This window comes from Rathayibacter sp. AY1H2 (assembly GCF_002931985.1).
Lineage (GTDB): Bacteria > Actinomycetota > Actinomycetes > Actinomycetales > Microbacteriaceae > Rathayibacter.
In genome coordinates, this window is record NZ_PSUV01000008.1 from 54,686 (window position 1) to 111,415 (window position 56,730).

The window sequence follows — 56,730 nt, forward strand, 5'->3', positions numbered from 1 at the left end:
GTGATCGACGTCTCCCAGCCCGCCGGCTCGCGGATCCGCGGTCTCGCCCACGCCGACGGGACCCCGGTCGCCGACGACGAGCGCTTCGTGATGGCGGTCAACAACTACCGCCAGAGCGGCGGAGGCGCCTACCCGGCCGTCGCGCAGGCACCGCTCGTCTACGACGAGCGTCTCGAGATCCGCCAGCTCCTCATCGACTGGTCGACCGCCCGCGGCGTGATCGACCAGGCCGACTTCTACGACCCCAACTGGTCGCTGACGACGGAGCCCGCCGCCGAGGTCCCGGTCACCCCGGCGCCGACCGAGCCCGGCGCCCCGACGGAGCAGCCCACCACCGCTCCGTCGCCGCACCCCACCACCACGGCGGCCCCCGTCGCGGGAGGCTCCGGCCCGGGCTCGCTCGCGAACACCGGCGCCGACGCGGCCGGCCTGATCGGCGGAGCCCTCGTGCTGCTGCTGTCGGGTCTCGCGCTGGTCGTCGCGCGACGCCGCCTCGCGGCCTAGCCGAGCAGGGCACGGGCGGCGGTCGGCGGGGTCTCCCGCCGGCCGCCGTTCGTCGTTCCGGAGGATCGCGGGACGATCGGGCCGCGGACCGGCGGCTCAGTCCCCGCGGCGTCGCGACCGGCGGGCCCGCCAGGCCGAGAACGCCCCGGTCGACCAGAGCGCCCAGACCACCAGCAGGGGCTGGAAGACGAGCCGCACCGCGCGCGTCGCGTCCGTCTCGAGGCCGAACGCCGGCGTCCGCGTCAGCAGCTGCGAGATGTTCCCCGGGAAGACCGCGACGAAGAACGCGGCCACCACGACTCCCACGATCACGCGCCACCGCACGAGCACGACGAGCGCGAGCCCGAGCGCGATCTCGACGACGCCCGACGCGACGACCACCAGGTCCGGGTCGGCCGGCAGCCACGGCGGGACCTGCGCCTGGAAGGCCTGACGCGCGACCGTCAGGTGCGCCGTGCCGGCCGTGACGAGCAGCAGGCCCAGGAGGATGCGGGCGAGAGTGCGCGGAACGGAGCGGCGTCCTCCGTCGGGCGCTGTGGCGGCGGTCATGCCCCCCAGTCTGCGCTCGGAGCCCGCTCGCGCCGACCGCGCGCGCGTTCCGGCGGCGCCCCGTATCCTCGTTACCGCCCCGTCCGCAGACCGTGAAACGAGTTCCATGAGCACCCTGCCCCGCCTGATGGCCTTCGACCTCGACGACACCCTCGCCGCCTCGAAGTCCCCCGTCGACCCGGCGATGGCCGACCTCTTCGTGAAGCTGCTCCAGGCCACCGAGGTGTGCATCATCTCGGGCGGCCAGATCGGCCAGTTCCGGATGCAGGTGCTCGACCGCCTCGAGGGCGCCGACCCCGAGGTGCTCGCGAAGCTGCACCTCATGCCCACCTGCGGCACGCAGTACTACCGGTACGAGAACGGCGACTGGGCGCAGATCTACGCCGAGAACCTCACCGAGGACGAGAAGTCGCGCGCGCTCGCCGCCGTCGAGGAGAAGGCGAAGGAGCTCGGCTACTGGGAGTCCGAGACCTGGGGCCCGATCCTCGAGGACCGCGACTCGCAGATCACCTTCTCGGCCCTCGGCCAGTCCGCGCCCGTCGAGGTCAAGCAGGCCTGGGACCCGGACGGCGAGAAGAAGAACACCCTCCGTGAGGCCGTGCAGGCCGTGCTCCCCGACCTCGAGGTCCGCTCCGGCGGCTCGACGTCGGTCGACATCACCCGCAAGGGCATCGACAAGGCGTACGGGATGAACAAGCTCACCGAGCTCACCGGCATCCCTCTCGACGACATGATCTTCGTCGGCGACCGCCTCGACCCGGACGGCAACGACTACCCCGTCAAGGCGATGGGCGTCGAGTGCTTCGCCGTCGAGGGCTGGCACGACACCGCCGCGTACCTCCGCTCCTACGGCCTGTAGGCCGCGCCCCGCGAGCCTCTGCCGCGGCGGGGGCGCTGCGGCAGGGCGGCGCCGGGCGGGCGTCGTTCAGCGGTCCTCGTTCAGCGAGCCGGCGGCGGTGCCGCCGAGGGCGAGCCGGAGCCGCTTGGGCAGTCCGGCGACGACGATCGCGTGGGACTCCTCGATCAGCTCCAGCACCAGCCCGGACTCCACCGCCCCGCCCGCATCGACGGTCACCCAGTGCTTCTTGTTCAGGTGGTACCCGGGCTCGATGCCCTCGACCCCCGCGACGAGGTGCACCACGTTCTCGGGCAGCGCCTTGACGCTCACGACGGGGCGCTCGAAGCGCTCCGACTCGAGCGCGAAGACCTTCCCGGCGACCTTCCACACCCGCGTGCTCGGGCCGAACGGGAAGCTCGCCTCCGCCCCCGCGAGCCCCTCGAGGAGCCGCCGTACCGCCGTGTCGTCCATCCGATCATCCTCCCGCACCCGACTGCGCCGGAGGCGGAACGCGCCCGCTCACCGGACCCGACCCGAGTCCCATCGGAGCGGCGCCCGTCGCCGCCGCTCCGGCGCCGAGGTCGGACGACGCGACGGCAGCGTCGGAGGAGCCGGAACGGAGCGGACGTCCTGATGGGTCGATGAGCGACTGCGGATGCGCCGGCGATCCTCCTCTCGCCGCCGGGGATCCGCGAACGAGCCCGCGCCCGGCCGAGGTGAGGCCGATCAGTCGGATCACGACGAGGCCGTGCAGCCGACGGAGACGCTGCACCTGAACGAGGAGGACGCTCTCGGGAGGCGGTCCTGCCCGTGCGCGCCTGGTGACGGAATCACGAAGGCCGCAGAGGCCGTCCTCCGATCGGCCTTGTAGGGGTTCCTCGGGCGGGAACGCGAGCGGGGAGACGCATCCGGGCAGCCGACACCGGAGCGCCTCATCCGGCCGGACTCACGGCCCGATCGATCCGCCAGGAGAGAGAAGGAACACAAGCGGGAGACGGCTCTGCGCCTCACCTGTCGATCAATCATCTCTCTTGCGGCAGAACAGGGCGACCTCGGAGTGAGGCGGATAGTCGTTCCGCCGCCGTTTCGGAGCCTCTCTCATCTGTCTCGAGATCGTCGAACCCCGTTGCGTGGAATTACTTGGTGTGCAGTAGTCTCAGGCCTGCCGCGGGAAGGACAGCCCTCTCGCGAAATCAATCGTCGCGGAAAAACTCTCGGGACGCTGCGACATGAGCAGTGGATCTTCCGAGGGAACGTCTGCCGTCTACGGCTCAGGTCGTTCGTTGAAGATCCGCAGGCCATTCGTCCAACCAGAGAGGCATATTATGTCGAACACGTCCCCTTCTGATTCGCCCGTTCCGGCTCGCAATGCGGTTCCCGGCCGCCGGACCGTCCTGCAGGCGGCCGCATGGACCACTCCCGTCGTCGTCGCGGCGATCGGTGCGCCGCTCGCCGCCGCATCGGCCCCGGTGACCGTGCGCACGGTTGCTTTCGTCGACCAGGAGGGTGGCGATGCCACTACTTCCTACACGACGAGCAGCTGCAACCCGTTCAACGCCTACCTCCAGGTGAGCGATTCCGGAGTTCCGGCCGCCGCAGGCATCGCGGTGACGGTGACTCTGCCGACCGCGCTGCGCTGGTACGACGGCACGGCCGCACCTCGCACGCTGTTCACGGGTGCCGGCGGAAGCCTCCTCCTGGAGGGCTTCAACGGTCTGCGTTTCGCCACCGCCGGAGTCAGCCAGACGGGCACCATCACGGCCACGACAGCAGGCGTGGTGAATCCGGCCCAGCCGACCGTTCCCGTGGCCGATGCGACCACCGCAGCGATCGTGAACGGCACCAGCGGCACCCGCACCTCGACCTTCCGCGGACGTCGCAACAATGTCGAGTCCGAGATGCCGGAAGCTGTCACCACTGTGGTCGATTTCGCAGTCGCGTGGACCGGCGTCGGTGACACGGCTGTGTCTGCGACCTACCTGAGCTACGTCGTCTCCCAGAACGGGGACGTCTACTCGCACACCGCCCCCTCCGGCGGCTTCTACGAGTGGGACACGACGACCCCCATCCGCATCGGCATGACCAGCATCGCGGCGGATGACGGTCTGATCATCGCCGGCGGCGACCGCGGAGCCCGCCTGTTCTCGGCCAGCGGCAGCACGGTGTACGACTGGGACGGCGTCGCGCTCGCGGCCGCGCCCGGAGGCCGCACTGTCCTCGACATCGCCGTGTCGTTCAGCGACGACAGCCTGTGGCGGGTGTCGCTCGTCGCGACCGACGGGACGGCATGGGAGGCGACGAAGACCATCGAGGCCGGAGCGTCTTGGTCGCCGTGGACGCAGGTCCTCGCCACAGTCACCGGGCTGCGTCAGGTCGCCGCCGACACCCAGGTCTTCGGCGCGACGCGTCGCATCTTCGCGACGACGGCCGCTGTGTTCGACCAGGACGGCACCCAGCTCACCGCACTTCCGGCCGGACGCACGGCGAAGGACCTCGGAGTCGAGATCGGCGGCAACTGGATCAACGTGATCGGTGACAACAACCAGTACTACCGCACCCCGTTGAGCAACCCCGGGACGTGGGACAGCAACAGCACCGGCAGCCCCGTCGTCACGATCACGAACGTCACCAGCGTGGCGTCGGCCTCGACGCCGAACATCGGCATCCGCGCGTTCTACGTGGCAGGCGCGGCACTCTGCGGCTGAGCTGATCACCAGGGGGCGCCCTGACGACGGCGCGCCCCCCGAGCAGGACGAGCGGGTCCGGTGACGTCCTCCCCTCGATCACCGAGGGAGGACGTCACCGGACCCGCTCGTGCGAGCGGATGCCTCGCTCACAGGACGACCGGCTCGGGCGGACGGGGACAGGGCCTCGATCCCCGTTCGCGCTCACCGGCCCGAACCCGACACGACCCGAGCGATCCGCGACGTCCTGAACGGAGAGCGGAAGCGCCCCGGGAAGCCGTGACACGGCTCGTCATCGGCTCCGAGCAGCTCCCCGTCGAGGCAGGATCGCCCGCCGGCGAGGCGCTCGCCCCCGGAGCGCCCGACCACGGGCGCCTGGCCGCGGCCGTGGCCGGAGCCGATGACCGCAGACGCATGCGCCGATCTCGGCTCCACGCCCAGGAGCACTCCGGCGCAGCACCTGTCCGTCTCGATGAGCACGAGTGTGCCGTCGTCGTTTCCGGCAGCGGAAGCGTCCTGCTCGTCCCTGCCGGCGACGACGTGCCCGCCGTCGGTGCCCGACGATCGTCCGCCGGTCTCCCCTCGCGAGCTCTCGCGGCGCCTCTCCCGAGTCTTCTCCTGCCGTTGCGCGTCACGCCCCATCGACAGCGGCGGGACGCCGCGACACCGCATCAGCACCGGACGCACGAGCGCCGACCGCGCGAGCCGAGAGACCTGAGCCGCCCGACGGATCCGACCCGCCGAACCACCTCGACTCCCCGTGCTCGGGACGTCGCCGCCGCCGACGTCCGAGCGGTCGTCGACGGCGCACAACGGAGGTCCGAGCGCGTCCTCATCGTCGGGGAATAGTCGGAATAGCCGAGAGCATCCCCTAGGAGGGGCCTTTGCGCGGAGCTTCGCTCAGGACGGAGGAGCACGACGCCCGACCACTACGCTGAGGGCAGGTCGCTTATGCGAGAGAACAGCGGTCAGTCGCAGACAGGGCTCACACGGTGAAACTGCAAACACCCACTTCCACGAAGAGCTCTTCCTCCGAGAAGGGCCGGAGCTCCTGGTCCCGAGCAGTGGCCAGAAAACTCGTCATCACCGATGTCCTCGTCATCGTGTTCTCGGTCTTCAGCAGTCAGTTCTTCTGGTTCGGAGTGGAGAGCCGAGAATTGTTCGTGGCCGGCCATCAGCCGGAGATCGCGGGCCTGCTCGCGAACTACTGGATCGTCTCCTCGGTGATCGTGGTGCTGTGGGCCGCCCTGTTGAAGTTCTACGCCACACGCGAAGACCGTGTCCTCGGCGGAGAGGTGACGGAGTACAAGCGCATCCTCGATGCGACGCTCCTGCTGTTCGCCGTGATCACGTGCGTCGCCTACCTCGGCCAGATCGGCTTCGCCCGCGGGTACATCATCACCGCGCTCCCGCTCGGCCTCGTCCTGCTCTGGCTCGGACGCGGAGCCTGGAGGGTGTGGCTGCGGCAGCAGCGGAGCGCGGGCCGGTACTCCTCCTCCGTCGTCCTCGTCGGCTCGTCACGGAGCGTCGAGCACATCTACCGCGAGCTCGTCCGCGCCACCGGGGCCGGGTATCTCGTTGTCGGCGTGTGCATCCCCGAGGATCTGGCCAGCGATCGGGTGAGCGGGTGGGGGGTGCCTGTCTTCGAGAACATCACGGTGGATGCGGTGCCGGGCATCCTGAACCGGACCGGCGCCGATACCGTCATCATCACGAGCAGCGACCACCTGCCGCCCGAGCAGATCCGACAGTTGAGCTGGAGTCTCGAGCCGAGGCGCCAGCACCTGGTCATGGCGCCGAGCCTCACCGACATCAGCGGACCGAGGATCCACATGCGCCCGGTGGCGGGCCTTCCTCTCGTGCACATCGAGACACCTCGATTCGAGGGCAGCAAGCAGGCCCGCAAGCGTGCCCTCGACATCGTCGGATCGCTGAGCCTCATCGCCGTGCTGATGCCTCTCATCGCCTCGGTCGCACTGGCCGTCAAGCTGACGAGCTCGGGGCCCCTGTTCTATCGCCAGACGCGGATCGGCATCAACGGCAAGCCCTTCGGCATGATCAAGTTCCGCTCGATGGTGGTGAACGCTCATGATCAGCTCGCCGAGCTGCTCGCCGCTCAGGGAACGTCCGGAACACCACTGTTCAAGATCACCGACGACCCTCGCATCACACCGATCGGACGCTTCATGCGCAAGTACTCGATCGACGAGGTCCCTCAGCTCTTCAACGTGCTGAGAGGCGACATGTCGCTCGTCGGGCCGCGGCCGCAGGTGGCGGGAGAAGTCGAGCTCTACGACGAGGCCGCGCGCCGGCGCCTCAACGTCAAGCCGGGCATGACCGGGCTCTGGCAGGTCAGCGGGCGGTCGACGCTCTCCTGGGAGGACGCCATCCGACTGGATCTCTACTACGTGGAGAACTGGTCGTTCACCGGGGACCTCGCGCTGCTCGCGAGAACCGTGCAGGCCGTCGTCGCCCCCGGAGGCGGCGCCCACTGACGCATCGGGCCACCGCGCGAGCGGCCGGTCCTCACATCTCGGTGACGACCGCGTCGTCGATGCCGACCGTTCCCGCGGCGGGGTCGTTCAGGCCGACGGTCACGCGGAAATGCGACGCCCAGGACGGCGCCTGGCGATCCACGCCGGTCGCGGGTCTTACCCGGAACGGGAGTGCCGCGGCCATCGCCGCCATCGACTGCGTCGTCGAGGAGACGGGCTCCGAGCGGACGGTGACAGGGATGCCGCGGGCGTCACGACCGGAGACGGTGACGAAGGACTCCGAGACGATCATCGACCCGTTCGCAGCGGCCTGTCCGATGACGAGGTCGGCGGCGTAGACCCGCCCGGGTCTGCTGAGCACATCGAACGAGAGACTCGTCTGTCCGGTGCCTGTCTTCCGGACCAGGAGCCGCCCTGACGCGACGGCGAGCGTGGCCGACGGGCTCGCACTCCGAGAGGTGGCGTCCGGAGTGTCCAGGTACGCGTCCGCGACCGTGCCCACATCGAAGGCTCCATCGACGAGCCGGTTCGCGGCGCGGTGGACGAGAACCGAGGTCGGCACGACGGAGGGCTCGTCCAGGATCGAGACGTCCGCCAACCGGACGAGTCCGGTCCCTCCGACGAGGTAGCCCGATGCCGGAGCGACGTTGCGGAAGGAGGTGCTCGTCACGACGATCCCGCCTCCCCAGCTCCTGTGAGCCGTCTCGAAGACTGTGGCCGCCGCCAGCGGGGCGGCGGCGGAGACCGTGCCGCCGTTGATGCTGATCCTGGCCGTCGTCGTCGCAGCGGTGGAGAACGCGCTGACCGTGCTCGCCGGGGTCAGGCGGACGGTCGCAGCGTGCAGCGTGACGGCACCCCCTGAAGCCTCGACCGCGCGATCGCATCCGCTGATGGCCAGCGACGTCGTGTGCAGCTCGCCACTGGTCGACGCGGAGGACAGTCCCGTCGTGCACGAGCGCACAGAACCGCCGACCATCGCGAGATTCGACCCAGGGGCAGTGCCGGCGACCAGGACGCCCGTGCCGCACTCCTCCACGGCCACGTGGAAGAGGCGCAGATGCTCGGCGCCGGGACCGAACCGGACACCCGTCTCGAATCCGATGATCTCCACTCCGTACAGTCCTGCGCCTCGGACGCCTGTCGCCGAGGACAGCTCGAGGCCGACGGATCCAGGAGCCGCTCGGCCGGGACCCGTGAGGCGCAGTCCGCGCAGGCTCACGCGCGTGTGCGGCGCATCATCGGAGGCCTCGGAGGCGGTGAGGACGAGCGCCGATCCCGACACCGCCGTCGCATCGACATCGCCTCCGGCGAACTCCATCGACACACGCGAGAGGTCGATCGTCAAGGGTGCTGTCAGCACGACGGGCTCGGAGACGACCAGGAAGGACTCGGGCGCGAGGGCGTGAGCCGCGTCGAGAGCGGCCCGGAGCCGCTGCTCAGCAGTCACTCCCGGGAACTCGGTCGAGTCCCGGAAGCCGTCCAGCCGTGCGTCCGGGAAGGCGTTGGCCGCTGTCGCCGGGGGGGCCGTCGCCACCGCCGTCACGGCGCCCGCGCCCGCTGCCGCCGTCAGGCTCAGAAGCGCCCGTCGTCCTCGATCCCGCGATGATGCTCCCATTCCCGAACAGTACGGAGGAAAGGCCGCCGTCACGACCGCCGTTCACACCCCCCGCACGGCGCACACTGCTGCACGATGTCTCACCTTCAGTGCGAGGGCAGCCGGTGGACCACGTCTGCTGTGCTCAGCTCCAGGAGGAAACTGAGCACGTCCTCCTCGAGGACCTCTCGGGGGACGCCGAACTCGTCGGCGAGCCCCGCGAGGATCTCGACGGTCGTGGACGGATGCTCGAGCCTTCTCCAGATCGCGTGCGCCGTGCCCTTCAGCACGAGGGGCACGGGAAACGGCGACAACAGGTTCAGCAGCACCGCCTGCGCGTCGTCCTCGACGAAGGCCAGCTGATCGGATCGCGCCCACACGGCGTGATCCAGAGCTCCCGGATCGACGGTGGTCACGAGTGGGTCGCATTCTCTCGGCGACGGCGTCGACGATCGGCGGCGAGCGAGCGCACGAGCCCGAGGAACGCCCGCAGATCTGACAACGACGGCCGATCGAAGCGGACCATCCCCGTCTCCGCAGCCCTCCGGCGCGCCCGGCGTGTGAGACCGATCACGGTCGTCAGCGCGGACACGATCAGCACGATGCGCCGCTTCCCTGTGGCCTCGACGAAGGCGAGCGCCCAGTGATAGCTGGACCGCCCCGTTCCGGCCACCCGCAGATCCCACAACCGGCGCTCGTGCACGGCCAGGTCGTCCGGCACGTCCAGCCCGAGGGCGTGGAGCACCGGGCGGAGGGGGTAGGCGCTGCGGGTGCTCTCGACGAGCAGGAGCAGCGCCTCCCGGTCCGATTCGCTCGCGCCCCTGAGGAACCCGATGACCGACTCGAGCTCGGACGTGCTCCGGGCAAGGAGGGGATCCTTCAGCGCGTGGAGCGCGACGACGACCGCGCCCGCGACCGGGGAGGGCACAGCGACCCTCCTGTGCGCGATCGTCACGGTCCGGTGCGACGTCCACAGCACGTCGAGGACCTCCTCCGGCTCTGCGAAGAATCCGGGGTAGCGGTCGTGCACGTCGATGTCGCAGGTCCACTGCGGATGGAACAGGGTCACGGAGTGCACCGGGTACGCGCGCGGGGCCGGGCGGTCGGGCCGGGGGATCCATCCGCGCTCGGCCAGCAGGTCGACGAGGCGCTGGACGTCCGCCGGGTGGACGAGCACGTCGACATCGCTGGACACGCGTCTCGTGCGGATGCCCTGTGCATGGGCGGTGGGCCCCTTGATGAACAGGGCGCGGAGCCCGTGCGTGGAGGAGAGGTGCGCGGTGAAGGCGTGTGCGAGGTGTACCGCATCATCGAGGGAGAGCTCGGTCGTCGCGGGTGCGGAGCTCACCGTCGATCCGATAACTGCTCGTGCCGAGCGGTGGACGGCGCCGGACGCGCCGCCATGGCTCGCGATACTGTCGCTGCCCGTCGCTCCGAGTCGAGGCCGGACCGGGCGATCGAGGTCCTCGCCGGCAGCGGCTCGGAGGCGAGCGATGCGGCGTACGCCAGCGCGATCCACACGGTCAAGGCGGTCCACGAGGGGGCGGAGGCCAGAGCGACGGCGAGGAAGACCCCCAGACCCAGTGCCGTCCCGTTGCGCCGATATCCCCGCACGATCAGCATCACGAGGAGCACGGCGAACAGGGCCAGGGCGATCACTCCGGTCTCGGCAGCGAGCTGGGCGTAGACGTTGTTCGCGAGACCGCGAGAGGCGCCGTTCGAGGAGAGCCCCGCCACCGCCTGGGAGTAGTCGGACCTCCACACGCCGAACCGGCCGGGTCCGACTCCGAACAGCGGATTGTCCGCGGCCATGGTGAAGCCCGTGCTCGACGACTGGGATCGGACGTTCAGCGAGCGGGTGCCGACGTCGACGGCGCCCGTGCCCAGTCCGAGCTTCGAGAGCTGCGCGAGGACGAAGCGCTGCAGGTCGGGAACGAGCAGGACGATCACCGCGCCCAGCGCGCCGACGCTGAAGATCTGCACTCCCACTCCCCGCTGGGGGCGGAGCGTCGCCGTGAGGACCGCGGCCGAGACGGTCGCGATCAGTGCCGACGTCGACTGCGAGTAGACGAGGGAGGCGACGGCGGCGGCGATTCCGATGCGGTCGCGACGGCGCAGGCAGGCGAACAGCGCGATTCCGGCGAAGAAACCGAGGTAGTTCCCCTCGAGGAACGGGCCGTTCCTCGGCAGGCTGACGCCGAAGGTCGCCCCCAACTGAATCGTCGAGTTGAGGAGAGCGGGCAGCGGGACCCCGGCGAGGTGGAGGGCCAGCTGGATCGCGCAGAAGACGAAAGCGAGGCGGACGGCGATCGAGAGAGCCCGCTCCATGTCCTGGAATCCCAGTCGGTGGCCGACGTACCACCAGACCGCGAGGGCCAGCAGAGCGTATCCGCAGTAGAGGATCATGTCGTTGGTGAAGCCCAGGTCATAGCCGTAGGCGGCTGGAACCTCGGGTTGCTTGAACAGGAATGCCCAGATCGTCGCCAGAACGACCAGCGCACCGAGCCCCAGCACGATCTCCCGTCCCACCGGCGTGTACCGGTCCTTCTGGACGGTGATCACGGAGAAGCCGATGGCCAGGATGACGGCGATCTCGGTGATCTTCAGCGGAGAGCCGACCCGAATGGTGAGCGCCTGCTGGAACGGCATGAAGACGATGGCGAGGAACAGAAGCCGCTGCACGACATCCAGACGCGCCGCGCCCTCTCGCGTCGTCGCGGTCGCAGCGCCCCCTCGAGCCATCGCGCGCCTCATCTCCGACGTGATCGATCATCGATCGTCTCCTGCAGCAGCTCCGTTCAGCTCTGTAGGACTACAGACTAACCGCGGTCCCGGTCCCCCGGAGGTGGTCCCCTTTCGACCTCATACCGTCGGCCGGGAGCACATAGGATCGCTCACGGAGTCATGCCGACGGACCGCGTGGTCGGTGAGGGATCCTGTCCGATGGACATCGACAGGGACCGGAGCCTTCCACGGCTCGGCCAAGCCGGAAGGGCGCGAACGGTTGACAAGCGGATCCACACTCGCTGAGGACTGGCGCGAGGGCGAGCGCACGATCGTGCACGTGACGGAGAGCTTCGGCGCAGGCACTGCGTCGGCGATCAGCGACTACGTAGCGGCCACGCCCGCCTTCCAGCACAGGCTCGTGTATTCACCGCGGGAGGACTCTCCGGTACCGGAGAGCGCCTTCGCGTCGTTCGCAGGCGTGACGGCGCTGCCGACGGGGCACGTCGCCCGAGTCCGCGCTCTGCGAACGGTTCTGGCCGGAATGCCGGGCGCTGTCGTGCACGCGCACTCCAGCTTCGGCGGGGCGTACGCGCGCCTCGCGGTCCGGGCGGGCCGGCGACGTCCGATCGTCTACACGCCGCACTGCTACGGCTTCGAGCGCCGAGACCTCCCGCTGCCCGCCCGGGCGGCGTTCCGGGTCTTCGAGGGCGTCCTCGCCTTCAACACCACCGTGTTCGCCGCCTGCTCAGCTCGCGAGGCCCGTCTGAGCCGGTGGCCGTTCAGCCGGGCGGAGGTCGTGCACGTCCCCAACTCGGTGCCCGCCTCGCTCCCGCCCGCCACTCGCCCCGGCGGGCCGAGGCCTCTCCGCCTCGTCGGCGCCGGTCGGCTCTCGACGCACAAGGATCCCCGATTCTTCGCCGAGGCCGTGGAGGCCGTGCGCGCCGCCGGCCATTCCGTCGACGCGACGTGGATCGGCGGAGGCGAGGGGCGTCACCGCACCGCCCTCGACCAGGCCGGCGTCCACGTCACCGGCTGGCTCAGCCGCGACGAGGCGCTCCGCCGACTGGGCGATGCCGACGTGTACCTGCACAGCGCGCAGTGGGAGGGGATGCCGATGGCCGTTCTGGAGGCGCACGGCATGGGGCTGGCCCTCGTCGTGCGGGACATCCCCGCCTTCGATCGCCTCGGCCTGCCCCTGGTCGCGCACTCCCCCCACGATGTGGCGTCGTACTGGGGCGATCTGGAGGACCCGGCGGCCCGTTCCCGTCTCGTCGCCGCCGCCGAGCACGCCCTCGCCCTGAACACCGTGCAGCACCAGTCGCAGATGCTCGAGCGGCTCTACCTCGGCCTGCTGCCGACCGCCCCTCGGAGGAGGAAGCCATGACGACAGTGCTCGTCTCCGCCCGTGTCCTCGACAGACAGGTCGGCGGCAACACCCGATACGCCCGCACCGTCTACAGCGGGCTCGCCGGACACGGCGTGCAGCACGTGCTGTCCCGACCTCCGATCGAGGGGGGCCGAGCCCGCAGCGCCGTCTACGGCGCCTATGAGGGACTCGTGCTGCCGAGGCTCCGCCCCTCCGGGATCGACGTCCTCCACTTCCCCGCGGACACGGGGCCGCTGGTTCCGAGCCGCCTCCCGATCGTCGGCACGATCCACGGGCTGGCGACACTCCACGTGGACGATGTGCGCAGCCGGAGCTCCGACCGGTTGTGGCGCCTGCGCGTCGCGCGTCTCGCAGCACTCTCGACCACGATCATCACGGTCTCCGATTCCTCCGCCCGGGACATCGCGACTGTCGCACCCGACGCCGCCGGGAAGATCGTCACCATCCCGCACGGGATCGACCACGACACGTTCAACACCCGCTCCACCGACCAGGACTCCGTCGCGCTCGACGAGCTGGGGATCGACGGCCCGTACTTCCTCTACGCGGGCAACCTCGACCCCCGCAAGAACATCATCGAGCTGTGCCGAGCCGCCTCGAAGGTCTTCGACGAGACGGGGGTGCCGCTCCTGGTGTCCGGCGCTCCGGCGTGGGAGAGCGACGCGATCCTCGAGGCGGTCCGCGGAACCCGCGGCGTGCGCTACCTCGGCCGCGTACCGGATGAGGCGCTCGTCCCGCTGCTCCGGGGAGCGCTCGCCTTCTGCTTCCCCTCCACCTACGAGGGCTTCGGCTTCCCGGTCGTCGAGGCCATGGCGTGCGGCGTTCCCGTCATCTGCAGCGATCGCGGGTCGCTCGCCGAGGTGGCGGGCGGCGCGGCGCTGACGCTCACCGACATCGGCGCGACGGCGATCGCCGATCACATGCGCGAGATCGTCGCCGATCCGTCCCTCCGCAACGACCTGCGGAGCCGGGGTCTGATCAACGCTCGACGATTCCAGTGGTCGGACTCCATCGCAGCGCATGCTCGCGTCTTCGAGGAGGCCGCACGATGAGGGTCACGATCGTCCACGCGTACAGCACCACCAACTCCGGCGACGGCCTGCTGGTCGAGGAGGCGCGGGAGCTGGTCCTGTCGGCCCTGCCGACGGCGGAGATCACGCTCGTCGCCCTCGACCCCGCGAGCTTCGACGACGAGCTCTACGAGCGTGTCCTGCACCCCCTCACCGGCCGTGCCGGCAGCATCGGCAGCCTCGAGACGCTGCGACGCGGCGGGGTCGCGCTGCTCTCCGGCCGCCGGAGCGCCGGCTACGCGCGGGCGATCGCCGGGTCCGACCTCGTCGTCGGCGTGGGGGGCGGCTACCTCCGCACCAAGAATCCCGTCGAAGTCGTCAAGATGATGTGCACCAACTTCGTCCAGATGCCCCGGCGCAGCGACCACGTTCCGTTCGTCTACCTTCCGCAGAGCATCGGGCCGCTCAATCTCGGGACCCGCCGTGTGATCGCGGCGCGACTGGCCCGCGCCGTCGGGGTCTTCGCCCGGGACGACCGCTCCGTCGAGGAGCTGTCCGGCCTCGCGAACGTGCACCGCGCTCCCGACATGGCCCTTCTGGGCCTCCCCGACGAGTTCGATCCGAGGACCGTCGTGCGGGCCGGAGCTCCCGGGCCCGTCGGGATCGTCGCCCGCGCGCTGTCCTCGAGCCGGTCGCGACGTGCCGCCTACGAGTCGCGGATCGACGCCCTCGCGCGCGATCCGGAGTCGGAGCTGCTCGCTCAAGCCACCGCTCGCGGCAACAACGATCCGCAGTTCTACGAGCGGCTCGGCCACGAAGGGCCATTCCGCCTGCTCCGCGACGCGGTCGGCAGCGGAGTCGCGGATCGGCCGGCGGTCGTGGTCTCGGTCCGGCTGCACGGCAGCATCCAGACCATCCGCAGCGGCGTTCCGAGTGTCCATCTGAGCTACGAGCGGAAGGGCTGGGGTGCCTACGACGACCTCGGGATCGACCGGTTCGTGCACAACGCCTTCGACGCCGATCTCTCGCTCATCCGCGACCAGATCGCTGAGCTGCGGGAGGACCCGTCCGACTACTGGAGGCGCGTCGGAGACTCCGTGTCGGCGCTGCGGATGCAGCGAGGACGACTCGTCGACCTCCTCGTCGACGCCTCCGGACCGGTCGGGCGCCCGTGAAGATCGTCTTCGCGAGCCACACCGCCGAGGTCGGGGTCTTCCGAGTGGGGAGCCACCACCTGGCTCGCGAGCTCTCGCGCCTCGGGAACACGGTGACGCACGTCTCGACGCCGTCCTCGCTCCTGCACGCGGGGCGCCTGCGGGACGCCACCGTGCGGGCCCGCTTCGGTCTTGCGCTGCGAGGTCCACGCACGGACGCGGCGGGCGTCGTGCACGCCGAACCGCTCACCGTCGCCCCACTGGGATCGCTCCCGGCGCGGATGCGGACGCCGTCTCTGCGGGTGCCGCTGCGGCCCTGGCGGGCGCCCAGTGGGGCGATGCGTCCTGATGTCCTCATCGTCGACCAGCCCCTGATGGGCGTGCCGCTCCTCGAGCTCCTGCAGCCGAAGCGTGTCGTCTACCGGCCCACGGACGCTCATTTCGAACCGGGGATGCGGGCGGCGGAGATCGAGCTCCTCGAGCGGGCGGACGCTCTCGTCGCCACGTCGGAGCCGGTGCTGCGCGCGGTCTCCGAGGGAGTGGCCGCGCCGGAGCGCACGCTGGTCCTCGAGAACGGAGTCGAGTACGAGCGGTTCCACGGTCTCGGTGCCGAGCGTGCGGGAGTCGTCTACCTCGGGGCGCTCGACCGCCGCTTCGACTGGGGAGGAGTCCGGATGCTCGCCTCGGCGTTCCCTGACGTCCCCTTCCGACTCGCCGGTCCGCTCCCGAAGAACGTGGAGACGCTGCCCGCGAACGTGGAGCTGCTCGGCGCCGTGCCCTACTCCCGGGCGCCCGCGCTGCTGAAGAGCGCCCGCGTCGGGCTGCTCCCGCTCTCGGACGACCCGGGCAACGCGGGTCGCAGCCCGATGAAGTACTTCGAGTACCTCGCCGCCGGCCTCAGGATCGTCTCCTCCGCCTCCCCTGCACTGCGAGCCCGCTCCGCCCCCGGCGTCTGGCTCTACGACGACCCTGCGGGCGCAGAGAACGGGCTGCGGTCCGCGCTGGAGGCTGCGGCGTCGGGACCCAACCGGGAGGGCTCGGACTACGCGGAGCAGTTCGGCTGGCACCGTCGCGCCGCCGACCTCGCACAGCTGCTCGACGCGGTGCTGGCGGCACCGCGCCGAGTGCGGCGCTGACGGCCCGTCCTCAGCGCCGCCAGCGGTCGATCGGGAAGGCGTCCAGCAGGGGCGCCGGATCCCACGCGGCCAGGGGCGCGTAGGAGTCCAGCCGGATCCGCGTCGCGTGAGCCACAGCGGAGTCGAGATCGTCGAAGAGGGTGTACTCCGACCCGGTCCGTCCTGTCCCCTCGAAGTAGTCCTGGTACTTGAACGGCGGCTCGGCGCTGGACGCGATGAGGCCGACCGGGATCCCGAGCGACTCGCCGATCACGACGGCGTGCAGAGAGGAGCCGACGACGACGTCGCTGCTCGCGATCCGGTCGAGCACCTCCCAGAGGGGCCGCTGCGGGTCCACGAAAGCAGGGTGCGAGCGGAAGCGGTCGATCTCGTTGAGGTTCGGGACGACCGCCAGCGCGGATCGCTTGGTCGCCGCGCTCGCGCGGAGGCGCGGGAAGAGGTCGGGAAGCAGGAGAGCAGGGTCCCCGTAGACGGCGGGAGCGTCGAGTCCCTTGTTCTCGCGGAGCCAGTCGCGGGATCGCGGTCCGCGGACGGCGCGCAGATCCAGACGAGTGAAACGGTGAGTGGAGAGCGCGACCTTGCCGTTCACTCCGGTACCCCAGACGATGTCCCCGTCCCGGCCCTTGTGCATCACGGATCCGACGGAGAGGACCGACCCGCTGCCGGGCCGGCGGAGGGCGTGCCCGACTCCTCGCTCCTGGAGGATCCGGCGGACGACGACCGGTCCGAGGAGGTCGCCGAAGTTGTTGACGCGCGGTCCGATCGGATAGCGCTCGAGGAACGGGAGCGTGTTCCGGCCCGGGTTCCAGTTGTAGACGGGGACGGAGCGGACGACGCTCATAGGGCCTTCCTGACGACGGCGACGGTCTCGTGGACTCCGCGACGGACCGGCGCGCAGAGCAGGAACCAGATCGCGTAGCACGCGATCCCGGTGACCCCCCCGATGGCGAGTTGGACGGGAGCGAGCAGGTGGACGGTGAGGAACCAGCGCTCCGAGAAGACCGCGGCGAACACGGTGGCGTGAACGAGCATCGGGAGCGCGGCTCCGCGCAGAAGAGACGCCACGTCGAGCCCGGTCCGGCGCATGGGGAACAGGCTCAGGACGAGCCAGTTCAGCAGGAGCCCGAGCGACACGGCGAGGGCGACGCCCGTGGACCCGAAGGGGACCCCCGCGACGATCAGAAGCACCATGAAGGTCCGCGTGATCAAGGAGTAGCGCAGCTGCAGACCCGTGAGTCCCAGCGAGACGAAGGCCCAGTAGTAGACGTATCCCATCGACTGGAAGAGCCCGCCGATCGCGAGGATCGCGAAGAGCGAGGCCGAGATGCTCCACTGCGGTCCGAGGACCAGCTCGACGAGCGGCGGAGCGAGGGCTGCCGCCAGGAAGAACGCGGCGCCGAGAACGTAGACGATGAAGACCTGCGCGCGCTGGAGGTAGCGGTTCATGGTCCTCAGGTCGTCCTGATGCCGCGACAGGATCGGCAGGGCGACCCGTGACATCGGAGCGGCGATCTGCTGCACGGGCAGGCGGAAGAGCTGGTACGCGCGGTCGTAGAAGCCCAGGGCCTGCGGTCCCCAGAAACGGCCGAGGAGCACGTTGTCGACGTTGGCGCTGATGTAGTTGACGGCCTGGACACCGAACGTGTTGAGGCCGAAGGTCAGCAGCGGGCGCATCGGAGCGCGGTGGGGGAGGCTCGGGACCCAGCGCGAGGTCGAGACGACGATGATGAGCATCGCTGCCGAGATCGTGAGCTGCTGAAGGACGAGTGCCCAGACACCCCCGCCGACCGAGGCGATGACGACGGCCGTCGCGAAGGCCACCGCCTGGGCGCTGACGTCCGCCACGGCCAGCAGTCGGAAGCGGAGGTTGCGGGAGGCGTTGGCGACGAATTGCGTGGTCACCGACTGCAGGACGAAGTTGAGCGAGAGCGCCCGGGCGACGTCCGCCAGCTCCGGACGAGCGTAGAAGGCGGCGATGACCGTCGAGCAGGAGAAGAACACCGCGGCGACCACGAGGCCGACCAGGACGTTCAGCCAGAGGAGATTGCTGCGCTGGTGCTGCGAGATCTCCTTCGCCTGGATGGAGGCGGTCGAGAGCCCGAAGTCGCCGAGCAGCGTCGCGAGGCCCGCGATCGCGACCACCATCGCGAAGAGCCCGAAGTCGTCCGGCGCGAGCAGCCGCGCGAGAACGACAGTGCTGGCGGTCTGGAGGACGAACTTGGACCACTGCCCGAGGAGGGTCACCTTCGCGCCCTTCGCTGCGGCGCTCCCCGTGCTCATGCCACTCCCTGCGGCTCGTTCATCGATTCAGCTCGGAATGCCGGAGGAAGCGGGGGTCTGCGCGGAGGCGAGCGAGCGTCGCGGCTCTCCTCCCCTTCCCGGCTCGTCCTCGACCTCGGCCTGCAGCGACGAGCGCCTCGTACACGGCGCCGTGCAGCGCTCCCACGAGGGAACGCTCGCGCTTGGACAGGTCGGGTCGCTCCCTCTCTCCGTGCCGGCGCGCTCGCTCGAGGCCCGCCTCCAACGCTGCCGGCGACACGGGGCCGTCGAACAGCTCCACCCAGCCGCCCCCGACCTCCGCGGCGAGAGCCCGCGTCGATCCGGTCGCCGGGACCAGGATCGTCTTCCGCGCGCCGAGGGCGAGCAGCGCGGCTCCGGAGTTGTAGAGGTACTTGTACGGCAGGGTGACGAGGTCCGCGCCTGCCAGGAGCTCGTCCAGGTCGGCGTCGTCGATGTGGCCGAGCCGCAGGTGGACGCGACCGTCGGCTCCGACCGCTCGGCGCACCTCGTCGGCGTACTCGGGGACAGCGGCCGCGCCGGCGATGACGAGTTCGCCGTCGGTGAGTGCGCTGAAGGCCGCGATCAGCTCCTCGAGTCCCTTGTAGGGCCGGATCTGCCCGAAGAACAGGATGCGCCGACCCGCTTCACGGGGGCCCGGGACCGAGGCCGACTCCGGATAGGCGCCGTGCAGGACGACGACTCCCCGGTCCAGGTCGTTCTCGTCGGACTCGTTCAGATAGATGCGGACGTCCGTGAGCCGGTCCAGCCAGCGCGCGAGGAGACTCTCGACGGCACTGCCCGACTCGTGCGGTCGGAGGTTGTGCATCGTCACGACGATCGGCGTCCCAGACGCGAGCAGCCGGGCGATGAGCCCGAAGGCGAGGGCGGACTTCAGCCAGCGGCGCGGGCCGCGCGGGGCACGGAAGAGGTACTCCGGCCAGTGCACGTGGAAGACGTCGTAGCGCCCGAGAAGGGCACGTCGCCAGGTGAACGCGACCGGTTCCACCGACGCCGGGAACGAACCGACGAGCAGCTCGATGTACGGGTTGCTCGAGCCGGAGAAGTCCTTCACGGAGAAGAGCGCCCGGATCATTCGCCTGCTTCTCCTTCGTTCGTCTCTTCGGCGGACCGCCCCGGGCACCACGAGACGACCTGGGAGAGGGCGCCATGGCCTGTGATCGGACCGCGACACGCCCGCTTCGGCGACGGAGCGGACGACCTCGGCCGGCGAGGGATGGTCTGACGCTACCAGTCGGGTTTCTCGAGGTCCGTCACCCGCCGCCCCCGTCAGAGTTCGGTGATGACGATCTCCGAGAAGCGAGTCACTCCTGCTGTCACCGATCCGAAGGTGAACCGCAGCCGGAAGTGCGTCGCCCACGCAGGAGCGACCCGGTTCCAGGTCGTCTGCGGATAGGTCTTGCGGAAGGGAGCCTGTGCGTTCGCGCCGGCGAGGTCGAGATTCGACACGGGGCGGGCGCTGCTCCGAGCGACGATCGGGATCCCCGACGAGGACTCGCCGGTCACGGCGACGAAGGACTCGGACACGTACATCGTGCCCGTCGACGTGGATCCCGCGATGGTGAAGTCGACGCCGTACAGCAGCCCCGCTGTGACGGGGACGTCGATGGAGACCGACGGACCGGGACCGCCGGCCACTCGGGTCATCAGCAGCTGATTGCCGCTGGTGGTCAGCGTCATGGACGGGCTGGTGGTGCGGCTCGTCGCGTCGGCGCCGTTGAGGAACGCGTCGACGGGCGCTGCGAGAGAGAAGTTCCCGTCGACGAGCTTGTTCGCCGCCTTCGAATGCAGAATCGACCCCTGCCCCGAACCGCTGCCGTTCCCGTCCGAGGTGACGTGCTGGCTGATACGGACCTTCGCAGTGCCACCGGCGAGGTATCCCGATTTCATCTGCGTATTGAACATCGACAGTTGATGGACCTGGATTCCACCGCCCCACCCTCCTGCAGTGGTCTCGAAGAGGTAGTTGGCCACCGGGACCTGATGGAAGAAGAGGTGTCCGCCTGAGATCGAGATCTGCGCAGCTGAATTCGACCCGGTGACGAACTGCGAGAGCGTGGAGTTCGCGCCGCTCTCGTTGATCTCGATATGCGGCTGGTGCAGGATCACCCGACCCGCGTCGACCTTCACGGCCTGCACGCAGAAGTCGATCGACGTCGAGACGAAGTGCAGCTCGCCGTTCGGGTTGGCGTTGTAGACGCCGAGGGTGCTGGTGCCGATCCCACCGCCGATGAACTTGATGTTCTCGCCGTAGTTGACTCTGCCTGCGGGCATGGACACGGCGGTCCTGCAGCGGAAGATGTGGAAGTTGTAGAAGCTGATCAGGAACGCATCGTTCTCGAAGGACACGCCGGTCCCGAAGCCCGAGATCTCCAGACCCCAGAGCCCGAGCCCGCGCGTGGTGGCGGCAGTCGTGCTGTCGGTGTTGAACAGGATTCCGGTGCTGGCCGTCGCGGACGCTCCCGGCCCCAGCAGACGGAGTCCGGTGATCGCCGCCCTGTTGTTGGGATAGCCGGACGTGGCACTGCCGATCACCGTGAGAGCAGGACCGCTGGTGATGGCGGTCGCATTCAGCGGACCGCAGGTGAACTCGAGCGAGATGTACGAGGAGTCGATCACGAGGGTGCGCGTGATCTTGAAGCTCTTCGAGATCGTCAACGTGACCTCTTGGCGAGCGGCGACGAAATAGTCGATCGCGGCGCGGAGCTTGTCCTCGTCAGTGGCCCCGGCGAATTCGAGGTAGTTGTGGATTCCGTTGACGCGGGTCGCAGGTATAGTCTCGTCCGCGGCTTCCGCGGCGGGTGCGGCGACGACGGCGGCCGCGGCCGCGGCCCCTCCGTAGCGGAGGAACGTGCGGCGGGATCCGGGTCCTGTTTCGAGAGTCGTCGTCATCTCCTCATGCTCGGATCATCCCGCCATCGGCTGTCGACGGCCGCACCCCCCGACCGCGGAGGGAAGCAGAGGAGACTCTGTCGTTTTCCTGGAACGACGACGCGGATCCATGGTTCCGCCCCTAGAAGGGGGGCCCAAGGGGCGGATCCTTCTTCACGAGCGGCCGCTCTCACAGGATTGCAGGATCAGCAGCTTGCCGAACGCCAGCACCTGATAGACGACCGCCAGAGTCCACTCGCTCACCCGCCGCGGCTCGTCGACCGAGCCGACCGAGAACGGTGTGCGCAGGCAGCGAGACGCGATCGTGCGGACCCGGGTCACATGCGGAGTGGAGGTCATCAGTGCCACCGAGGTCCAGTCGTACTCCGAGGAGAGCGTGTTCAGCTCGGAGATCTCACCGCCCGTAGTGAACGGGGAGGGAGTGAAGCAGACGACTCTGACCTCCTCGCCGGCATCGCATTCGGCTCGGGCGAACGAACCGTTCTCCAGGCGCGGAGTCGAGAGCACGAGGGTGACATCCCGGTGCTCCTCGAGCAGAGCGAGCGCACGGCCGACCCTGCGATCAGTAGCAGGACCCAGCACCACGAGCGCATCGGCTCCCCCCACGGGATCGAGAACGGGGCGGACGAAGAGGGGCACCGCCACCGCGGCGAGCAGTGCGACGGCGAGGAGGACGGCGAGCCACGTGCGCCAGAGGATCCGCAGTGAGCGTGCAGCGGATCGATTCGGGACGACTCGTCGGAGGATCGTGCCGACCAGCGCCCCGACCGCCGTGCCCGCGAGAACCGAGAGGAGGCCGTACAGCACGCCACCGACCGACGGCGGAGTGACGATCATCTCGACGGTCGACGCCCCCTCGAGCAGCGCGAGCACTCCGAGTGCGGGGACGAAGGGTCGACGGCTGCTCGCCGCCACCAGCGCGGCTGCCGCCGCTGCAGCCGGTGAGGCGAGAGCGCAGACTGCGATCCCTTCTCCACCCAGGGCGTGGACGAGACCAGTCGGATCATGGGAGCGGGCGATCCGGACGAACTGCCGCGAGGAGTCCGATCCGAAGGGATCGGCACAGACGAGCAGGAGCAGAAAGGCGAGGACCGCCGTGGTCCCGGCGACTCGCAGGCGCCACCGGCTCACCGGCGCCTCCCCCGCCGACCGTGTCACGCCCAGCAGCCCGCCTCTGCGGACGCGAGGCGATCGCGCTCGCGTGCGCGCCTGAGAACGGGAAGGACGGGGAGGTCCGAGAAGAGCGCCACAGGAGCGAACACTACCCAGGGGAAGGGACGAGGAGGACCTGAGCGGTCCGGCTTCCGCCGGATCCCCGCCGGTGGGTGGCACGCCGACCGCAGACGATGCGCAGGACTGCGGGTGGACGGGATCGCGACTCCGCCTCAAGCCCTCCGGGCCGGCCTCCGAGCCCGACGCCCCCGGGACCGCGTCCCCGGCGCCGCCTAGTCGTTGCCGAGGATGACGATGGCGGCAGTGGGGGGAAGCGCGTCCTCGTGATAGCGCTCGATCTCGTCGATGGCGATCGGGTCGGCCTGCTGAAGGAAATGGGTGAGTCGCGCGACCTCCTCCGTCTCGCCGATCGAGTCGGCGGCGCGGCGGAGGGCGTAGAGGGCGAGGAGGAAACCGCGGTTGGGTCCGTGGCGCCACGGGATGGGACCCTGGCCGCGCCAGCCGGCTCCGCGGAGGAGGTCGAGGCCGCGGTGGTAGCCGACGCGGGCGTAGGCGTAGGAGGGGAGGGCCGCGTCGATGCCCCAGACGCTGTCGGCGAGCAGTGCCCAGGCCAGCGGGGAGCGCGGGTGGGCGGCGGCGAGGGCGGCGAATTCGACGGCTCCCGGGTTCGCGTGCTTCGCGAGGGCCGCGGTGACCGCGGGCTCGTCGGGGAGGAGGGTCGGTTCGGGGCCCAGCAGGTTCTCGCCACTCATGCCTCCCAGGCTATCCCGCTCGCGGCTGTGCGGGTCCGGGGTCCGGCCGTCCGGCGCACGACGGTCGTCCCTCCACAGGGGCGTCAGCGGAGGGAGCCGGGCGGTTCGCCGGTCGTCGCCGTCGTGCGCGGGGGTGCCGCCGATAGCATCGACCCATGGCGACGAACCGCAGTGAAGTCGAGGCCTGGCTCACGGACATGGACGGCGTGCTGGTGCACGAGAACAAGGCGCTCCCCGGCGCGCCCGAGCTGATCCAGGAGTGGACCGATTCGGGCACGCCGTTCCTGGTGCTGACGAACAACTCGATCTTCACGCCGCGGGATCTGGCGGCGCGGCTGCGCGGGTCGGGGCTGCACGTGCCGGAGGAGCGGATCTGGACGAGCGCTCTGGCGACGGCGGACTTCTGCGCGTCGCAGAAGCCGGGCGGGAGCGCGTTCGTGATCGGCGAGGCGGGGATCACCACCGCGCTGCACGAGGCGGGCTTCATCATGACGGAGACGGCGCCGGACTACGTGGTCGTGGGCGAGACCCGCAATTACAGCTTCGAGGCGATCACGAAGGCGATCCGCCTGATCGTCGCGGGTGCGCGCTTCATCGTCACCAATCCCGATGCGACGGGGCCGAGCGCCGAGGGCGTGCTCCCGGCGACGGGGGCTATCGCGGCGCTCATCACGAAGGCGACGGGCAAGGATCCGTACGTCGTCGGCAAGCCGAACCCGATGATGTTCCGCTCGGCGATGAACAAGATCGGCGCGCACAGCGAGAACACCGGGATGATCGGCGACCGGATGGACACCGACATCGTCGCGGGCATCGAGGCGGGCCTGCACACCGTGCTGGTGCTGACGGGGATCAGCGACGAGGCCGAGATCGAGCGCTATCCGTTCCGCCCGGACGAGGTGCTGAGCGGGGTGCACGAGCTCCTGTCGTCGGAGCCGCTGGAGTCCGAGTTCCCGCCGGATTCGGCGGTCTGAGTCCCGGCGGCCCGGCAGTGGGTCGGGCGCCGGTTCCTGACACGGCACCGCGGCTCGCGGGGGTCAGAAGCGGACGTGCTGCAGCACCCAGGCGTGCATCGCGACGGCTGCCGCCGCCGAGGCGTTGATCGACCGGGTAGAGCCGAACTGCGAGATCTCGAGCACGGCCTCCGAGGCGGCGATCGCCTCCTCCGAGAGGCCGGGTCCCTCCTGCCCGAACAGCAGGAGGCAGCGCTCGGGGAGCCGGTACGTCTCGAGCGGAACGCAGCCGGGGACGTTGTCGACGGCGAGGAGGGGCACGTCCGCCTCCGCGGCCCACTGCACGAGGTCGGCCACCGTCTCGTGGTGCTGGACGTGCTGGTAGCGGTCGGTGACCATCGCGCCGCGCTTGTTCCACCGCCGCCGGCCGACGATGTGGACGCCCTCCGCGCCGAACGCGTTCGCGCTGCGGACGATCGAGCCGATGTTCATGTCGTGCTGCCAGTTCTCGATCGCGACGTGGAACGGGTGCCGCGTGCGGTCGAGCTCCGCGACGATCGCGTCCATCCGCCAGTAGCGGAAGCGGTCGACCACGTTGCGCGCGTCGCCACGCTCCAGCAGCTCCGGGTCGAGGCGGTCGTCCTCGGGCCGCTCCCCCTGCCAGGGGCCGACGCCGTTCGTGGTGAGCTCCACGGAGGCGGTGGGTCCGGTCGCGGGGGTCGCCTCGTTCTCCTGCACGACGAGCGATCCTACTGGGCGCTCCGCGGCTCGGCCGGGTGCACCGGGCCGGTGCCCGGCGGCGTCCCCCGAAGCCTGAGGGACGGCGCGCGTCAGGCCGCGGGAGTGCCGGCGAGGGAGCCGGTCAGTTCGCCGCCGCCCGCCCGGTCGACGAAGCAGTAGTAGCTGCGCTCGCCCGCGTCCCACTGCTCCTGGGTGACGGGGAACGCACCGGCGACCTGCACGTCGCCGTAGGTCTCGGCCGCGGCGACGTCCACGACGCCCTGCGCCTGGCAGAGCGAGGAGACGGTGACGGCCAGGGCGTCCTGGCCGGGGAACGCCGCGTCGGTCAGCTCCACGGTGGAGACGAGCTGGGCGGAGTGGGCCCCCGCGCAGTCCACGACGGTGAACTCCTCCGCCCAGACGGAGTCGAAGGGCTCGACGCACTCGCCGCCGAGGAGCGCGCTCCAGGCCCAGGTGCCGACGGGCAGCGGTCCGACAGTCGGGAGGGTCGCGGTCGGCGTGGGCGAGGGGGTCGGCTCCGCCGTGGGCGTCTCGCTGACGACCGGGACGGCCTGCGGCTCTGCTCGGCCGCCGGCGCTCCCGACGGCGATGCCGATCGCGAAGAGCCCGGCGAGGAGGATCACCGCACCCGCCGCGATCAGGCCGATCAGGAGCCGGCGTCGGCTGAGCGTGCGCCACGCGGGCGCTGCGGCGGGCGCCGAGTCGCGTTCGCGGCTCTCGGGTCGGGACCGGGCGGAGCGGCGCTTCCGCGGCGGAGCGGCGTTGACGTGGGCGGCCGCGGGAGCGGTGCGGAAGGGCGCGGGCTCGGCGCGGTCGGCGGGCTCGGCGGCCGGCTCGAGGTTCCACGAGTAGGCGCCGGCGGTCTCGCGCCACAGCTCCTCGTCGCCGCCGTCCTCGTCGGGCTCGTCATGCGGAGCGACGACCTGCTCCCACACGGGCGGCTGGTCCCAGTCCCCTCGCGGGTCGGGCCACTCGTAGACGGCGGGCGGAGTCGGCTCGCGCGGAGTCGGCGGGGTCGCGCCGACCGGGCGTCCGTCGGCGGGGGAGGGGACGCCGGAGCGGCCCGCCGGGTCGACGTCGGTCGAGGATCCGGCATCGGGCTCGTCGTCCGGCCGGTGGGCGCTGCGCAGCCCGGCGGGGGCGGTCGGCAGGTCGGCGGGAGGGTCGGTGTGCGGCAGGACCGGGCGCACGGAGTCCGCCCCGCGGCGGTGCACCTCGGTGCGGCCGGCATCGGCGGAGGCGTCGGAGCCGGAGCCGTCGGCATCGTCGTCGAGGAGGGGAGCGAAGAACGCGTCGAAGGCGTCCTCGTCCGACACGTCCGCATCAGAGGCACTCGTGTCGCGGGCAGTCGTCCCACCGGCACCCGCCTCGCGGACACCCGTCTCGCGGGCACTCGCCTCGCGGGCACCCGCCTCGTGCACTCCCATGGCGCGGGCTCCCGTGTCGGAGACTCCCGTGTCGTCGCCCGGAGAGCTCCGTCCCTCGGCAGAGACGCCGTCGCGGTCGGAGGAGCGCTCCGGCTCCACGACCGTTCCGCGGTCGGCGTCGGCGTCCTGCTCCTCCACCCGAGCGGAGTCGTCCGCGGGTTTCGGGAGGTCGCCGTCGGCCTCCTCGGCGGCGGGCGTCGCGCTCAGCACGGGCTCCCCCGGCCACAGGCCGACCGGAGCGGCAGGGGCACGGCGCGGCGCAGTGTCGGAGTCGCGGTCGCTCGACGACGGTCCGGCCGCGTCGGCGGAGGAGGCCGACTCGCTCGCAACGCTCCGCTCCTCCGCTGACGCGTGGGCCTCGTCGGCTGCGGACTCAGCAGGACCGGACGTCCGCTCCGCGCGCGACTCCTCCACGGGAGGGACGGGGCGGGGCGAATCGAAGATGCTCTTCAGGCGGCCGCCGCTGAGCTGCTGGAGCAGCCACTCGCTGCTGCCGACGGGACGCTCCGGCTCGGGTCGCTCCGGCTCGGCACGCTCCGGCTCGGAGGTCTCCGATCCGGCAAGCTCGGGCTCGCGGCCCTCCGGCTCGCGGCCCTCGGACCCGCGGCCCTCCGGCTCCGGGTGCTCGCCGCCTCCCGGGCCCCCGCCGCGTCCCCCCTCGTCGACCATCAGCTCAGGCCGAGGTCGGCCAGACCGATCGCGGCGAAGTACGGGTAGCCGGCGTCCTCGATGATCTCGCGGGCACCGGTCGCGCGGTCGACGACGACGGCGACTCCTGCGATCTCGGCGCCGACCTTCAGCAGGGCCTCGATCGCCTTCAGCGGCGAGCCGCCGGTGGTGGACGTGTCCTCGACGACGACGACGCGCTTGCCCTCGAGGTCGGGGCCCTCGACCTGCCGGCCGCGGCCGTGGTCCTTGGGCTCCTTGCGCACGACGAACGCGTCGTAGGCGAGACCGCGGGCGGCGCCCTGATGGAGGATCGCGGCGGCGATCGGGTCGGCTCCCATGGTGAGGCCGCCGACGGCGTCGACGCGCTCGATGGGCGCGATGAGGTCGAGCATGACCTGCCCGATCAGCGGCGCGACGCGGTGGTCGAGGCTCACGCGGCGCAGGTCGACGTAGTACGACGCCTTCTTGCCGCTCGTGAGGGTGAAGTCCCCGTGGAAGACGGCGTCGGAGCCGATGTACTCGATGAGCTGCTGGCGTGCGTCGGTCACGCGCCTACTCTACGGGGAGACCCCTCCCCCGCTCGGGAGCGCGCCCGCTGCGGCGTGCTCGCCCGCCTCGTCCCCTCCTCCGCGGAACTGGGTCATGTACAGCTCGTAGTAGGCGCCGCGCTGCTTCAGCAGCGCCTCGTGCGCGCCCTGCTCGACGATCCGGCCCGACTCCATCACCAGGATGGTGTCGGCGTCGCGGATCGTGGAGAGCCGGTGCGCGATGACGAACGAGGTCCGGTCGGTGCGCAGCGCGTTCATCGCGTGCTGCACGAGCAGCTCCGTGCGGGTGTCGACCGAGGAGGTGGCCTCGTCGAGGATCAGCAGCGACGGGTTCGCGAGGAACGCGCGCGCGATCGTGATCAGCTGCCTCTCGCCCGCCGAGACGCTGCCGCCGTCGGCGTCCAGCACCGTGTCGTAGCCGTCGGGCAGCTGGCGCACGAAGCGGTCGACCATGGTGGCCTTCGCCGCGTCGACGATCTCCTCGTCGGTCGCGTCCAGGCGCCCGTAGCGGATGTTCTCGCGGATGGTGCCCTGGAAGAGCCACGCGTCCTGCAGCACCATGCCCACGCGCGAGCGCAGATCGCCGCGCGCGAGGCTCGTGATGTCGACGCCGTCGAGCAGGATGCGCCCTCCGGTGAGCTCGTAGAAGCGCATGACCAGGTTGACCAGCGTGGTCTTGCCGGCGCCGGTCGGACCGACGATGGCGACCGTCTGCCCGGGCTGCGCCGAGAAGGTCAGGTCCTCGATCAGCGGCTGCTCCGGGTCGTACGAGAACGAGACGCCCTCGAACTCCACGTGGCCGTCGGTGCGCTGCGGGAGCGACGCGGTCGCCGTCTCCGGCTCCTGCTCCTCGGCGTCGAGCAGCTCGAACGTGCGCTCGGCCGAGGCGACGCCGGACTGCAGCATGTTCGCCATGCTCGCCAGCTGGGTCACCGGCTGGGTGAACTCGCGCGAGTACTGGATGAACGCGGTCGCGTCGCCGAGCGTCAGCTGACCGGAGGCGACCCGCAGGCCGCCGACCACGGCGATGAGCACGTAGGAGAGGTAGGAGACGAAGGTCATCGCGGGCATGATCATGCCCGAGACGAACTGGGCGCCGAACGAGGCGGTGTAGAGGCTGTCGTTGCGGCGGTCGAACTCCTCGAGCATCTCGCGGTCGCGGCCGAAGGCGCGGACGATCTCGAGCCCGGAGAAGGTCTCCTCGATGTGGCCGTTGAGCGCGCCCGTGTTCTTCCACTGGGCGGCGAAGAGCTTCTGGGAGCGGGCGCCGATCACGCCCGCGATCACGCCCGAGAGCGGGATCGAGATCAGCGCGATCAGCGCGAGCTGCCACGAGACGATGAACATCATCGCGGCGATGCCGATGATGGTGAGCACCGACTGCACCAGCTGCGAGAAGGCCTGCTGCAGCGCCGTCTGGATGTTGTCGACGTCGTTCGTGACGCGCGACATCACGTCGCCGCGCTGCCGGGTGTCGAAGAAGCGCAGCGGGAGGCGGTTGAGCTTCGCCTCGATGTCCTGACGGAGGCCGAAGACCACCCGCATCACGAGGCCGTTGAGGATGTAGCCCTGCGCCCACATGAGCACCGACGCGACGACGTACATCAGCAGCACGATGATGATCAGGCGGCCGAGGACCACGAAGTCGATGCCCGCGCCGGGCACGATGTCGGTCTTGGCCAGCATGTCGGCGAAGGTGCCGTTGCCCGAGGCGCGCTGCTGCTCGATGATCTGCTCGAGCGGGACGCCGGCGGGGAGCTGGGAGCCGATCACGCCGTTGAAGATCGTGTCCATCGCCTGCCCGAGGATCTTGGGCGCGATGACGGTGAGGACGACCGACAGCGAGACCAGGGCGACCACGAGGACCATCCGGGCGCGCTCGGGGCCGAGCAGCGAGAAGAGGCGCTTGGCCGAGGGCCAGAAGTTCTGCGCCTTGCGGGCGGGCGGCCCGTCCCCGAACATGCCGCCGTCACCCTCGCCGGGCTCGAACTCGGGCTCGGGGGACGTCGTCTCCTCGGGGACGGTGGTGTCGCGTGTGCGCGCCATCTCAGGACACTCCTTCGACGCTCAGCTGGGATTCGACGATCTCGCGGTAGGTCGCGTTCGTCTCGAGGAGCTCGTCGTGCGTGCCGCGGCCGACGACGCGGCCCGCGTCGAGCACGACGATCTGGTCGGCGTGGCGGATGGTCGACACCCGCTGGGCCACGATGATCACGGTCGCGTCGGTGGTGGCGTCGGCCAGCGACTCCCGCAGCCGCGCATCGGTCGCGACGTCGAGCGCCGAGAACGAGTCGTCGAACAGGTAGACCCGCGGCTTCGCGACGAGGGCCCGCGCGATGCAGAGCCGCTGGCGCTGCCCGCCGGAGACGTTGGTGCCGCCCTGCGAGACCGGCTCGTCGAGCCCGTGCTCCTTGCTCCGCACGAAGTCCTCGCCCTGGGCGATGCGCAGCGCCTCCCACAGCTCGGCGTCCGTCGCGTCGGGGCGGCCGAAGCGCAGGTTCGAGGCGATCGTCCCCGAGAAGAGGTAGGGGCGCTGGGGCACGAGCCCGATCACCTCGGCGAGCTGCGCCCGGTCGAGGGAGGAGACGGGCACGCCGTCGATCGTGACGGTGCCCTCCTGCGGGTCGAACAGGCGCGGCACGAGGCCGAGCAGGGTCGTCTTGCCGGCGCCGGTTGAGCCGACGACGGCCGTGGTGCGGCCCGGCTCCGCGACGATGTCGATGCCCGAGAGCACGGGGCGCTCGGCGCCCGGGTAGCCGAAGACGACCCCGGAGAACTCGACGCGGCCGCGCGCGGGCGTCTGGACTCCGCCCTCGGGCGTGGTGAGGCTGGTGCGGGCGTCGAGCACCTGCTGGATCCGCTCGGCGCAGACGACCGCGCGGGGGATCATCATCACCATGAAGACGCCCATCATCACGGCGGTGAGGATCTGGAGGAGGTACTGCAGGAACGCGGTGAGCGAGCCCACCTGCATCTGACCTGCGTCGACCCGCTGCCCGCCGAACCACAGCACGGCCGCGGTGGCCAGGTGCAGGATCATCATGATCGCGGGGAACATCAGCACGAAGATGTTGCCGACCTTGATCGACACCTCGGTGATCGCCGCGTTGGCCTTGCGGTACCGCTCGGACTCGAACGGCTCGCGCACGAAGGCGCGCACCACGCGGATGCCCGTGATCTGCTCGCGGAGCACGCTGTTGATCCCGTCGATCCGGTCCTGCATGAGGCGGAACAGCGGCAGCAGCAGGAACACCAGGAAGCCGACCACGACGAACAGCAGCGGCACCGACACCCAGACCAGCCAGGAGAGGCCGGCGTCCTCGCGCAGGGCGAAGACGATGCCGCCGACGCACATGATCGGCGCGGAGACCATGAAGTTGAGGGTCATCAGCACGAGCATCTGCACCTGCTGCACGTCGTTCGTGCCGCGGGTGATCAGGGTGGCCGTGCCGAAGCCGCCGACCTCGAGCCCGCTGAGCGAGTCGACGCGGCGGTAGACGTCGCGGCGCAGGTCGCGGCCGACGGACATGGCGGTGCGGGCGCCGAAGTAGACGGCTCCGATCGCCGCGGCGACCTGCACGACGCAGACGCCGAGCATGGTCATGCCGGTTCCCCAGATGAAGTCGGTGTCGCCGCGGCCGATGCCCTGGTCGATGATCTCGGCGTTGAGGCTCGGGAGGTAGAGCGCGGCGAGCGTCGCGACGAGCTGCAGCACGACGACGGCGGCCACCCAGCGCGCGTAGGGCTTCGCGTAGGCGGAGGCGAGGCGGAGCAGGATCATGGGTCCTCCGGAGGGGCGGAGCAGGAGCGGGAGGGGAGGGGACCGGGCTGGGGAGCGCGGAGCGCCGGGGAGCCCGTCGGGCCCGCACGGCGCGGGCGGCGGCGGCGTCCGGACGGCACGAACGGCCGGTCGGGACGGCGCTAGACAACCATCGACCACCGACACCGGTTCCGCAATCCGCCGAGGGGATGACTCCCCCGGCCCGCGGCCGCCGGGACGCGCGGAGGACGCGCAGGAGACGTGTCGGCGGCGGCTCCTACACTTCCAGGATGCGCATCGCCACCTGGAACGTGAACTCCATCCGGGCCCGCACCGGCCGCGTCGTCGACTGGCTCGTGCGCGAGGACGTGGACGTCCTCGCCATGCAGGAGCTCAAGTGCAAGCCCGAGCAGTTCCCGCACGAGGCCTTCGCCGACGCCGGGTACCACGTCGAGATGGTCGGGCTCAGCCAGTGGAACGGCGTCGGCATCGCCTCGCGCCTGCCGATGGAGGACGTGCAGGTCGGCTTCCCGGGCATGCCCGGCTTCGCGAAGGAGGCGGCGGCCGACGGCTCCTACCCGCTCGAGGCCCGCGCGATCGGCGCGACGGTCGACGGCGTGCGCGTCTGGAGCCTCTACGTCCCGAACGGCCGCGCGGTCGACGACCCGCACTACCTCTACAAGCTCGAGTGGCTCGCGGCCCTCGAGGCGAGCACCCGCGAGTGGCTGGCCGCCGAGCCCGACCTGCCGCTCGCCCTGGTCGGCGACTGGAACGTCGCGCCGCTCGACAGCGACGTGGGCGATCCGAGCCTCGGCCCCGGATCCACGCACGTCTCGATCCCCGAGCGCGCCGCCTTCGCCGCCTTCGAGGACGCGGGCCTGCGCGACGTCGTCCGCCCGCTCGTGCCCGAGGGCTACACCTACTGGGACTACAAGCAGCTCCGCTTCCCGCGCAACGAGGGGCTGCGGATCGACTTCGTGCTCGGCTCCCCCGCGTTCGGCGAGCTCGTCACCGGCGCCTCGATCCACCGCGACGAGCGCAAGGGCGACGCCCCGAGCGACCACGTCCCGGTGGTGGTCGACCTCGACCTCGAGACGACCCTCGACGACGACCGCCCGATGATCTTCTGAGCATGGCCTCGTCGAAGAAGAAGCGCGCGCGGGCCCAGGCCGCCTCGGCCGGCGCCTCCCGCCCCGCCGCCCGACCCGCGACGGCGCGCCCTGCGACCGCCCGCCCTGCGACCGCCCGCCTCGGAGCCGCGCACGACGAGTTCCGGTCCGACGCCTACCGCTCGGTGGGCGAGATCATCGCCGCCGGGAAGCCGCGCCGGCGCCGCTGGGACCTCGTGCTCTCGATCCTCGGCTGCCTCGCCCTCGGCCTGCTCACGATCGTGCTCGGCTACCTCGCCGCGATCCTCTCGGTCTTCCCCGCGCAGTGCGAGGGCCAGAACTTCGCCTGCGACTTCGACCGGATCGACTGGGGCGTCTCGATCGCGCTGATCGGGCCGCCCGCGCTGACGCTGATCGCCGTGGCCGTGACGGTCGTGCGCTACCTCGTGGGCCGCCGCGCGTTCCTCGTGCCGGTCATCGGGTTCGTGCTCTGCATCGCCACCGCGTTCCTCGCCTCCTCGCTCGTGACGAGCTCGATCCCCGGCTCGGCGCTGGTCTAGCACCGACCCGGGGGCGCGTCAGCGGTCGGCGTGCTCGGCGCTGGTCCAGCACCGACCCGGAGGCGCGTCAGCGGTCGGCGTGCTCGGGGCGCGATCGCGCGGTCAGCCGCAGGCGGGCTCGTCGTTCAGCGTGACCGCGGTGGGGTTGATCATCGGGGTCACCCGCACGGTCTGGTCGCCGAAGCCGGAGGCGTCGCCGGCGCTGAACTGCACGTCGAACGTCTCGGACTGGCCGGGCGAGAGCTGCACGGCGACCTTCGAGACGGGACGGCCGAGGTCGTCGAGGCTCTCGGGTCCGTAGCCGGTGCCGTCGGCCCACGCCGCGCTCGACACCGTGGTCCCGGGAGGGCCGTAGACGTAGATGTTGGTGACGAAGTCGCCCAGCGGGTACGCACCGCGCCCGCCGGCCGCGGCGACGTAGCCGGGCAGCGTCCTCGCGACCGCCTTCGAGATCGTGTTGGTCACGGTGACGGAGGTGGTGAAGACCGCGCCGGAGGCGGCGCACCGGCCCGCGCTCGACTGCGTGACCGCCGTGCTCAGGTAGTAGTCCATCTTCGAGCCGCCCGAGGCGTCCTGGAAGAACACTCCGGTGGTCGTGCCGTCGGTCGTCGTCTGCGGCAGGACCCCCGCGATCGGCGTGGGCGCGAGGAGCGCCTGCTCGTCGGCGTCGGAGCTGTAGGCGAGGATGCGGCTCTCGTCGACCGCCTTCACGATCGCCGGGAGCATCTTCGTGGGCTCCATCTCCCCGCCGAGGATCTTGCCCAGGACCGTCGCGCTCGCCTCCGAGAAGAACTCGTCGGTGCGCTCGGCCACGACCGACTCCGGGTAGCGGAAGTAGACCTCGTTGAGCAGGGTCGAGACGGTGTTCTCGCTCGTGAGGACCGTGCCGTCGGTGAGGGTCACGGGCCCGGTCGAGCCGAGGAGGTAGGAGAGGGCGACGGGGTCGATCGCGAGGACGCCGTCGATCCTCTGCTCGGGGAACTTCTGCGCCCAGAACTGCGAGGCGATCGAGGCGGCCGTCGGGAAGTCGGGGCGGCTGGTCGAGACGTTGAAGGTCGTCGCCATGTTCTCGCCGATGGTGTCGAGCGCGCTCTGGTCGACGGTGACGGGCGCCAGACCGCGGAAGTCGCCGCTGCCCAGCTGACGGCCGATCGAGATCGCGCCGCCGTCGACGTCGAGCTGCATCACCGACGACGCGCCGCCGCCCAGGGCCTGCGACTCCGCCAGGTTCTGGAACATCACCAGGTAGTGGCGCGGACCGGACGCTCCGAGGGAGTCGGGGAGGATCGCGGTGAGCGGCTCGACCTGCTCCATCGCCGCGGTGGCGGTGGCCAGCTGCGGAGTGAAGGAGTCGAGCGCGGAGGCGACCTGCGGCACCAGCGCGCCGCGGTCGATGCCCTCGACGCGGGTCTGCGCCGCGTCGACGACCTCCTTGGCGACGGTGATCTTCTGCGACAGCTCGGTGATCGCCGCGAGGTCGACCCTGCCGTCGACGGGCTTGAGGATGTCGAGCGAGGTCGTGGCGAGCGGCGTGACGATCCGGCCGGAGACGTCGTCGGCGATCTCGGTCGCGGCGCGGACCGCGGACAGGTTCGGCCCGAGGACGGGCACCACCTCCATCACCCGCCACACCGGGTCCTCGGTCTCGTCGCGCGCCTCGCCGGTGAGGGTCGCGATCCGGCCCGCGGTCTCCTCCGCACCGGAGGTGTCGAACGTCGTCAGCCTGTCCGTCACCTGCGACACCAGCGGGATCGCCTCGGTCAGCTTGTCGCGGACGGTCATCGCCTTGTCGTAGGTGCGCACGCCGAGGAGCACCGCGACGACGGCGCCGATCAGCAGGACCAGGAGGACGATCAGCGTGATCCAGAGGCCGCGACGGCGGCGCGGCCTGCCGCGGGCGGAGCGGTCGGCGGACGTGGTGGTGCTCATTCGAGAGAGCCTAAGCGACGGTCGGCGGAGTGCGACCGGGCCCGCGCCACCGGCCCCGTCCCAGGACGAGGGACACGCGACGCGGATGCGCGGGCCGTCCGGCGCCTCCGCCGGGACCGAGCGGGAGGCGGGGATGCTGCTCCGCTCAGCCCAGCAGGAGGGACACCCCGATGAGCACGGGCACCGCGGCGACCGTGGTCACGAGGGCCGTGTCGCGGGCGACGGCGACGCCCCGGTCGTAGCGCGAGGCGAAGGTGAAGATGTTCTGCGCGGTCGGCAGCGCGGCGGTCACCGTCACCACGAAGAGGTGCTCGGAGTCGAGGTGGAACGCGAAGCGCCCCAGCAGCAGCGCGACCGCCGGCATCACCAGCGACTTGAGGACGGAGGCGACCACCACCTCGACCCGCGCCGGCCCCGCCTCCAGCGGCCGCTGCCCGCGCAGCGACATCCCGAAGGCGATCAGCACCAGCGGGATCGACGCGTTGCCGATGATCGAGAACGGCTGCAGCACGGGCGCAGGCAGCTCCACGCCGGTGAGGGCGACGACGAGGCCGAGGGCGGAGGCGATGATCATCGGGTTCCGCAGCGGCTGCGTGAGGATCGCGCCGACCGAGGTCCGCCCGCTCGTCGAGACGTCGAGCAGCGTCAGGATCGTCGGCGCGAGGACGATCAGCTGCAGGAGGAGCGTCGGGGCCACCCACTGCGGATCGCCCAGCACGTAGATGGCGACCGGCAGTCCGATGTTGTTGGCGTTGACGTAGGAGGAGGCCGCGGTCCCGATCACCGTCTCCGGCAGCGGGCGGGGGAAGAGCAGCCGCGAGGCCAGCACGTAGAGCAGGGCGACGGTCAGCACCGTCAGGAGCGAGACGAGCAGGAACGAGGAGAAGAGGACGGAGACGTCGGCCCGCGACAGCACGGTGAACAGCAGCGCCGGCGTCGTGACGAAGAAGGCGATCCGCGACAGGATCAGCCGGCTCTCGGGCGGGACGATCCGGAACCGCGCGATCAGGTAGCCGACCGCGATGACGACCCCGATGATCGAGAAGCCGGTGAGCACGCCCTCCACGCCGCTGCCTCCCCGCCGCGGCCCGTCCGCTGTCGCGCCTCCACCCTAGGCAGTGGCCGGGCGTTGCAGCGCCGGCGCGACGCGCCTACGGTGTGCGGCATGCCGCATCTCGAGGTCCCCGGCGCGAGCCTCCACTGGGAGGCGGACGGCCGCGCCTCCGCGCCCGCCCTGCTGCTCGTGCACGCGGGCATCGCCGACCTGCGGATGTGGGACCCGCTCGTCCCCGACCTCTCCCGCGACCGGCTGGTGGTCCGCTACGACGTCCGCGGCGCGGGCGGAACGAGCACGGAGGACGTGGAGTACGACCCGCGCCGGGACGCCCTGGACGTGCTCGACCACCTCGGCGTCGAGCGCGCGGTGGTCGTCGGCTGCTCGCGGGGCGGAACGCTCGCGCTCGACCTGGCGCTCGAGCATCCGGAGCGGGTGACCGGCCTGGTCGTGATCGCGCCGGGCCTGGCGGGCTTCGACTACCCCGCGCTGACGGCGGAGGAGGAGCGCCGCTTCGGGGAGGTCGAGGCGCTGGAGCTCGCGGGCGAGCGGGAGACCGCGGCGATCGTCGAGGCGGAGCTCTGGGCCGTGGGTCCCGACCGCTCCGCGGACGACGTGGCTCCGCAGTTCCTCGCGCGGGTCCGGGAGCTCGCGCTCACGGGCGTCGGCCACGAGGCGGAGGCCCCCCGCCCGATCGATCCCTCCGGGCCGGCGGGCGAGCGGCTCGGGGAGATCGCCGTGCCGACACTCGTCGTGGCGGGCGCGCACGACCTCTCGGAGTCGCTGCCGGTCTGCGAGCACCTCGCCGCCGAGGTGGGCGGTGCCGAGCTGCACGTGCTCGAGCACGCGGCGCACCTGCCCGGCCTCGAGCACCCCGAGGAGTTCCTCGCGGTGCTGCGGCCGTGGCTGGAGCGCCACGGGATCTGATCAGGCCACGGCGGCCAGGTCGAACGCCCAGTCCACGTAGAGCTCCGGCGGCTCGCCCTGCTCGACGAGGTCGATCCGGTCGAAGCCGGCCTCGACGCAGGTCGCGCCGGCGTCCAGGTCGCTCTCCGCCACGAAGGCGTGCACGAAGCGGGGCACGGGGAACGCCGCCGCCTCCTCGAGCAGCATCCGCACGGAGTTCGCGGTGATGCCGCGGGCGTGCGGAGCGATGCTCCACGCCGCCTCGTAGGCGACGACGCCGCGCGAGCAGCCGTACCAATAGCCGATGGAGCCGACGGAGAGTCCGTCCAGCTCGACCACGTAGAAGAACGCGTCGCCGTCCGCCCAACCGCGCAGGTAGCGGTCGTGGCGCACGAGGATCTCGCTCTCGCTCTCGAGTCCGCCGCCCGCGTGCGCGAGGGTGTCGCGCAGGACGGAGGAGTCCGCCTGCGGCCAGGGGAGCAGGCGGAGGTTCTCGGGGTGGTGGTCGATGCTGGCTGTTCTCTGGTCGCTTCCGGGTTCGGGTCCCGTCACGCGCTCCGATCCTCTCTCTCAGGATGGCTCGCCGATCGAGCGCGCCGCCAGGGTGTTCGGCGCGCCTGTCCGATCGGATGTCTCCGCACTCGGGATGCGGACACGGTGTCGCCCCATCTTCGACCCGATGAGGGGAGGGAAACGGAAGCGGTGAGGAATCTAGCCCCGGACGGGGGGTGGCACCTGCACAACACCTGGGCAACCGCTGACCGCGGGGCCGGAGAGGGGCGGCGGAGACGTGCGCCCGCCCCCGCGAGATCGCCGCTTCGCTCCGCCGAGACGCAAGAAAAGCGCGCGCACGAGCCCATACGCTCGGAGTCGGAGCGCGTTACGCTCCTGCAGCCCCGTATCACCAGCGTGAGGAGGATCACCATGTCGCAAGCCGTGCAGAGCACCGTCGTCGGAGAACCCGAGGTCGTCGAGGACCGCGTGGAGGACTCCGCCGCCTGGCTCGACCTGAAGGCCGCCGCCGCCGCGCTGCAGCCGCTCCAGTCCCAGGACGGCTCGCTCGCCGAGCCCGAGCGGCTCAAGGATGCGCGCACCCTCGTCGAGCGGATCGTCGCCGGCGTCCGCACCCTCGCCCCCGCGTTCCCGCACGACGCCGCGTACCTCGACGCGCTGGTCGTCGACCTCGAGCGCTGGAGCGCCGGCGGACTCGGCCTGCCCGACTTCCTCGACTCGCTCACCGCGTTCCAGCCGCAGCTCGAGCGCGTCGACGGCCGCCGCCACCTCGTCGTCTTCCCCATGTACACCCAGAACGGCAGCCGCGACCGCCACGTCGAGGCCGTCCTCGTCGAGGTCGTCTGGCCGCGGTTCGTCGCCGAGCTGGAGGCGGGCGACTACTCCAACGCCCTCTTCGTGCCCGTGCGCTTCGTCGACTTCACCGCCGGCTACGACACCGACAGCGCCGTGCTGTTCCCCGAGACGGTCGCGATGCGCTCCGTCCCGTCCTTCACCTGGGGCGCGATCTTCGCCGACCGCGAGGCGGCCCGGTTCCGCCGCGTCGTCACGGAGGCGGCCCGGATCACCCGTCTCGAGCTCCCGGAGGACGCGCAGCGCCTGCTGGCCGACCAGCGCCTGGCGGAGGAGTCCTTCGTGATGTGGGACCTCATCCACGACCGCACTCACATGCGCGGCGACCTGCCGTTCGACCCGTTCATGATCAAGCAGCGGATGCCCTTCTTCCTCTACTCGCTGGAGGAGCTGCGGTGCGATCTCACCGCCTTCCGCGAGGCCGTCGCCATCGAGCGCCGCCTCGGCGCGCTCGACCGCCGCGACGACGAGGAGGAGGCGCTGGCCGAGCGCTCGCGCTTCGTGCAGTACGCGATCCTGTTCGACCGGCTCTTCCGCTTCCCGCTCACCGGGTCGCGGGTGCGCAACTACGACGGCCTCGGCGGCCAGCTGCTCTTCGCCTGGCTGCACCAGCACGGCGTCCTGCACTGGACCGACACCCGGCTGGCGTTCGAGTGGGACGGCGTCGCCGACGTGGTCGTCGCCCTCTCGGACGCGATCGACGAGCTCTACTGGCGATCGATCGACCGGCCGAAGACGGCGCACTGGCTGGCCGCGCACGAGCTGATCGCGGCCACTCTCACTCCGCACCCCGCCTCCGCCTGGGCCCGCGGGCTCCCGGACGAGGTGCTGCTCGGCGCCCCGCGCGGGCTCACCGACGCGGTGCTGGACGACGAGTTCCCGCTGTCGATGTTCTACGAGGCCCTCGGGAAGAAGATGGGCGACGTCATCGCCTCGACCCGGGGCATCACCGGCCGGGACTGACGTCGCGCCCGGGAGGCGGCGGGGTGCGCTCCTCCGCCTCCCGGGGCCCCGTCCGACCGGCGTCGGTTAGCGTGGGGCGCATGCCCTCAGGTGACGGAGCCGCGGACCCGCTCGACGCGGGCTGGATCCGGCGAGCGCCGAGCCGGGCCGGATACGTGCGCGACGCGGTCACCGCGGGGATCCTGCTGGTGGCGACGGTCGTCTCCGTCGCGCTGTACTCCTCGGCGGGATTCCCGGACGCGGCGCACCCCGTCGTCAGCGCCCACTGGGCCGTCCTGATGACCCTTCCCCTCGCGCTGCGCCGCCGGTTCCCCGCGAGCGTGGCGGCCGGACTCTCCGTCGTCTACGCGCTCGGGATCGTGCTCCAGGTGCCGGAGTCGCTCTTCGGCCAGATCTGCCTGTTCCTCGCGCTCTACACGGTCGGCGCGTGGGGCCGGAACCGGCGCACGGCGCTCGTCGTCCGAGTGGCGATCGCGGTCGGGATGCTGGGCTGGCTGCTCACCACCCTCGCCACGGGCGAGTACTTCGGCAGCTCCGTGCCGGTCGACGACTCCCCCGGCCTGCTCTCGCCCTACGCGGCGGAGTCGGCCCTCGCGGTCGTCTCGAACCTGCTCTACTTCGGCAGCGCCTACGTCTTCGGCGAGGCGTCGTGGCAGTCGGCCCGCCGGCTGGAGGCGCTCGAGACGCGCACGGCCGAGCTCGACGACGAGCGGGAGCGCTCCTCGCGGCAGGCCGTGTCCTCCGAGCGGCTGCGGATCGCGCGCGAGCTGCACGACGTGGTCGCGCACCACGTCAGCGTGATGGGCGTGCAGGCGGGAGCGGCGCGGCGGGTGCTGGCGCGGGATCCGGAGCGGGCGGCGGCATCGCTCAGCGCCATCGAGGGCGACGCGCGCTCGGCGATCGAGGAGCTGCACCGCATCCTGGTCGCGCTGCGCGCCGAGGACGCGGTCCCGAATCCGCTCACCGACGCCGCGTCCACCCGCGGGGTGGCCCAGCTCGAGGAGCTGGTCGCGGCGTCCAGCGGATCGGGCCTGCCCACCGTCTTCCTCACCCTCGGCACGCCCCGCGAGATCCCCGCGACGGTGGGGCTCAGCCTCTACCGCATCGCGCAGGAGTCGCTCACGAACGTCCGCAAGCACGCGGGGCGCGGCGCGCACGCCGAGGTGCGCCTCCGCTACGCCCCCGACGCGGTCGAGCTCGAGATCGCCGACGACGGCGGGTCCGGCCCGCACCCGAGCGCTCCCGCCTCCTGCGGACTGGGGCACACCGGCATGAGCGAGCGCGCGGCCGCGGTCGGCGGCTGGATCGAGATGGGGCCGAGGGGCGGAGGCTACCTCGTGCACGCCCGGGTGCCGCTGTCCCCCGTCCGGGCGAGCGTGCCGGACGCCGACGACCCGGTACCGTCGTCGGAGACGTCGCGGGGGCGTCAGGAGCGAGCGAGCGGGGGCCGCCCATGACCGAGCACGTGCGCGTGCTGCTCGTCGACGACCAGGAGCTCGTCCGCGTGGGCTTCCGCATCATCCTCGAGTCGGAGCCGGGGATCGAGGTGGTCGGCGAGGCCCGCACCGGGCTCGAGGCCCTGCAGCGCGCCTCCGAGCTGCGCCCCGACGTGATCTGCATGGACGTGCAGATGCCCGGGCTCGACGGCCTGGCCGCGACCCGCGAGATCGTGGCCGACCCGCGCCTGTGCTCGCGGGTGCTCATCCTCACCACCTTCGACCGCGACGACTACCTCTTCGAGGCGCTCTCGGCCGGCGCCAGCGGGTTCCTGCTCAAGAACGCGTCGCCGGAGGAGCTGGTCGAGGCCGTGCAGGTGGTCGCCCGCGGCGACGCGATGCTCGCCCCCGACGTCACCCGGCGCGTGATCGAGCGGTTCGCGTCCGTGCCCGAGCGCACGCCGACCGCCGCCGACCACCCCGGAGTGGCCGATCTGACGGACCGCGAGCGGGAGGTGCTCGTGCACCTGGCGCGGGGCTGGTCGAACGCCGAGATCGCGGCCGAGCTGTTCGTGGGCGAGGCGACCGTGAAGACGCACGTCTCGAAGATCCTGATGAAGCTCGGCGTGCGCGACCGGATCCAGGCGGTCGTGTTCGCCTACGAGCACGGGATCGCGGTGCCGGGGCGCCCCTGAGCGGTGGGCCGGGGCGGTCAGCGCCGGGACTGGCTCGAGGCCGGGCGCGGCGGGGTGCGGCGGACGAACTCCATCCGGATCTCCGGCACGATCTTCCGGTCGAGCACGACCGTCATGTAGCGGCCGTCGACGCGGGCGCCGATCGCGACCACGTCCGGATCGGTGTCCACGCGGTAGCCGCGCAGCGCCTCCCCGTCCACGATCACCGGGACGCCCCGCACGACGTCCTCGTCGCGGAGGGCGGCGGCGACCACCGGCATCCCGCCGCGGCGGCTGCGCACGCGGCCCGGGAAGGTGTTGCGGAGCACGTCGCCCATGTGGGCCGCGAGGCGGGACTCCAGGGGCCGGCTGCGCTCGGCGGGGATCGGCACGGAGGTGCGGACCGCCTCCCAGAGCACCGGGTACCGCATCCGCGTCACCTGGTCGACCATCCACGGCGGCAGGTGGTCGTTCTCGGCGCGCTCGATCGCGCGCTTCTGCTCGGGGGACAGCGGGACGTGGTTGACGGGGTCGGCGCGGTTGCGCGGGTTCTTGTAGACCGAGTACGAGAGCGAGATCTCGACGAAGCGGCCGAGCGCCATCGTCTGCGCCGCGGCGAACTCCTCCAGCCTCGGCTGGGGCGCGAACGCGAGGACGGGATCGCCGAAGCGAGCCGCGATCTCGTCCACCCCGGGAGGGGCGGGCATGTCGCGGACAGCTCCCGTCGTGTCCATGCGCATACGTCAAGAGTGGCCTGCCTCCCAGCCGATACCAACTTCTTGACGGAGATCGGCTTTCGGGTCGTCGTCCTTTCACCTGCCCGAAACATGCGGGAGGCAGGAGGGGCGCCTCCGGGGCTCCTCCGGGCGGCGGGCTGCGAAGATGGAGGGATGAGCGCTCTGCACGATCCCGACGTCCGCGGCTTCGCCTCCGACAACTACTCCGGAGTGCACGACGAGGTCCTCGCCGCGATCGCCGCGGCCAACGGAGCGCACCAGATCGCCTACGGCGAGGACGTCTACACCGAGCGCCTGCAGGAGGCGTTCCGCCGCGAGTTCGGCGAGCAGGCCCAGGCCTTCCCCGTCTTCAACGGCACGGGCGCCAACGTCACCGGCCTGCAGTCGATGCTGCCGCGGTGGGGCGCCGTCGTCTCGGCGGGCACCGCGCACATCACCTCCGACGAGGGCGGAGCGCCGGAGAAGGTCGGCGGGATCAAGATCCTCACGGTCCCCACGCCCGACGGCAAGCTGACCCCGGCGCTGGTCGACCAGGAGGCGTGGGGCTTCGGCGACGAGCACCGCGCCCAGCCGCTCGTGGTCTCGATCACCCAGTCCTCCGAGCTCGGCACCGTCTACACCCCGGAGGAGGTGCGCGCGCTCGCCGACCACGCGCACGGCCTCGGCATGCGGCTGCACATGGACGGGGCGCGCATCGCGAACGCCGCGGCCGCCCTCGGCCTGCCCCTGCGCTCCTTCACGACCGACGCAGGCGTCGACGTGCTCTCGTTCGGCGGCACCAAGAACGGCATCCTGCTCGGCGAGGCGATCGTCGTGCTCGACCCGGCGGCCTCGACCGGGCTGACCTTCCTCCGCAAGACCAACATGCAGCTGTCCTCCAAGATGCGCTTCATCTCGGCGCAGCTGCTCGCCCTGCTCGGCGACGGCGGCGAGGAGGAGCCCCTGTGGCTCCGCTCGGCCCGGCACGCGAACGCCATGGCGGCGCGCCTGCGCTCGGGGCTCGAGGAGGCGATCGCCGCCGGACGGATCACCGGGCTCGAGTTCACGCAGCAGACCCAGGCCAACGCGGTGTTCGCGACGCTGCCGCCCGGAGTCGCGGACCGGCTCCGCGCCGCCTACCGCTTCTACGACTGGAACCCGGCGACCGGCGAGGTCCGCTGGGTCTGCTCCTTCGACACGACGGAGGACGACATCGACGCGTTCACGGCCGCGATCGAGCGCGAGCTGGCCGCGTGAGGGCCCGCCTCCCGCGCCTGGCGACGGTCGCCGCCGCGCTCGCCGTTCTCGTCGCGCTGACGGGCTGCACGTCGGCCGAGCGCTCGGACGTCGCGGCCACCCCGTCGGCGTCCGAGACCGCCGCTCCGACTCCCTCCGCGACTCCGACGCCCTCGCCCACGGCCACGGCCTCGACCCGCCTGGGCTGCGACTCCCTCCTCCCCGCCACGCGGGCGGCCTCGGCGCTGGGGGTCTCCCGCAGCGCTCTCGAGGGCAGCCGCGAGGTGACGACGCGCTCCTCGGGCGAGCTGATCCGCGAGGCCGCGGAGGAGAACGGCGGAGTGCTCCGCTGCGCCTGGTACGACGAGGACGCCTCGATCACCGCGGCCGCGGTCGACGACGCCGCCGAGGCCTTCGCCGGCCGTCCGAGCCCGCGCCTCGAGACCGCCGTCGAGGCCTACGGCTCCTGCACCGACGGCAGCTGCGACCTGGATCTGCTCGCCGGCGCCACCTGGGTGACGCTGCAGCTGCGCGGCGCCCCCGCGGCCGTCGACCTCGCCGCGCTGGCGACCGGCACCGCCTCCGCCGCGCTCGGCACCCTCGACGAGCCGGTCACCGCGACGGCGCCCGTCTGCACCGAGGTCCTGACGGCCGAGCAGCTGTCCGGTGCCGCCGGTCTCGCGCAGGCGACCGCGGGGACGGGGACCGGGACGCCGACCACCGCGTCGGCCGCTGCCGCCGCCCGGGCCGGGTACGCCTCCTGCAGCTGGAGCGACGCCTCCAGCGCCGCCTACTCGGGCGTGACGGTCGACGCGCTCCCGAACGGCGACGACGGCTGGCGGAACCTCTCGCTGACCTCGGGCCTGGCGATCCCGCTCGAGCCGCTCGACGGCTTCGGCGAGAAGGCCCTCACCGGCTGCGCGGCGGGCGTCTGCGAGATCGACGCGCTGGCCGACGACGTGTGGTGGCGCGTGACCGTCACCGGCGACGCGGCGAAGGCCGAGGCCGTCGCCCGCGCCGTGCTCGCGAACGCCTGACCCGCGGCGCCTCTCTCCACCTCCGCGAGCGGGTCAGCGCCAGTACTCGTACCAGGACGACTCGCGGCAGCCGAGGGACGCGTAGAGGCGGCGGGCGCCGGCGTTCTCGGCGAGCACCTGGAGCCAGAAGCGCGCGACGCCCCGGCCGGACGCGTCCTCGAGGAGGGCGCGGATCACGGCGGAGGCGAGCCCGCGGCGCCGGGCGTCCGGGCGGGTCGCCAGGGCGAAGAGGCCGCCCCAGAGCTCGCCGTCCGGCGCCGTGACGAGCGCGAGGCGGCCGGTCGCGGCCGGGCCGTCCCCGTCGACTGCGAGAGCGTAGGAGGAGGGGCAGCCCGCGAGGATGCGCTCGGCGACCGCACGCTCCTCCGCGCCACCGCGACCGTCCACCGACCACCAGAGGGCGAGCCAGTCCTCGTCGGGAGCCGGGGCGAGGCGGACGCGAGGCTGCGGCGCGGACCTCGGCGGCACTGGCCTCGACGGCGCGGACCCCGACGTCGTGGACAGGGCGGCGAGCGCCTCCTGCACCGAACCCGTCAGCACGAGCGTCCGGTCGATCGGCGCGGCGCCGCGCTCGGCGAGCAGCCCGGTCAGACCGGCGGGGCTCGGCGGTCCGATCTGCACGAGGGGCGCGATCCCGTGCTCGCGGGCGAACGCCTCCGCCGCGTCGAGCGCCGCCTCCTGGTCGACGACGTCGCCGGACGCGAGCACCGAGTTCGCGCGCTTGGTGACTCCTGCGGAGGCGCGCAGCTCCCACGCGCCGAGGGGGCGCCGCACGAGCGCGGGCCAGGCGTCGGCGGCGAGGCGGTCGAGCAGGCGCGGATCCATCGGGCCACGGTAGCGGGAGCGGCGCCGGAGCCCTGTGGACGCCCCCGGAAACGGCTCCGGCCCGCAGGATCCGCCGCGGACGAGCCGAGCGGGATCCTGCGGGCCGGAGGCCGTGGAGGGACGAGCCCTACATGTTGATCATGTGCCCCTTGAGGCCGTGGAAGCCCTCCTGCAGCGCCTCCGACAGCGTCGGGTGGGTGTGCACGTTGCGGGCCAGCTCGGTCGCGGTGAGGTCCCACTTCTGGGCGAGCGTGAGCTCGGGGAGCAGCTCCGAGACGTCCGGACCGATCATGTGGGCGCCGAGGAGCTCGCCGTACTTCTTGCTCGCGATGAGCTTCACGAAGCCGGTGGGCTCGCCGAGGCCGTGGGCCTTGCCGTTCGCCATGAAGGGGAAGGTCGAGACGGTGATCTCGTGTCCCTCGTCCGTCGCCTGCTTCTCGGTGAGGCCGAAGGAGGCGATCTGCGGCTGGCAGAACGTCGCGCGCGGCATCATCCGGTAGTCGCCCAGGGTCTGGGTCTCGGCACCGGCGAGGGTCTCGGCGGCGACGACGCCCTGCGCCTCCGCGACGTGCGCGAGCTGGAGCTTCGCGGTGACGTCGCCGATGGCGTAGATGTGCGGCACGTTGGTGCGCATGTGGTCGTCGATCGCGATCGCGCCGCGCTCGGTGAGCTCGACACCCGTCTTCTCGAGGCCGAAGCCCTCGGTGCGGGGGACCCAGCCGATCGACATGAGCACCTTGTCGACCTCGAGGGTCGACTGCGTGCCGTCCTTCGCGGTGTAGGTGACCGTGACGTAGCCGTCCTTGTCGACGACCGACTCGACCTTGGTCGAGGTCAGGATCTCGACGCCGAGCTTCTTGTACTGCTTCTGGATCTCCTTGGAGACGTCCGGGTCCTCGTTGGGGAGGGCGCGGTCCATGAACTCGATGATCGTCACGTCGACGCCGTAGTTCTTGAGGACGTAGGCGAACTCCATGCCGATCGCGCCCGCGCCCACGATGGCCATCGTGTCGGGGAGCTCGCGGGTCATGATCTGTGTCTCGTAGGTGACGACGTTCTCGGAGAGCTCGACGCCGGGGAGGAGGCGGACGCTCGCGCCGGTCGCGATGATCGCGTCGTCGAAGGTCAGCGACTCCGTGCCGCCCTTGCTCAGCTGCACGTCGAGGCCCTGCGGGCCGGTGAAGGAGCCGACGCCGTCGAACTCGGCGATCTTGTTCTTCTTCATCAGGAAGTGGACGCCCTTGGTGCGGCCGTCCGCGACCGAGCGGCTGCGGTCGAACGCCGCGCCGAAGTCGAACGAGACGTCGCCCGAGATGCCGAACTGCTTCGCCTGGGTGTGGAAGAGGTGGGCGAGCTCCGCGTTGCGCAGCAGCGCCTTGGACGGGATGCAGCCGACGTTGAGGCAGACACCGCCCCAGTACTGCTTCTCGACGACGGCGACGGACTTGCCGAGCTGGGCGGCGCGGATCGCGGCCACGTATCCGCCGGGGCCTGCCCCCAGGACGACGACGTCGAAGTGCTGGGCCATGGATGATCCTCCAGAGTCGTGGATGGTGGTGCGCGAGGTGACCACGCCGTCTCCCACCGTACCGTTCCGGGGCTCGGAGGCGGCCCGCTCCTCCGTGGGCGAACGCGCGTGCGGGCGCCTGCGGTGCACGCGCGGGAATGCCCGCGGGGCGGGGACGGTTGGGCTCCACGGGCGACGGAGCCCCTCCCCCAGTCCCCCGCACGGAAGAAGCCCCGCGATGTCCGCCACCGCCTCCCGCACCGCCAGCACCAGCGCCCCGATCCTCGACGTCCTCGCGGAGCGCTGGAGCCCCCGCTCCTACGACGCGACCGCGACCGTCTCCGACGAGACCCTCGCGTCCCTCCTCGAGGCCGCGCGCTGGTCCCCGTCCGCCAGCAACTCGCAGCCGTGGCGCTTCATCGTCGCCCGCCGCGGAACCGACGGGTTCGACCGCATCGTCGCGACGCTCGCCGGCTTCAACGGCGCCTGGGCCGGCTCCGCCGCCGTCCTGGTCGTCGCGCTCGCCGAGACCGTCGACTCCGAGGGGAAGCCGCGCCCCTGGGCCGTCTACGACCTCGGCCAGTCGATCGCCCACCTCAGCGTCCAGGCGCACCACGAGGGCCTGCACGTGCACCAGATGGCCGGCTTCGACAAGGACGCCGTCCGCGCCGCGTTCGGCGTCGACGAGCGCTTCGACCCGGTGACGATCGCCGCGGTGGGAGTCGCGGCCGACGCCGACGCGCTGGCGAACGAGACCCTCCGCGAGCGCGAGACCGCGCCGCGCACCCGCCTGCCCCTCGAGGAGCTCGTGCTCGTCCAGGCGTAGCCCTCCGGCGGAAGGCCTCCCCCGTCCGCGGACCGGGGAGGCCTTCCGCGTCCCACCCCTGTGTTACTCCCCGTGTCGGTCCCCGCTGTGCCGCCGGGAGCCTCTCCGTACGATCGGACGATCCGCCCGTCCGTCCCGCTGCCCGGAGAGACATGCCCGCCACCCCCGCCGCCCGCACGAGCCTGGCCTTCGACGCCGAGCTCGGCCAGTCGGCGTTCCCCGTGCGCTTCGAGGGGGTCGGCCGCACATTCGCGCCCGGGTCCCCCGTGCTGACGGACGTGACGCTCGAGGCCGCCGCGGGCGAGGTCATCGCGATCCTCGGCCCGAGCGGCTGCGGCAAGTCCACGCTGCTGCGCATCGCGGCGGGCCTGGACACCGCCTCCGAGGGGTCCGTCCTCATCGACGGCGCCCCCGTCTCCGGCATCGACCCGCGCTGCGCGGTGGCGTTCCAGGAGCCGCGGCTGCTGCCCTGGCGGAGCATCGCCGACAACGTCGCGCTCGGCCTGCCCCGCGGCACCCCGCGCCCGGCCGCCCGCGCCGCCGTCGACGAGCTGCTCTCGCTGGTCGGCCTCACCGCGCACGCCCGCTCGCGGCCCCGCGAGGTGTCCGGAGGGATGGCCCAGCGCGCCTCCCTCGCCCGCGCCCTCGCCCGGAACCCCGGCGTGCTCCTCCTGGACGAGCCCTTCGGGGCGCTCGACGCGCTGACCCGCCTGCGGATGCAGGACCTGCTGCTCGACGTGCACGCGGCGGCTCCGGCGACGATCCTCCTCGTCACCCACGACGTCGACGAGGCCCTCCAGCTGGCCGACCGCATCGTGCTCCTCGGGCGCGACGAGCCCGGAGGCGTCTCGCGCATCCAGCGGATCGTCACCGTCCCCGGAGCGCGGCCGCGCGACCGCGGCTCGGCGGAGCTCGCCGAGCACCGGGCCGAGCTCCTCGCGGGGCTGGGCATCGAGCGGCACTGACCCCGGGCGGATCGACCCGCATCCCTCCACCCGGGCGGCACGGTCCGGGCGGCACGACCTCCCTCCCCAGCCGCCTCCTCCTCCCGCTCTCCACCGCACGAGCACCTCCCCGCACCGCCCCTCCCCTGCAGCGTCCACACTCGCTGTCACCGCATCCCCGAAGCCGAGGCCCCCATGTCGTTCACCAGCTCCCCGCTCGCCCGCCGCACCGCTCTCGCCGGTCTGCTCACCGCCGCCGCCGTCCCGCTCCTCGCGGGCTGCGTGCAGGGCGAGGGCGGAGGAGGAGCGGCGGCCGCGACCGCCGACGCCGCCTCCGGAGGAACTCAGGGCGGCACGCTCACGCTCGACTTCGCGACGTACAACCCGCTGAGCCTGGTCATCAAGGAGAAGGGCTGGCTCGAGGCCGCCCTCGCCGAGCAGCAGGTCACCGTCGCCTGGGTGCAGTCGGCCGGCTCCAACAAGGCCAACGAGGCCCTGCGCGCCGGAGCGATCGACGTCGGCTCCACCGCCGGCTCCGCCGCGCTGCTCGCCCGCTCGAACGGCTCGCCGATCAGGACGATCGACATCTTCTCGCAGCCGGAGTGGTCGGCCCTCGTCGTCCCCGCCGGCTCGGCGATCACGTCGGTCGAGCAGCTCAAGGGCAAGCAGATCGCGGCCACCAAGGGCACCGACCCCTACTTCTTCCTGGTGCAGGCGCTCGAGGCCGCCGGGCTGGGCATCGGCGACGTGACGGTGCAGAACCTGCAGCACGCCGACGGCTGGGCGGCGCTGCAGAACGGCTCCGTCGACGCCTGGGCGGGCCTGGACCCGATCATGGCCGGCGCCGAGGCGGCCGGGGCGACCCTGCTCTACCGCAACGTCGACTTCAACTCCTACGGCCTGCTCAACGCGACCGAGAGCTTCCTCGCCGAGAAGCCGGACCTCGCGCAGACCGTCGTGAACGCGTACGAGCACGCCCGCGCCTGGGCGCTCGAGAACCAGGACGAGACGGCGAGCATCCTCGCCTCCGTCGCCGGCCTCGACGTGGCGGTGGCGACGACGGTCATCACCGAGCGCAGCAACCTCGACGTCGACAACGTCCCCGGCTCCGCGCAGACCGACGTGCTCGCCGTGATCGGCCCGATCTTCGTCGAGAACGGCGACGTCGCCTCGCAGCAGCAGGTCGACGACGCGCTCGACTCGCTGCTCGACGACACCTACGCCTCGGCGGCCGACCCGAGCGCCATCGGCGCCTGAGGGTCCGGCCCTCCGCCCCCGACCCCGTGATCCGAGGAGACCGACGATGACGATCCGCGACGACGACACCGCGACCGACGCCGATGTGCTGCGGCGGAGCGCGCTGTCCGCGCCGATGCCGGGTGAGCCCGGACTCGTGACGGCGGGCCCGTCGGTCGCGGCCTCCCAGCGCCGCCTCCGCGAGGACCGCTCCCACCCGCTCACCACGCGACGGTGGTTCGTGGTCGCGGGAGGCGCGGTCCTGCCCGTGCTGCTGCTCGCCGCCTGGCAGATCGCGACGACGACCGGGATGGTCTCGGTGGCGGTCTTCCCCTCGCCCGCGATGGTCTGGGCGGCCGGCGTCGACCTCGCCCAGCGCGGCGACCTCGGCCAGGACGTCGCCATCTCGACGCAGCGCGTGCTCATCGGGTTCGCGCTCGGCTCGGCGCTCGGCCTCGTGGTCGGCGCGCTCTTCGGGCTCTCCCGCGTCTGGGAGGTCGTCCTCGGCCCGACCCTCGGCGCGATCCGGGCGGTCCCGTCGCTGGCCTGGGTCCCGCTGCTGCTGCTCTGGATGGGCATCGGCGAGGAGTCGAAGATCACGCTGATCACGATCGGCGCGTTCTTCCCCGTCTTCACCACGGTGGCCACGGCGCTCGGCCACGTCGACCGGCACCTCGTCGAGGCCGGCCGCGCCTTCGGCCTCTCGGGCGTCCGGCTCTTCACGACGGTGCAGCTGCCCGCGGTTATCCCGTCCGTGATCTCCGGGCTGCGCCTCGCGCTCGCCCAGTCGTGGCTGTTCCTGGTCGCCTCCGAGCTCATCGCCTCCTCGATGGGCCTGGGCTTCCGCCTCATCGACAGCCAGAACAACGGCCGGATCGACCGGGTGTTCCTGGCGATCGTCCTGCTGGCCGTGCTGGGCAAGCTCACCGATGCCGTCGTCGGCGTGTTCCAGCGCTACGCCGTGAGGAAGTGGGCGTGAGCGCCGGGGAGGGAGCTCCGAGCGTGAGCGGGACGATCGCCAACCTGCTCGACGAGCACCGCCGGTTCCCCCCGCCCGCGGCCTTCGCCGCGCAGGCGAACGCGGGCGCGGAGGAGTACTCGCGCGCCGCCGCCGATCCGGTCGCGTTCTGGGAGGAGGCGGCCCGCCGCCTCGAGTGGGCGGAGCCGTGGCACACCGCCCACAGCTGGGAGCCTGCCGCTCCGCTGCCCGACGGCTCGCTCTCGGTGCCGCGCACGACCTGGTTCGAGGGCGGGCGGCTGAACGTGGCCGTCAACTGCGTCGACCGCCACGTGGACGCGGGACGCGGCGGGAAGACCGCCCTCCACTTCGAGGGCGAGCGCGGCGACCGGCGGTCGATCACCTACGCCGAGCTCCAGCGCGAGGTCTCCCGCGCCGCTAACGCGCTGACCGCGCTCGGGATCGGAAAGGGCGACCGCGTCGTCGTCTACCTGCCGGTGATCCCCGAGACCATCGTCATCACGCTCGCGATCGCGCGGATCGGAGCGATCCACTCGCTCGTCTTCGGCGGCTTCTCCGCCGAGGCGGTGCGGTTCCGCGTGGAGGACACCGGCGCGAAGCTCCTGGTCACCACGGACGGGCAGTTCCGGCGCGGAGCGGCGGTGCCGGTCAAGGCGAGCGCCGACCGGGCGGTCGAGGGCGTCGCGTCGATCGAGCACGTCCTCGTCGTCCGCCGCACCGATGAGACCGACGTCCCGTGGACCCCGGGCCGCGACGTCTGGTGGCACGAGCTGGTCGACGCGCAGAGCGACGTCCACGAGGCCGAGGCCTTCGACTCCGAGACGCCGCTGTTCATCATCTACACCTCCGGCACGACCGGGAAGCCCAAGGGGCTGGTGCACACCAGCGGCGGCTACCTCACGCAGGCCTCCTGGACGCACTGGGCGGTGTTCGACGCGAAGCCGGACGACGTGCACTGGTGCACCGCCGACCTCGCCTGGGTCACCGCGCACACCTACGAGATCTACGGACCGCTCTCGAACGGGCTCACCCAGGTCATCTACGAGGGCACCCCGAGCACCCCGCACACCGCCCGGCACTTCGAGATCATCGAGCGGTACGGGGTGACCGTCTACTACACGGCGCCGACGCTGATCCGGACGCTGATGACCTGGTTCCCCGAGGGCGTGCCCGCCCGGTACGACCTGTCGAGCCTGCGCCTGCTCGGCACCGTCGGCGAGTCCATCAACCCCGAGGCCTGGGTCTGGTTCCACGAGGCGATCGGCGGCGGACGCTGCCCGATCGTCGACACCTGGTGGCAGTCCGAGACCGGCGCCGCAGTGATGTGCCCGCTGCCGGGCGTCTCGACCCTCAAGCCGGGCTCGTCTCTCGGAGCCCTGCCCGGGCTCGGCGTCCTCGTGGTGGACGAGCACGGCGAGCGGGTGCCGAACGGCTCCGGCGGCTACCTCGTGGTCGACCGGACCGGGCCGGCGCTCGCCCGCACCGTGTGGGGCGACCCGGAGCGGTACCGCGACTCCTACTGGGCCCGCTACGCGTCCCAGGGGTGGTTCTTCTCCGGGGACGGCGCGAAGTACGACGCCGACGGCGACGTCTGGGTGCTCGGCCGCGTCGACGACGTCATCAACGTCTCCGGGCACCGCCTGTCCACGATCGAGATCGAGTCGGCACTCGTCGCCCATCCGGCCGTCGGCGAGGCCGGAGTCGTCGGAGTCGCCGACGCGACGACCGGCCAGGCCATCGCGGCGTTCGTCATCCCCTCCGACGAGGCCGTCGACCGCGCCGAGGAGGACCCGGCCTACTGGGCCGCGCTCGGCACGACGCTCTCGGCGCTCCTGCGCGACCACGTGGCGGTCGCGATCGGTCCGATCGCCAAGCCGCGCGACGTGGTGGTGGTGCCGGATCTGCCCAAGACCCGCTCCGGCAAGATCATGCGGCGGCTGCTCGGCGACATCCGCGACGGCCGCCCGCTCGGAGACGTGACGAGCCTCCAGGACGACACCGTCCCGGCGCGCATCGCCCGCATCGTCGCCGAGCGCGGGTAGGCGCCGCGCCAGTCGGACGCGGCGGGCGGACCCTGTTTCGGGGAGGCGTCGGGAGCCTGCGCGTCCGCGGCGAGGAGGGGCCGCCGGGGAGCATCCGGAGTAGCGTGAAGCCGTGCGCGACGTCCAACAGCAGATCATCTCCGAGCTCCACGTCTCCCCCGCCGTCGATCCGGCCGTCGAGGTCGAACGGCGCAGCGGATTCCTCGCCGACTACCTCCGCAGCACCGGCGCGAAGGGCCTCGTCCTCGGCATCAGCGGCGGCCAGGACTCGAGCCTCGCCGGGCGCCTCTGCCAGCTCGCGGTCGAGCAGGTCCGCGCGAGCGGCGGCGACGCCTCCCTCATCGCGGTCCGCCTGCCGTACAAGGTGCAGGCCGACGAGGAGGACGCCCAGCTCGCCCTCACGTTCATCCGCCCGGACCGCCAGGTCGTCTTCGACATCCACCAGGGCGTCGACGGCGTGACCGCAGCATTCGGCGACGCGGTCGACGAGCCGATCAGCGACTTCGTGAAGGGCAACGTGAAGGCGCGGATGCGGATGATCGCGCAGTACGCGATCGCCGGCCAGGCCGGGATGCTCGTCGTCGGGACCGACCACGCGGCCGAGGCGGTCACCGGCTTCTTCACGAAGTACGGCGACGGCGGCGCCGATGTCCTCCCGCTCACCGGCCTCACCAAGCGGCAGGGGCGCTCGCTCCTCGAGCACCTGGACGCACCGGCCCGGCTCTACGAGAAGGCGCCGACGGCGGACCTGCTCGACGACAACCCCGGCCAGACCGACGAGACGAACCTCGGGCTCACCTACGCCGACCTCGACACGTACCTCGAGGGCGGCGAGGTCGACCAGGCCGTCGCCGAGGCCATCGAGGCGCGGTACGCCGCGACCGAGCACAAGCGCCAGGTGCCGCTGTCGATGTTCGACGACTGGTGGCGCTGAGCCGCCGCTGACCGCTTCCAGCGGCCGGCAGCTCAGGACCGCACGGGGCCCCGCTGAGGCGGGGCTCCCCTGCGTCCGGCGCGGAACCGCCGCGCGGTCCGGTCCCGCCGCGGTATCAGGAGTCGGCGCGGGCGTTGTAGACGAGCACCTCGCCGGAGTCGACGGAGGCGCGGTAGGCGCGGAACACGTCGAGGGCCTCGTCGCGGAGCACGCCGTCGACGACCTCGATGCCGCGGGCCTCGAACTGCGCGGCCCAGTCCTCGCGCATCGGGCCCTCGTCGAAGGTGCTGATCTCCTCGAGCTCGGGGCCGGAGCCCGCGACGACCAGGCGGCGCACCCCCGACCACATCGTCGCTCCGTAGCACTGCACGCACGGGCGCCAGTTGACGACCAGGTCGTGCGCGGGGAGGCCCTCGCCGCCGAGGTCCCAGGTGCCGAGCGCGGTCTGCGCGAGACCGAGCGCCGTCACCTCGGCGTGGCCGGACGAGACCCCGCTGCCGAGGACGACGTTCACTCCGACCGAGACGAGACGACCGGAGTCGCGCTCGACGACGATCGCCGCGAACGGGCCGCCGTTCCCCTCGCGGAAGTTGCGGTCGGCGAGCGCGTGCACGAGGGCCATCCGGTCCTCGAGGCTCGGGAGGACCTCGGGGACGTCGCGGAGGGCGTCACCGATCCAGGCGGGCAGGGCGATCTCGTAGCGGGTGGCGAGGCGGTCGATGTCCATGGGTCCTCCGGGAGACGGGGCGGGGCGGGGCGGCGGGCGGAGAGGGATGCGCGGCAGGCACGGCACAAATGACGCGCGGGCGGCGGCGGCCGTCGCCCCTCAGCCTCGCAGTGCCGAGCGCCGGAGACGGAATCGGCCCGGCGCGTCGACGCGGAGGTCAGGCGAGGAGGGCCTCGCCGAGCGCCGCGGCCTGCGCCGCCCAGAAGCGCTTCGCCACGCCGGTCCGGCGGAACAGGGCGTCGAAGCCGTGGAAGGCGCCCTCCACGATCTCGAGCCCGCACGGCACTCCGGCCGCGCGCAGGCGCTCGGCGTAGCGGACGTCCTCGTCGTGGAAGAGGTCGAGGCCGCCGACGCCGATCCAGGCCGGCGGCAGGCCCGCGAGGTCGTCGCGGCGGGCGGGGGCGGCGTAGGCCGTGACGCCGGGGCCGCCGGGCTCGCCAGCGAGGTAGGCGGTCCAGCCGAAGCGGTTGCTGCCCGGGGTCCAGACGCGGACTCCGCGCGGAGGAGGACCGGGCCGGGTGACGGTGCGGTCGTCGAGCATCGGGTAGACGAGCAGCTGGAACGCGGGCTGCGCTCCTCCGCGGTCGTGGGCGAGGAGGGTCGCACCCGCGGCAATGCCGCCGCCCGCGCTCGCGCCTCCGACGGCGATGCGCGCCGGGTCGACGCCGCGCTCCTGCGCGTGCTCGACGAGCCAGTCGAACGCGGCCAGCACGTCCTCGACGGCAGCCGGGGCCGGATGCGCGGGCGCGAGGCGGTAGTCGACGGAGACGACCGTGATGCCCAGGGTGCGGGCGAAGTCGATGCAGGACGCCTCGTCCTGGAGGTGGCTGCCGAGCACCATGCCGCCGCCGTGCACCCAGAGGAGCGCGGGAGCGGTACCGCGGAGGATGCGCGGCCGGTAGCTGCGGGCCCGGACGGGAGCGGCTCCGGCGACGGGGATCTCGAGGTCGTCGACCACGATGTCGGGCGGAGCCTCACCTCCCTCGGCGACGCGACGCGTGGCGAGGCGCAGCAGTCGCGGGCCGAGGACGATCGGCGGGAGGAAGCGACCGAGCGCGAGGTCGGGGTGGAAGAGGGGCGCCGTCGTGGCGGTGCGGGCTGACGCGGTCATGCGCGGGAGGCTACTCCTCGCGGCCGTGCCGGCGCCCCTCCGCGGGATTACGGACGCACGAGGGTCTTGATCGCGCGGCGCTCGTCCATGGCGGCGTACGCCTCGGCGATCTCCTCGAGGGGCAGCTCGAGGTCGAAGACCAGACCGGGCTCGATCGCGCCGCTGAGCACGTCCGGCAGCAGCTCGGCCATGTAGCCGCGGACCGGCGCGACTCCGCCGTTGACGCCCACGTTCGAGCCGAACATCTGGCGGACGGGCAGCTCGGGGCCTCCGTTGGGGACGCCGACGTAGCCGACCATGCCGCCGGGGCGGGCGGAGTCGAGGGCCTGCTGCATCGACTCCTTGGTGCCGACGCATTCGAGCACGCAGTCGGCGCCGATCCCGCCGGTCAGCTCGCGGACGCGCGCGACGCCCTCGTCGCCGCGGGTCTCGACGATGTGGGTCGCCCCGAAGCGGCGGGCGAGGTTCTGCCGCGACTCGTGCCGCGACATCGCGATGATCGTGGTCGCGCCGAGGCGCTTGGCCGCCAGGACGGCGCAGAGGCCGACCGCGCCGTCGCCGACGACCGCGACGGTCGAGCCCGCGGTGACACCGGCCGAGACCGCGGCGTGGTGGCCGGTCCCCATCACGTCGGCGAGGGTGAGCAGGCTGGGGATGAGCGCCGGATCCGGGTCCATGCCCACGCGGAAGAGCGTGCCGTCGGCGAGGGGCACGCGCACCTTCTCGCCCTGGGCGCCGTCCGCGAAGCCCTCCTCGCGGACCTCAGCGCCCCACCAGCCGCCGGTGAGGCACGAGGTGGAGACGCCGTTGGCGCAGTTCGCGCAGGTGCCGTCGCAGACGTAGAACGGGGCGATCACGAAGTCGCCGACCGCGACGTCGTGCACGTCGTCGCCGATCTCCTCGACGACGCCGACGAACTCGTGGCCGATGCGGTGCGCCTCCTTGGTGGGAGTGACGCCGCGGTAGGGCCAGAGGTCGGAGCCGCAGACGCAGGCCGCGGTGACGCGGACGATCGCGTCGCGCCCCGTCGAGAGCTGCGGGTCGGGGACCTCCTCGAGTCGGATGTCGCGCTCGCCGTGGATGAGTGTTGCTCGCATGGGTGCTCCTGGTCGGGAGGGGGATGGGGTCGGCGTCCACGGTACGCCCGCGACCGGCCGCGGGCGCCGGAGAGGCGGGGGCTTGCACGAACGCGCGCCGACGCGGCCCAGGTGGAGAGCCGGGGCGCGGCCGGGGGCGGTCCGGCGCCGGGCGGGAGGCGTCCTGCCGGAACGGAGGGGCCCCGCAGCAGCCCTGCGCCGCGTCACGGCTGCGCCTCCGCCCAGC

Annotated in this window: 50 protein-coding genes (2 of these 50 only partly in view); 23 read left to right on the forward strand and 27 right to left on the reverse strand. The window is 71.9% G+C overall.

The window, feature by feature from the left end; translation table 11 throughout:
• Nucleotides 1-504: the final stretch of a bifunctional UDP-sugar hydrolase/5'-nucleotidase gene (locus C5C29_RS07810; RefSeq protein WP_104308199.1), read on the forward strand. The gene continues 1,521 nt to the left of window position 1, outside the view; only the last 504 of its 2,025 coding nucleotides appear in the window; its start codon lies off the left edge, out of view; it ends in the stop codon at nucleotides 502-504.
• 96 nt (nucleotides 505-600) lie between these two features.
• Here the strand turns inward: C5C29_RS07810 and C5C29_RS07815 are convergent, their stop codons facing one another.
• Nucleotides 601-1,053 carry a DoxX family membrane protein gene (locus C5C29_RS07815; protein WP_104308200.1) on the reverse strand — a complete coding sequence of 151 codons (453 nt, stop codon included), beginning with the start codon at nucleotides 1,051-1,053 and terminating at the stop codon, nucleotides 601-603.
• Nucleotides 1,054-1,159: 106 nt separating this feature from the next.
• Here C5C29_RS07815 and C5C29_RS07820 point away from each other — a divergent pair, with 106 nt between their 5' ends.
• Complete coding sequence (locus C5C29_RS07820; protein ID WP_104222786.1) at nucleotides 1,160-1,912, forward strand: HAD-IIB family hydrolase; 753 nt, start codon at nucleotides 1,160-1,162, stop codon at nucleotides 1,910-1,912.
• Between the two features lie 66 nt (nucleotides 1,913-1,978).
• Here the strand turns inward: C5C29_RS07820 and C5C29_RS07825 are convergent, their stop codons facing one another.
• Entirely contained in the window at nucleotides 1,979-2,362 is a 384-nt protein-coding gene (locus tag C5C29_RS07825) for an MmcQ/YjbR family DNA-binding protein (RefSeq protein WP_104308201.1), read from the reverse strand.
• 854 nt (nucleotides 2,363-3,216) lie between these two features.
• On the opposite strand from C5C29_RS07825, the gene C5C29_RS07830 reads away from it, so the two are divergent.
• Together C5C29_RS07830 and C5C29_RS07840 are read left to right on the forward strand one after the other, a co-directional pair.
• A complete protein-coding gene (locus C5C29_RS07830; protein ID WP_146076941.1) occupies nucleotides 3,217-4,596 on the forward strand; it encodes a hypothetical protein in 1,380 nt (459 codons plus the stop codon).
• A gap of 1,043 nt (nucleotides 4,597-5,639) precedes the next feature.
• Complete coding sequence (locus tag C5C29_RS07840) at nucleotides 5,640-7,070, forward strand: sugar transferase (RefSeq protein ID WP_258069475.1); 1,431 nt, start codon at nucleotides 5,640-5,642, stop codon at nucleotides 7,068-7,070.
• 31 nt (nucleotides 7,071-7,101) lie between these two features.
• On the opposite strand, the gene C5C29_RS07845 is transcribed toward C5C29_RS07840, so the two are convergent.
• The 4 genes from C5C29_RS07845 to C5C29_RS07860 all read right to left on the reverse strand — a co-directional run bounded on the left by C5C29_RS07845 (nucleotide 7,102) and on the right by C5C29_RS07860 (nucleotide 11,346).
• Nucleotides 7,102-8,604: a hypothetical protein gene (locus C5C29_RS07845; protein WP_181128782.1), complete on the reverse strand. Its 1,503-nt coding sequence runs from the start codon at nucleotides 8,602-8,604 to the stop codon at nucleotides 7,102-7,104.
• Between the two features lie 167 nt (nucleotides 8,605-8,771).
• Nucleotides 8,772-9,080 (reverse strand): PqqD family protein, encoded by a 309-nt coding sequence (locus C5C29_RS17115; RefSeq protein ID WP_181128784.1) that lies wholly within the window; start codon nucleotides 9,078-9,080, stop codon nucleotides 8,772-8,774.
• Nucleotides 9,077-10,012, reverse strand: a complete 936-nt coding sequence (locus C5C29_RS16810) for a nucleotidyltransferase family protein (RefSeq protein ID WP_181125723.1) — start codon at nucleotides 10,010-10,012, stop codon at nucleotides 9,077-9,079. Before C5C29_RS16810 ends, C5C29_RS17115 begins: the two co-directional genes overlap by 4 nt.
• Nucleotides 10,009-11,346, reverse strand: coding sequence for an O-antigen ligase (locus C5C29_RS07860; protein ID WP_181128786.1), 1,338 nt, complete (start codon nucleotides 11,344-11,346; stop codon nucleotides 10,009-10,011). The genes C5C29_RS16810 and C5C29_RS07860 overlap by 4 nt, the downstream gene beginning before the upstream one ends.
• Between C5C29_RS07860 and C5C29_RS07865 the strand changes: the two genes are divergently transcribed.
• From C5C29_RS07865 to C5C29_RS07880, 4 genes are read left to right on the forward strand one after another with little or no spacing between them, the layout of a single operon-like run.
• Nucleotides 11,321-12,775 carry a glycosyltransferase family 4 protein gene (locus tag C5C29_RS07865; protein WP_258069476.1) on the forward strand — a complete coding sequence of 485 codons (1,455 nt, stop codon included), beginning with the start codon at nucleotides 11,321-11,323 and terminating at the stop codon, nucleotides 12,773-12,775. The two genes, C5C29_RS07860 and C5C29_RS07865, sit on opposite strands and share 26 nt — an antisense overlap.
• Nucleotides 12,772-13,830, forward strand: a complete 1,059-nt coding sequence (locus C5C29_RS07870; protein WP_104222794.1) for a glycosyltransferase family 1 protein — start codon at nucleotides 12,772-12,774, stop codon at nucleotides 13,828-13,830. The genes C5C29_RS07865 and C5C29_RS07870 overlap by 4 nt, the downstream gene beginning before the upstream one ends.
• Entirely contained in the window at nucleotides 13,827-14,963 is a 1,137-nt protein-coding gene (locus C5C29_RS07875) for a polysaccharide pyruvyl transferase family protein (protein ID WP_104308207.1), read from the forward strand. The genes C5C29_RS07870 and C5C29_RS07875 overlap by 4 nt, the downstream gene beginning before the upstream one ends.
• Nucleotides 14,960-16,078: a glycosyltransferase gene (locus C5C29_RS07880; protein ID WP_104308208.1), complete on the forward strand. Its 1,119-nt coding sequence runs from the start codon at nucleotides 14,960-14,962 to the stop codon at nucleotides 16,076-16,078. The genes C5C29_RS07875 and C5C29_RS07880 overlap by 4 nt, the downstream gene beginning before the upstream one ends.
• Nucleotides 16,079-16,088: 10 nt before the next feature.
• Here the strand turns inward: C5C29_RS07880 and C5C29_RS07885 are convergent, their stop codons facing one another.
• The 6 genes from C5C29_RS07885 to C5C29_RS07910 form a co-directional block, all read right to left on the reverse strand.
• The gene (locus C5C29_RS07885; protein ID WP_104308209.1) at nucleotides 16,089-16,919 is read right to left on the reverse strand and encodes a polysaccharide pyruvyl transferase family protein; all 831 of its coding nucleotides are present in this window, start codon (nucleotides 16,917-16,919) and stop codon (nucleotides 16,089-16,091) included.
• Nucleotides 16,916-18,358, reverse strand: coding sequence for a lipopolysaccharide biosynthesis protein (locus C5C29_RS07890; protein ID WP_104225718.1), 1,443 nt, complete (start codon nucleotides 18,356-18,358; stop codon nucleotides 16,916-16,918). Before C5C29_RS07890 ends, C5C29_RS07885 begins: the two co-directional genes overlap by 4 nt.
• 19 nt (nucleotides 18,359-18,377) lie before the next feature.
• A complete protein-coding gene (locus C5C29_RS07895) occupies nucleotides 18,378-19,451 on the reverse strand; it encodes a glycosyltransferase (RefSeq protein WP_104247495.1) in 1,074 nt (357 codons plus the stop codon).
• A 194-nt stretch (nucleotides 19,452-19,645) separates the two neighbouring features.
• Complete coding sequence (locus C5C29_RS07900) at nucleotides 19,646-21,268, reverse strand: twin-arginine translocation signal domain-containing protein (RefSeq protein ID WP_104308210.1); 1,623 nt, start codon at nucleotides 21,266-21,268, stop codon at nucleotides 19,646-19,648.
• Nucleotides 21,269-21,421: 153 nt separating this feature from the next.
• Entirely contained in the window at nucleotides 21,422-22,183 is a 762-nt protein-coding gene (locus C5C29_RS07905; protein WP_146083470.1) for an ElyC/SanA/YdcF family protein, read from the reverse strand.
• A 530-nt stretch (nucleotides 22,184-22,713) separates the two neighbouring features.
• A complete protein-coding gene (locus C5C29_RS07910; RefSeq protein WP_104308211.1) occupies nucleotides 22,714-23,193 on the reverse strand; it encodes a DUF3151 domain-containing protein in 480 nt (159 codons plus the stop codon).
• Between the two features lie 155 nt (nucleotides 23,194-23,348).
• Between C5C29_RS07910 and C5C29_RS07915 the strand changes: the two genes are divergently transcribed.
• Nucleotides 23,349-24,167: an HAD-IIA family hydrolase gene (locus C5C29_RS07915; protein ID WP_104225721.1), complete on the forward strand. Its 819-nt coding sequence runs from the start codon at nucleotides 23,349-23,351 to the stop codon at nucleotides 24,165-24,167.
• A gap of 63 nt (nucleotides 24,168-24,230) precedes the next feature.
• Here the strand turns inward: C5C29_RS07915 and C5C29_RS07920 are convergent, their stop codons facing one another.
• From C5C29_RS07920 to C5C29_RS07940, 5 genes are all read right to left on the reverse strand, one after another.
• On the reverse strand, nucleotides 24,231-24,884 hold the full coding sequence (locus C5C29_RS07920; RefSeq protein ID WP_104250680.1) for a TrmH family RNA methyltransferase: 654 nt from the start codon (nucleotides 24,882-24,884) through the stop codon (nucleotides 24,231-24,233).
• Nucleotides 24,885-24,976: 92 nt separating this feature from the next.
• Nucleotides 24,977-26,983, reverse strand: coding sequence for a septum formation family protein (locus C5C29_RS07925; RefSeq protein ID WP_104308212.1), 2,007 nt, complete (start codon nucleotides 26,981-26,983; stop codon nucleotides 24,977-24,979).
• On the reverse strand, nucleotides 26,983-27,531 hold the full coding sequence (gene pyrE, locus C5C29_RS07930; protein ID WP_104222804.1) for an orotate phosphoribosyltransferase: 549 nt from the start codon (nucleotides 27,529-27,531) through the stop codon (nucleotides 26,983-26,985). The genes C5C29_RS07925 and pyrE overlap by 1 nt, the downstream gene beginning before the upstream one ends.
• A gap of 9 nt (nucleotides 27,532-27,540) precedes the next feature.
• Nucleotides 27,541-29,577, reverse strand: a complete 2,037-nt coding sequence (locus tag C5C29_RS07935; protein WP_104250682.1) for an ABC transporter ATP-binding protein — start codon at nucleotides 29,575-29,577, stop codon at nucleotides 27,541-27,543.
• 1 nt (nucleotide 29,578) lies between these two features.
• Entirely contained in the window at nucleotides 29,579-31,312 is a 1,734-nt protein-coding gene (locus C5C29_RS07940; RefSeq protein ID WP_104308213.1) for an ABC transporter ATP-binding protein, read from the reverse strand.
• 269 nt (nucleotides 31,313-31,581) lie between these two features.
• On the opposite strand from C5C29_RS07940, the gene C5C29_RS07945 reads away from it, so the two are divergent.
• Both C5C29_RS07945 and C5C29_RS07950 read left to right on the forward strand, forming a co-directional pair.
• Nucleotides 31,582-32,421: an exodeoxyribonuclease III gene (locus C5C29_RS07945; protein ID WP_104269033.1), complete on the forward strand. Its 840-nt coding sequence runs from the start codon at nucleotides 31,582-31,584 to the stop codon at nucleotides 32,419-32,421.
• Between the two features lie 2 nt (nucleotides 32,422-32,423).
• Complete coding sequence (locus C5C29_RS07950) at nucleotides 32,424-32,960, forward strand: hypothetical protein (protein WP_104308214.1); 537 nt, start codon at nucleotides 32,424-32,426, stop codon at nucleotides 32,958-32,960.
• A 102-nt stretch (nucleotides 32,961-33,062) separates the two neighbouring features.
• Here C5C29_RS07950 and C5C29_RS07955 read toward each other — a convergent pair whose 3' ends face one another.
• Nucleotides 33,063-34,889, reverse strand: coding sequence for a DUF4012 domain-containing protein (locus C5C29_RS07955; protein WP_104308215.1), 1,827 nt, complete (start codon nucleotides 34,887-34,889; stop codon nucleotides 33,063-33,065).
• A gap of 145 nt (nucleotides 34,890-35,034) precedes the next feature.
• A complete protein-coding gene (locus C5C29_RS07960; protein WP_104222809.1) occupies nucleotides 35,035-35,955 on the reverse strand; it encodes an AEC family transporter in 921 nt (306 codons plus the stop codon).
• A 99-nt stretch (nucleotides 35,956-36,054) separates the two neighbouring features.
• Here C5C29_RS07960 and C5C29_RS07965 point away from each other — a divergent pair, with 99 nt between their 5' ends.
• Nucleotides 36,055-36,870, forward strand: a complete 816-nt coding sequence (locus C5C29_RS07965; RefSeq protein ID WP_104308216.1) for an alpha/beta fold hydrolase — start codon at nucleotides 36,055-36,057, stop codon at nucleotides 36,868-36,870.
• On the opposite strand, the gene C5C29_RS07970 is transcribed toward C5C29_RS07965, so the two are convergent.
• Complete coding sequence (locus C5C29_RS07970) at nucleotides 36,871-37,401, reverse strand: hypothetical protein (protein ID WP_104308217.1); 531 nt, start codon at nucleotides 37,399-37,401, stop codon at nucleotides 36,871-36,873. It lies immediately after the preceding gene.
• Between the two features lie 372 nt (nucleotides 37,402-37,773).
• Between C5C29_RS07970 and C5C29_RS07975 the strand changes: the two genes are divergently transcribed.
• From C5C29_RS07975 to C5C29_RS07985, 3 genes are all read left to right on the forward strand, one after another.
• Complete coding sequence (locus tag C5C29_RS07975) at nucleotides 37,774-39,177, forward strand: DUF6421 family protein (RefSeq protein ID WP_104308218.1); 1,404 nt, start codon at nucleotides 37,774-37,776, stop codon at nucleotides 39,175-39,177.
• 80 nt (nucleotides 39,178-39,257) lie between these two features.
• On the forward strand, nucleotides 39,258-40,634 hold the full coding sequence (locus C5C29_RS07980) for a sensor histidine kinase (protein WP_104234378.1): 1,377 nt from the start codon (nucleotides 39,258-39,260) through the stop codon (nucleotides 40,632-40,634).
• Entirely contained in the window at nucleotides 40,631-41,308 is a 678-nt protein-coding gene (locus tag C5C29_RS07985; protein ID WP_104247976.1) for a response regulator transcription factor, read from the forward strand. The genes C5C29_RS07980 and C5C29_RS07985 overlap by 4 nt, the downstream gene beginning before the upstream one ends.
• 17 nt (nucleotides 41,309-41,325) lie before the next feature.
• Here the strand turns inward: C5C29_RS07985 and C5C29_RS07990 are convergent, their stop codons facing one another.
• Entirely contained in the window at nucleotides 41,326-42,021 is a 696-nt protein-coding gene (locus tag C5C29_RS07990; protein ID WP_104308219.1) for a hypothetical protein, read from the reverse strand.
• A 156-nt stretch (nucleotides 42,022-42,177) separates the two neighbouring features.
• Here C5C29_RS07990 and C5C29_RS07995 point away from each other — a divergent pair, with 156 nt between their 5' ends.
• Both C5C29_RS07995 and C5C29_RS17120 read left to right on the forward strand, forming a co-directional pair.
• The gene (locus C5C29_RS07995) at nucleotides 42,178-43,260 is read left to right on the forward strand and encodes a low specificity L-threonine aldolase (protein WP_104222816.1); all 1,083 of its coding nucleotides are present in this window, start codon (nucleotides 42,178-42,180) and stop codon (nucleotides 43,258-43,260) included.
• Nucleotides 43,257-44,276, forward strand: coding sequence for a hypothetical protein (locus tag C5C29_RS17120; protein ID WP_181128790.1), 1,020 nt, complete (start codon nucleotides 43,257-43,259; stop codon nucleotides 44,274-44,276). The genes C5C29_RS07995 and C5C29_RS17120 overlap by 4 nt, the downstream gene beginning before the upstream one ends.
• Nucleotides 44,277-44,309: 33 nt before the next feature.
• Here C5C29_RS17120 and C5C29_RS08005 read toward each other — a convergent pair whose 3' ends face one another.
• Nucleotides 44,310-45,101 (reverse strand): GNAT family N-acetyltransferase, encoded by a 792-nt coding sequence (locus tag C5C29_RS08005; protein WP_104308220.1) that lies wholly within the window; start codon nucleotides 45,099-45,101, stop codon nucleotides 44,310-44,312.
• A 127-nt stretch (nucleotides 45,102-45,228) separates the two neighbouring features.
• Nucleotides 45,229-46,629 (reverse strand): dihydrolipoyl dehydrogenase, encoded by a 1,401-nt coding sequence (gene lpdA, locus C5C29_RS08010; RefSeq protein WP_104222818.1) that lies wholly within the window; start codon nucleotides 46,627-46,629, stop codon nucleotides 45,229-45,231.
• A 217-nt stretch (nucleotides 46,630-46,846) separates the two neighbouring features.
• Here lpdA and C5C29_RS08015 point away from each other — a divergent pair, with 217 nt between their 5' ends.
• The 6 genes from C5C29_RS08015 to nadE all read left to right on the forward strand — a co-directional run bounded on the left by C5C29_RS08015 (nucleotide 46,847) and on the right by nadE (nucleotide 53,569).
• Nucleotides 46,847-47,434 carry a nitroreductase family protein gene (locus C5C29_RS08015; RefSeq protein WP_104292823.1) on the forward strand — a complete coding sequence of 196 codons (588 nt, stop codon included), beginning with the start codon at nucleotides 46,847-46,849 and terminating at the stop codon, nucleotides 47,432-47,434.
• Between the two features lie 152 nt (nucleotides 47,435-47,586).
• Entirely contained in the window at nucleotides 47,587-48,399 is an 813-nt protein-coding gene (locus tag C5C29_RS08020; protein WP_104222820.1) for an ABC transporter ATP-binding protein, read from the forward strand.
• Nucleotides 48,400-48,573: 174 nt separating this feature from the next.
• Nucleotides 48,574-49,635, forward strand: a complete 1,062-nt coding sequence (locus C5C29_RS08025; protein ID WP_104308221.1) for an aliphatic sulfonate ABC transporter substrate-binding protein — start codon at nucleotides 48,574-48,576, stop codon at nucleotides 49,633-49,635.
• A gap of 46 nt (nucleotides 49,636-49,681) precedes the next feature.
• Nucleotides 49,682-50,593, forward strand: a complete 912-nt coding sequence (locus C5C29_RS08030; RefSeq protein ID WP_258068242.1) for an ABC transporter permease — start codon at nucleotides 49,682-49,684, stop codon at nucleotides 50,591-50,593.
• Nucleotides 50,594-50,616: 23 nt separating this feature from the next.
• Complete coding sequence (gene acs / locus C5C29_RS08035; RefSeq protein WP_104225883.1) at nucleotides 50,617-52,635, forward strand: acetate--CoA ligase; 2,019 nt, start codon at nucleotides 50,617-50,619, stop codon at nucleotides 52,633-52,635.
• Nucleotides 52,636-52,747: 112 nt separating this feature from the next.
• Nucleotides 52,748-53,569, forward strand: coding sequence for an ammonia-dependent NAD(+) synthetase (nadE, locus tag C5C29_RS08040; protein ID WP_104308222.1), 822 nt, complete (start codon nucleotides 52,748-52,750; stop codon nucleotides 53,567-53,569).
• A 115-nt stretch (nucleotides 53,570-53,684) separates the two neighbouring features.
• Here nadE and C5C29_RS08045 read toward each other — a convergent pair whose 3' ends face one another.
• The 4 genes from C5C29_RS08045 to C5C29_RS08060 all read right to left on the reverse strand — a co-directional run.
• Complete coding sequence (locus C5C29_RS08045; RefSeq protein WP_181027247.1) at nucleotides 53,685-54,296, reverse strand: nucleoside deaminase; 612 nt, start codon at nucleotides 54,294-54,296, stop codon at nucleotides 53,685-53,687.
• Between the two features lie 157 nt (nucleotides 54,297-54,453).
• Nucleotides 54,454-55,407, reverse strand: a complete 954-nt coding sequence (locus tag C5C29_RS08050; protein WP_104308223.1) for an alpha/beta hydrolase — start codon at nucleotides 55,405-55,407, stop codon at nucleotides 54,454-54,456.
• 47 nt (nucleotides 55,408-55,454) lie between these two features.
• Nucleotides 55,455-56,504, reverse strand: a complete 1,050-nt coding sequence (locus C5C29_RS08055) for a zinc-dependent alcohol dehydrogenase family protein (protein ID WP_104250697.1) — start codon at nucleotides 56,502-56,504, stop codon at nucleotides 55,455-55,457.
• 203 nt (nucleotides 56,505-56,707) lie between these two features.
• Nucleotides 56,708-56,730 carry the 3' portion of a RadC family protein gene (locus C5C29_RS08060; protein ID WP_104225738.1) on the reverse strand. 652 nt of this gene lie beyond the right edge of the window, so 23 of the gene's 675 nt are visible here — the last part of the coding sequence; its start codon lies beyond the right edge, outside the window; it ends in the stop codon at nucleotides 56,708-56,710.

Coding starts and splice junctions, on each gene's coding strand:
- C5C29_RS07815 (WP_104308200.1), bottom strand. CDS start 1,053: ATGACCGCCGCCACAGCGCCCGACGGAGGACGCCGCTCCGTTCCGCGC.
- C5C29_RS07820 (WP_104222786.1), top strand. CDS start 1,160: ATGAGCACCCTGCCCCGCCTGATGGCCTTCGACCTCGACGACACCCTC.
- C5C29_RS07825 (WP_104308201.1), bottom strand. CDS start 2,362: ATGGACGACACGGCGGTACGGCGGCTCCTCGAGGGGCTCGCGGGGGCG.
- C5C29_RS07830 (WP_146076941.1), top strand. CDS start 3,217: ATGTCGAACACGTCCCCTTCTGATTCGCCCGTTCCGGCTCGCAATGCG.
- C5C29_RS07865 (WP_258069476.1), top strand. CDS start 11,321: ATGGCGAGGAACAGAAGCCGCTGCACGACATCCAGACGCGCCGCGCCC.
- C5C29_RS07870 (WP_104222794.1), top strand. CDS start 12,772: ATGACGACAGTGCTCGTCTCCGCCCGTGTCCTCGACAGACAGGTCGGC.
- C5C29_RS07875 (WP_104308207.1), top strand. CDS start 13,827: ATGAGGGTCACGATCGTCCACGCGTACAGCACCACCAACTCCGGCGAC.
- C5C29_RS07885 (WP_104308209.1), bottom strand. CDS start 16,919: ATGAGCGTCGTCCGCTCCGTCCCCGTCTACAACTGGAACCCGGGCCGG.
- C5C29_RS07890 (WP_104225718.1), bottom strand. CDS start 18,358: ATGAGCACGGGGAGCGCCGCAGCGAAGGGCGCGAAGGTGACCCTCCTC.
- C5C29_RS07895 (WP_104247495.1), bottom strand. CDS start 19,451: ATGATCCGGGCGCTCTTCTCCGTGAAGGACTTCTCCGGCTCGAGCAAC.
- C5C29_RS07900 (WP_104308210.1), bottom strand. CDS start 21,268: ATGACGACGACTCTCGAAACAGGACCCGGATCCCGCCGCACGTTCCTC.
- C5C29_RS07910 (WP_104308211.1), bottom strand. CDS start 23,193: ATGAGTGGCGAGAACCTGCTGGGCCCCGAACCGACCCTCCTCCCCGAC.
- C5C29_RS07915 (WP_104225721.1), top strand. CDS start 23,349: ATGGCGACGAACCGCAGTGAAGTCGAGGCCTGGCTCACGGACATGGAC.
- C5C29_RS07925 (WP_104308212.1), bottom strand. CDS start 26,983: ATGGTCGACGAGGGGGGACGCGGCGGGGGCCCGGGAGGCGGCGAGCAC.
- C5C29_RS07935 (WP_104250682.1), bottom strand. CDS start 29,577: ATGGCGCGCACACGCGACACCACCGTCCCCGAGGAGACGACGTCCCCC.
- C5C29_RS07940 (WP_104308213.1), bottom strand. CDS start 31,312: ATGATCCTGCTCCGCCTCGCCTCCGCCTACGCGAAGCCCTACGCGCGC.
- C5C29_RS07945 (WP_104269033.1), top strand. CDS start 31,582: ATGCGCATCGCCACCTGGAACGTGAACTCCATCCGGGCCCGCACCGGC.
- C5C29_RS07950 (WP_104308214.1), top strand. CDS start 32,424: ATGGCCTCGTCGAAGAAGAAGCGCGCGCGGGCCCAGGCCGCCTCGGCC.
- C5C29_RS07955 (WP_104308215.1), bottom strand. CDS start 34,889: ATGAGCACCACCACGTCCGCCGACCGCTCCGCCCGCGGCAGGCCGCGC.
- C5C29_RS07965 (WP_104308216.1), top strand. CDS start 36,055: ATGCCGCATCTCGAGGTCCCCGGCGCGAGCCTCCACTGGGAGGCGGAC.
- C5C29_RS07975 (WP_104308218.1), top strand. CDS start 37,774: ATGTCGCAAGCCGTGCAGAGCACCGTCGTCGGAGAACCCGAGGTCGTC.
- C5C29_RS07980 (WP_104234378.1), top strand. CDS start 39,258: ATGCCCTCAGGTGACGGAGCCGCGGACCCGCTCGACGCGGGCTGGATC.
- C5C29_RS07985 (WP_104247976.1), top strand. CDS start 40,631: ATGACCGAGCACGTGCGCGTGCTGCTCGTCGACGACCAGGAGCTCGTC.
- C5C29_RS07990 (WP_104308219.1), bottom strand. CDS start 42,021: ATGGACACGACGGGAGCTGTCCGCGACATGCCCGCCCCTCCCGGGGTG.
- C5C29_RS07995 (WP_104222816.1), top strand. CDS start 42,178: ATGAGCGCTCTGCACGATCCCGACGTCCGCGGCTTCGCCTCCGACAAC.
- C5C29_RS08005 (WP_104308220.1), bottom strand. CDS start 45,101: ATGGATCCGCGCCTGCTCGACCGCCTCGCCGCCGACGCCTGGCCCGCG.
- lpdA (WP_104222818.1), bottom strand. CDS start 46,629: ATGGCCCAGCACTTCGACGTCGTCGTCCTGGGGGCAGGCCCCGGCGGA.
- C5C29_RS08015 (WP_104292823.1), top strand. CDS start 46,847: ATGTCCGCCACCGCCTCCCGCACCGCCAGCACCAGCGCCCCGATCCTC.
- C5C29_RS08020 (WP_104222820.1), top strand. CDS start 47,587: ATGCCCGCCACCCCCGCCGCCCGCACGAGCCTGGCCTTCGACGCCGAG.
- C5C29_RS08025 (WP_104308221.1), top strand. CDS start 48,574: ATGTCGTTCACCAGCTCCCCGCTCGCCCGCCGCACCGCTCTCGCCGGT.
- C5C29_RS08030 (WP_258068242.1), top strand. CDS start 49,682: ATGACGATCCGCGACGACGACACCGCGACCGACGCCGATGTGCTGCGG.
- C5C29_RS08045 (WP_181027247.1), bottom strand. CDS start 54,296: ATGGACATCGACCGCCTCGCCACCCGCTACGAGATCGCCCTGCCCGCC.
- C5C29_RS08050 (WP_104308223.1), bottom strand. CDS start 55,407: ATGACCGCGTCAGCCCGCACCGCCACGACGGCGCCCCTCTTCCACCCC.
- C5C29_RS08055 (WP_104250697.1), bottom strand. CDS start 56,504: ATGCGAGCAACACTCATCCACGGCGAGCGCGACATCCGACTCGAGGAG.